We start from the raw sequence: 48913 nt of genomic DNA on the forward strand, positions 1-48913 counted from the left end.
CCGAGGCGGAGGGAGCCTGAGGCGTCCGGGCCACGGCCGTTGTGCAATGCGGTGAAATCTGAGCGTCGTAAGAGTTTGGGAAGGTGCTCGCCGGAGGATCACCTCATCGCATTGGCCTGCCCGGAGACGGTGCCGGTCATGCGCTCATCCGGTGTTGCGTCGAGGCACGATCATGTTCGCGCGGATCTGGGAAGCGATCAAAGCGACGCTTGCGGTCGCCGCCCTGATCGCCGCGGCCCTGATCTCGGCGGACAAGCTCGACCATGAGAAAGGCGGTCCGCCCCGGGGTGCCGCCCTGATCGACCCGGTCGTCACGGGCGCGATCCTGCCGCCATCCCGGTGAGGGGCCCCGCCGTTTTTCAGCCCGGCGGTATCCGCCCCACCGAGCACAGGGTGCGCATGGAACTGCTGGCCGGGTCGGCGTAGCAGCTTGCCGACCAGCCATTCTGCTGAATGAAGGACTTCCGCCCCTCGGAGAGGGCCGTGCGGTAGGCCTTGGCGATGATCGGCTCCACCGTGGACGCCGCTTCGCCGACGAGGATCTCCGAGGCCGTCGAGAGCTCGCGGAAGAACGTGGCGGAGGGCGTCGGCTCGGAGGACGTGGCCTGCACGATCGGCTCCGCCCGGCATGTCACGTCGAACCGGATCGGCCCTGGAACGCGGATGTCGATGCTCGGCCCCGAGCGGCGGCCCATCTTGCCGCCGATGGCCGTCGCGATCTGGCGGGTGAGGTCGTCGCATTCGTCGGCCCTGGCCGCGGCCGGGAGCAAGGCGAGGGCAAGACAGGCGGTGAAGAGGGCGGACAGGCGCGGCATCGGGCGTTTTTCTCTCCCAGGACGGCTGATGTTCTGGCGCGGGACGCGGGCGCTGTCGAGCCTGTGCGGAGGGCGTGCCAGGGTCTTGAACGAATGGCGTTCTTGGACCAAATCACCGCCTCCGCCACAGGAGTGATGAATGGCTGAGCAGACGACCGAACAGACGTATTACGGGCTCACCCTCGCGCAGCACCGCGAACGCATCAAGAAGCTTGGTGCCGAGAAGGGTCTTCAGGGTGAGCATCTCGAGCGGATCACCGCCAAGGCCCTCGAGATGCTCCCGACGATCCGCCTGGACGAGTCCTCGCATCGGTGACGTGAAGGCCGGCTTCCCCTGATGGCCTCAGTGGAAGTCCCGGCTTCTGTAGGGGTGCCGGTGGGTCGGCACCCCGAAATCGTTCGTCTCCGCCGGCAGCCGCAATCCGGCCTCCCTCAGGTCCCTCAGGGACTCGGTGAGATCGCGAAACCCGTCCGCGACGAGATGGACCACCTCCCCCGCCCGCTGGACACGCCCGCGGACCGCCAGGAACCGCGCCTGCATGGCGACGCGGCGGTGGGCCTCGAACACCTTCTTCCAAACGATGATGTTGGCGATGCCGGTCTCGTCCTCGACGGTGAGGAAGACTACGCCCTTGGCCGTGCCCGGTCTCTGCCGCACGAGCACGATCCCCGCCACGGTCACCCATGACCCCTGGGGCAGGGTGGGGTCGAGATGCGCGCGGGCGGTCATCGCTCCGATCCGCGCCAGCCGGTCCCGGAAGAACGCGACCGGATGTCCCCGCAGGGACAGGCTCGTGGTGGCGTAGTCGTCGGCCACGGTCTCCGATGCCGCCATGATGGGAAGCTCGGCCGCCGGCTCGTGGCGGAACAGGCCGTCGTCGGCGTGCCACGCAAAGAGGGGGAGGGGGGCCTCCAGAAGGTCGGCCCGGCGCTCGTCCCGACCATCGCCGTCGGCGCTGCGCCCCGCTCGCGACGGTCGACGGGACAGGCCCTCCAATGCCCTGACCGCCCACAGGGCATCCCGCCTCCCGAGGCCGAGGGCCCGGAAGGCATCGGCCTCGGCAAGGCGTTCCAGTACGTTGCGGGGCAGCGCGAGGGCCGCCTGCAACCCTTCGATGCTGGCATAGCCATTGGCCCGGAGACTCACGAGGCGGCGCATGGCCATCTCCGGCAACCCGCTGACAAGCCGCAGCCCGAGGCGGACGGCATGGAGGTGCGGGGATTCGGAGGGCTCCAGGGTGCAGTCCCAGTCGCTGGCGTTCACGCAGACGGCGCGGACCTCGACCCCGTGGGCGCGGGCGTCGCGGACGAGCTGGGCCGGCTGGTAGAAGCCCATCGGCTGGGCGTTGAGGATTGCCGCCAGGAAGACGTCCGGATGGGCGCACTTCATCCAGGCCGAGGCGTAGACGAGCAGTGCGAAGCTCGCCGCATGGCTCTCGGGGAAGCCGTAGGTCGAGAACCCGCGGATCTGGGCGAAGCAGCGCTCGGCGAAGTCCGGCGGGTAGCCGCGGCGGGTCATCCCGCCGACGAACTTCTCCGCGAAACCGCCGATCGAGCCGACATGCCGGAAGGTCGCCATGGCCCGGCGGAGGCCATCCGCCTCGGCGGGGGAAAAGCCCGCCGCCGTGATGGCGATCTGCATGGCGTGTTCCTGAAACAGCGGCACGCCGTAGGTCTTCTTCAGGACCGACTCCAGCTCGTCCGCCGGCCCGTGATCGGGATGGGGAGCCGGATAGACCACCGGCTCCTCGCCGCAGCGGCGCTTCAGGTAAGGGTGGACCATGTCCCCCTGGATCGGGCCGGGGCGGACGATCGCCACCTGCACCACGAGGTCGTAGAACTCCTTCGGCTTGAGGCGGGGCAGCATCGACATCTGCGCCCGACTCTCGACCTGGAATACGCCGACGGAATCCGCCTTGGACAGCATGGCATAGGTGGCCCGGTCCTCCTGGGGCAGGTCGGCCAGGGTCGGGTAGTCTATCCCGTGGTCGCGCTTCAGGAAATCGAGCCCGCGCTTGAGGCAGGTGAGCATCCCCAGCGCCAGGACATCGACCTTCATCAGCCCGAGGACGTCGATGTCGTCCTTGTCCCATTCGATGAAGGTCCGGTCCGGCATCGCGCCGTTGCCGACCGGAACGGTCTCGTCGAGGCGTCCCCGGGTCAGCACGAACCCGCCCACATGCTGCGACAGGTGGCGGGGGAAGCCGATCAGCGCGTGGGCCAGGGTCAGGGCCTGGCGGAGGGCCGGATTGGCGGGATCGAGCCCCGCCTGCATCACATGGGTGTCGGGCAGGTCCTTGCCCCAGGAACCCCAGACGGTGTCGGCGATGGAAGCCGCCACGTCGTCCGAAAGGTCAAGGACCTTGGCCACCTCCCGGATCGCCATGCGCGGGCGATAGTGGATCACCGTACCGCAGAGGGCCGCCCTGTCCCGGCCGTAGCGCTCGTAGAGGTGCTGGATCACCTCCTCCCGGCGCTCGTGCTCGAAATCGACGTCGATATCCGGCGGCTCCCCCCGGTTCTCTGAGATGAAGCGGGCGAAGAGCAGCCTATGCTTCGACGGGTCCACTGCAGTGATGCCGAGGCAGAAGCACACGGCCGAATTGGCTGCCGAGCCCCTTCCCTGGCAGAGGATACCCTTGTCGCGGGCGAAATCCACGATCTGGCTGATCGTCAGGAAGTAATGGGCGAACTCCATCTTGGCGATGAAGGCCAGTTCCGCTGTAAGGGTCTCTTCCACGGCTTTGGGGATGCCGTCCGGGTAGCGCCAGTACCGGGCGCGGTGCCATGTCTTCTCTTCCAGATACTCCTGGGCGCCCCGGCCCGGGGGCACCGGCTCGTCGGGGTATTCATAGCAGAGTTGCGAAAGATCGAAGTCGCAATGGGCGGCGATCTCGGCCGTGCGGGCAACGGCCTCGGGATGGTCCCGGAACAGCCGGGCCATCTCCGCCCCCGGCTTCAGGTGGCGCTCGGCATTGGCTTCCAGGCGGTAGCCCGCCGTAGGGACGGTGCAGCCCTCCCGGATGCAGGTCAGCACGTCCTGCAATTGGCGCCGATCCGGATGGTGGTAGAGGGCGTCGGCCACGGCCACCATCGGCGTGCCGAACCGCCGGCCAATCCCGTCGAGGAGGCAAAGGCGCAGGCGCTCGTCCCCCCGGCGGCGGTGGCTGGCGCCGAGCCAGACCCGCCCCGGCGCCGCCGCGGCGAGGGCTTCGAGCCGGGCGAGGAAGGCGGCCGGCGGTTCCGGCCGGCGGCCTGAGGGCATGGCGACGAAGACCTGTCCCTCGGCGGCATCCAACATCTCCGTGAAGGAGAACCGGCACTCGCCCTTCCGGGACCGGCGGTTGCCGGCGGTCAGCAGGCGGCAGAGCCGCCCCCAACCCGTGCGGTTCATCGGGTAGGTCAGGGCCTCGAACCCGTCCTCCGTCACGAGGCGCACGCCCGGAAGGAAGCGCACGGGCGTGCCGTCCTCCCGCATCTGCCGGGCGGCGGAATAGGCCCGCACCAGCCCAGCCACGGTATTCCGGTCGGCGATCCCGATCCCCGCGAGACCGTAGGCCGCCGCTTGCATCACATATTCCTGCGGATGCGACGCCCCGCGCAGGAAGGAGAAGTTCGTCGTCGCGCCGAGTTCGACGTAATCCGCGCTCACGGGAACATCCCATGGACGTACCACGTCGCCGGCCGCTCCTGACCGTGCGGCCCGTCCCGGTAGAGCCACAGACGCTGCCCGGCTTCACACTCGATGCGATAATAGTCCCGGGGCTCTCCGCTTTCGCGCCACCATTCGGGAGCGATCCGCTCCGGTCCCTCGGCGCGGGCGACCCGGTATTCCCGCGCCCGCCACCGGAAACGGTGGGGCGGCCCGTCCGGGGCCGTGGCGAAGACGTCCCGGGCTGCCTCGCTCTTGGCGAACAGGACGAGGGGGCGGGCGGGGAGGTCGGCCGGATAGGGGCGGGCCGGGGCGATCCACGGCACGATCCCCTCGGCCCGCTCGGGCACGTGGCTGTCCTGCGGGGCAAGGCGCACCAGCCGCCGGCCGATGCGCTGGGCGAGGGTATCGGCGAGGCTCGCGATCCGTTCCCCCGAACCGGAGCCGCCGAGCGTCCCCTGACGGGGGCTCATCGTCTCCGCGGAGGTGACGGTGAGTTCCACCGTCTCGAAGCCGAACCCGGCATCGAGGCCCGCACCCAGCCGTTCAAGGCGCAGGCTTACCAGGGCCGCGATGCGCTCCGGGCTGCGCTCTGGCCGGGACAGGCCGATCTCCAGGGCGCGCATGGCCCCATCGACCCGGTGCAGGGTGAGGCGCAGGGCGCAGGCCCCGAGGCCGGCCCGTTCGAGCCGGGGGGCGATCTCGTCCATCAGAGAGCGGGACGCGGCGACCACGTCCTCCTGCCGCCCGATCGGATCGAGGAAGCCGCGGGCGCCCGAGAAGGTCCGGGTCTCGGCCAGGGGCGCCAGGGGTTCGGGCCGGCGGCCGATGGCCTGATCGAGCCGCAACAGTGGCGCCAGCCCGAACCGTCGGGCCAGACCGGACCGGGGCAGGGCCTCGACATCGCCGATCCGGCGCAGGCCGAGGCGCCTCAGGCCGGTGCTCACCTCCCTTTCGAGGCGCAGGGCCTCCACGGGCAGGGCCATCAGATGCGCCGCCGTCTCGCCGGACGGGACGAGCAGGCTCCCGGCAGCCCCGCACCGGGCCAGGGCGAAGGCGCCCCCCGGCGTGTCGGCCAGGGCGATCCGGGCCGGGACATCCGCCCGGGCGAGGCGCATGGCGAGGTCGTCGAGGAGGGCCCGCTCGCCGCCCATGAGATGGGATGCTCCCTCGATATCGATGTAGAAGCCGTGACAGGACTCCGCCGGGCCGAAGGGTGCGACCAACGGGGCGTAGCGCATCGCCCAGCGGCAGAGGCGGTGCAGGGCCTTCGCCTCCGCCTCGGGGTCAGCCGGATGGATGTGCAGGGGAACGCCTACCCTCGCCCGGACACGGCCAAGGAGCTCCCCCGGACGCAGGCCGTGGGCACGGGCGGGTCCGTCGAGGGCGACGATGCGAAGGCCCCCCGGCCCCACGGCGGCGACCGCGTGCGGCCCCTCCTCAGGAGCAAGCCCGGCCCGCCGCAGCCGCGTCATCGGCCAGTCGCTCAGGCAGATGCAGACGATGCGCGGCACTGTCCCACTCCAGCAGCCAGGATCCGCCGCGCCCGTTGCGGCACCGTTCGAGCCGCGCTCTCCAGCGCGGGGCGTGAAGACCACCGAAGCGGTCCACCGCAGCGGGTGCGGAGGAGATCGACCAGCGGGTCGCGGCCCCATTGGGCGGCCCCGGTCCGGCTGGCCTCAGGATGATGAGGAGGGGAGGGGCGGCCCCCTCGGCGGCGAGTTGCAGCCGCCTGCCCGCCTTGAGCGGGAGGCCCTCGCCGACGAGCCCGATGAGGGCCGCGAGGCAGCCCGCATGGAGGGCGGCTTCGAGGGCGCGGAACACCTCCCGGTCGCCGGCAGCCTCCAGCAGGAGCAAGCGCCTCGGATCCAGGCCAAGGTCGGCGAGGCCGTGGCCGTAGGGGAGGGGGTGCCCCGGAGCCGCGGCGATCAACGCCTCGCCGGGCACGCCGGAAAGGCGACGGGCGCACAGGGCAAGGGCGAAGGCTAAGGCGGCGGTCCCGTCGCAGGGATCGGCCGGCGTGACCTCGTGGGGCGGCCCCAGCACGAGGCCGCCTCCCGGCAGATGGGAATCGACGGCCGTCAGCCCGAGGGGCATGACGGGCAGGGCGGTGGCTTCCCCCGTCGACAGTTCCAGCCGCAACCGGGCGAGCCGGTCCGGGACCGTTGCCTCCTGCGGCTGCCTCATGGGCTCCTGCACCATTCTCGTCGGGTCCGGTCATGGCCCGAGATAGGAACATAACAGGAACAAACTCAACCGGATCCTGGGCGCGACCGGAATTTGCCGGCATCGCAATGCTTTGGCCTGTGGACTGGTGTGGATGGCTGTGGACGCAACCCCGACTCACCGGGCTTCCACAACCATAAGCATGATTTTCGGGTAACGGACGATTCCTGGAACGATTCGTTCGCGAAGGTCTGCGAGTTTAACGATAGACCAAGATCTTCAGTCCGGCCGCAAACTTAACTTAACCGCTGCAAAAAGCTCAAAATTTACGATGAATATCTTCAATCTTTGACAAAAGCCCTTTGCAGCGCAAGGGTGCAACCATCAGTAGAGGATATCGCAATGGTCTCCGACGACATCATCAGGGACATTCTTCGGCAGAACGAAGCCATGTCTCCGATCGTCGATAGCCTCGGCGAAGACGACGATCTGTTCGAAAAGGGTCTCGATTCCTTCGGTTCGGTCCAGCTCATGCTGGCTCTGGAAGAGCGGTTCGAGGTCGAATTCCCGGATACGCTCCTGAACCGCCGTTCGTTCTCGACCATCCGCATCATCCGCGAGACGGTCACCAAGCTTTCGATGGGAGCCGCCGCGTGAGCTGCGACCTCGTCCGCCGGGCCAAGCGAGTCGCGGAAGTCGCCGCGCTCCACGCGGATTCCGTCGACCGCGAGGGCCGTTTCCCCGCGGAGGCCGTCGCGGCCCTGAAGACCGAGCGGCTGCTCGGGTTGCAGGTCCCGACGCAGTATGGCGGCGAAGGCGCGGGCCTCGCGCAGATCGCCGAGGTGTGCTGCACCCTCGGCCAGGCCTGCAGCGCCTCGGCGATGGTCTTCGCCATGCACCACATCAAGCTTGCGAGCCTCGTCACCCACGGGCTCACGAGCGACTGGCATTGCGGCCTGATGGCCAAGGTTGCCAACGAGCAATTGCTCATCGCCTCCTCGACCACCGAGGCGGGCATCGGCGGCGACCTGCGCAACAGCCTCTGTGCCGTTGAGGCCGCGGGCGACATGTTCTCCCTCGGCAAGGACGCCAGCGTCATCTCCTACGGTGCGCAGGCGGATGTGATCCTCGTCACCGCCAGGCGCAATCCGGAGGCGCCGACCTCCGATCAGGTCCTCGTCGCCCTGATGCGCGACCAGATGAGCCTGACCCGGACCTCGACCTGGGACACCCTCGGGATGCGCGGCACCTGCAGCGAGGGCTTCCGCCTGGAAGCCAAGGGCGTGCCCTGCGTCCAGATTTTGCCCAAGCCCTTCGCGGAGATCGCAGCGCAATCGATGCTGGCCTCCTCCCACCTGCTGTGGTCGAGCGTGTGGTTCGGCATCGCGAGCTACGCCGTGGACCGGGCGCGGAGCTTCGTCCAGGGGGAGGCCCGCCGCCGCCCCGGCACGGTGCCCCCGAGCGCGATCCGCCTCGCCGAGGCGGCCAGCGCCCTCCAGGCGATGAAAGCCACCGTCGTCTCGGGCCTGCGCCGCTACGAAGGGGCCCAGCACGAGCCCGACGAACTCAGCTCGATCGGGTTCGCGGTGAGCCTCAACAACATCAAGACGACCGCCTCGGCCATGGCCGTCGACATCGTGCAGCGGGCGCTCGGGATCGTCGGGATCTCCGGCTACCGGAACGACACGCCGTTCAGTCTCGGCCGTCCGCTCCGCGACGTGATGTCGGCACCGCTGATGATCGCCAACGACCGCATCCTCTCCAACACCGCCAACCTTCTGCTGGTGCAGAAGGGCGGCGGCCAGCTCCTGAGCGCCTGATGGACAGCCTGCCCGCCCTCGACCCCGACGCCTCCGCCGAGGCGATCCCGGGTTCCGCCGCCGCGGAGGCCCCGACCTTCCTCGACCGGCTGTTCGATGCCGGCCTGCTCGTCCGCACCGGGGTCGATGGCCTCTACGGCCGGAGCGGTGCGTTCGAATCCGTGGTCGATGCCCTCGACCGCCTCATCTCCCGCCTCGGCGGCGAGGACGGCGCCGAGGTGATGCGCTTTCCGCCGGGCATGAGCCGCCCGGCCTTCGAGCGCAGCGGCTACCTGAAGGGCTTTCCCCACCTCGCAGGCACCGTTCACAGCTTCTGCGGCAACGAGGCCGACCACGCCCGGCTCCTCGCCTGCGTCGAGGCCGGCACGGACTGGACGGAGAAGCAGGCGGCCACCGATATCGTCCTGACCCCGGCGGCCTGCTATCCGCTCTATCCGACGGCAGCCGCCCGCGGCCCGCTGCCGGAGGGCGGCCTGCTGTTCGACCTGCAATCCTACTGCTTTCGGCACGAGCCCTCCCTGGAGCCGACCCGGATGCAGATGTTCCGGATGCGGGAATACGTGCGCATGGGCAGCCCGGAGGAGGTGCTGGCGTTCCGTGAACTCTGGCTTGACCGGGGTACGACGATGATGGCCGGGCTCGGCCTGCCACTCGCCGTCGATCTGGCCAACGATCCGTTCTTCGGCCGCGCCGGCAAGATGCTCGCCAACAACCAGCGCAATCAGAACCTGAAGTTCGAGCTCAACGTGCCGGTCAACAGCGTCGAGAAGCCGACCGCCTGCCTCAGCTTCAACTACCATCAGGACCATTTTGGCACGACCTGGGGCCTCACCCAGGCGGACGGAAACGTCGCGCATACGGCCTGCGTCGGATTCGGCCTGGAGCGGATCACCCTCGCGCTTCTGCGTCACCACGGTCTCGATCTCGCGCAGTGGCCGGCCGATGTCCGCTCCACCCTCTGGGGCTGAGACCGTGTCGGCGAGCCTCGCCTTCCGCGAAGAGCAGCCGGATGCGCCGATCTACCCGGCGCATGCCCTGCACGGCCAGGACCGGGCGTGGCCCGAAACCAACTGCTACGTCGATCTCTGGATCGAGCTGCTGCATCATCGCGGACTCGTTCCGGAGGCGATGCTCGGCTTCACGGTGCGGCAGGATTTCGAGGGTGACCAATTCACCTTCTTCAAGCCGTCCATGGCCGAAATCGAGACCCTGTACGGCCTACGCCTCGACGAACTCGCCATCTATGAGGGGCTTGAGGGCCACGCCCTGATCCAGGCGGCGCGGGGAAACGTGGTGCTGGTGGAGGTGGACGCGATCCATCTTCCGGATACCGCGGGCACGACCTACGGCCGGGAGCATTCCAAGACGACGATCGGCATCCTTGCGATCGACAAGGCCGCCCGGCGTCTCGACTACCTCCACAATGCCGGGCGCTTTCTGCTCTCCGGGGCCGATTACGACGGCATCTTCGCCGAGACCACGCTTCCGCCCTATGCGGAATTTGTGCGTCCGGTGGCCGATCCCCTTCCGGCAGGGCGCCTGCCGGCGGTGGCCCTCGATCTTCTGCGGGCGAACCTGCGCCATATGCCGGGGCGCAACCCCGTCACGGCTTTCGCCGCCGCCCTCGCCGAGACCGGCGAGGCGTTGGTGCAGCGTCCCCTGAGCGTGTTCCACAAATACGCATTCAATACGACCCGACAGCTCGGGGCCAACTACGAGATGCTCGGCAGCCACCTGGCTTGGCTGACGGCGTCGGGCGCCGGAGACTTTTCCGCCGCCGCCGAGGCCGCGACGCGCCTTGGGAGCGAGGCCAAGGCGTTCCAGTTCCAGCTGGCCCGTGCCTTCGCCAAGCGCAACGCCGCCGGCCTGCCGGAGCGTCTCGACAGGGCGGCAGGAACCTACGAGGACGTCTTCGGCGCCCTGCGCCGCGCCCTGGCCTGACGCAGATGGCCCGGATCCGTGCCATCGACGGGGCGGCGCACCGCGTCGTCACGGGTCCGTGGCAGCTCCTGGACACGCAGGCCGGGTCCTGCGCGGGCCCGGGCGACCTCGTGGCCCATGACGGCTGGATCCCCGCCCTGGTCCCCGGCACGGCCGCCGCGGCCCTGCGCGCCGCCGGCCTCTGGACCGAGGCCGAGCCTGCGCCTCTCCACGACCGGGACATCTGGTATCGCACACCGATCCCCGGATCGTGCCGGGAGCGCCTGCGCTTCGAGGGTCTCGCGACCATCGCCGAGATCTGGCTCGACGGCGTGCCGGTTCTCACCACCGATTCGATGTTCCGCCCCTACACCGTCGAGGCCGATCTGACGGCGACGAGCGAACTCGTCGTCTGCTTCCGATCTCTCGCCGCCACCCTGGCGCGCCCGCACAAGCGTGGCCGCTGGCGTCCGCGCCTTGCGACCCCCGGATCCCTGCGCAACCTGCGCACGACGCTGCTCGGGTTCATGCCCGGCTGGTCGCCAGCCATCGACCATGTCGGACCTTTCCGGCCAGTGCTCCGCGAGTCGGCCGACGCCGCACCTGCCGAAGCGGACCTCCGCGCCGTTCTCGACGGCACGACCGGCTTTCTGAGCGCCCGCCTGCGCTTCCCCGGAGGCGAGGGAACAGGGGCCGTGCTCCGCTGCGACGGCCGGGAGACGGCCCTCACGGAGGAGGAGCCCGGCCTATTCGTCGGCACCTTGCAGTTGCCTGACGTCACCCCCTGGTGGCCGCATACCCACGGCGAGCCGCGTCTTCATGACGTCGAGGCAACCATCGCCGGCCGCAGGGTCGATCTCGGGCGGGTCGGCTTCCGCCATATCTCGACGACACGTCCGTTCGAGGACGGGCTTAGCCTCGCCGTCAACGGCGTGCCGATCTTCTGCCGGGGCGCCGTCTGGACGCCGGCCGATCTCGTCGGGCTGTCGGGCGACCGGGAGAGCCTGCGGCCCCTGCTCGACCTCGCCCGGGAGGCGGGGCTGAACATGCTCCGCGTGCCCGGTATCACCCTCTACGAATCGGACGCGTTCCACGATCTGTGTGACGTGTACGGCATCCTGGTCTGGCAGGACCTGATGCTCGCCAACTTCGATTATCCCCACGACGACCCGGCGTTCCGCGACAGCCTCGCAGCGGAGATCACGTCCTTCCTCGACCGGACCCAGACCTCGCCCTCCCTCTGCGTGCTCTGCGGCGGCAGCGAGGTCTGGCAGCAGGCGGCCATGCTCGGGCTTCCCCGTGGGACATGGTCTGGGGGCTTCCCTGTCGAGACCCTCCCGAATCTCGTCGCGGGCCTTCGGCCGGACTTGATCGTAGTGCCGAATTCGCCCGCCGGTGGGGACCTTCCCTTTTCAATCAGTTCGGGGGTTGCGCACTATTTCGGCGTCGGCGCCTACCTGCGTCCCCTCGCGGATGCCCGCCGGGCGGAGGTTGGATTCGCGAGCGAATGCCTCGCCTTCGCCAACGTACCCGAGCCGGAAAGCCTGCGCCGCGCCCGGCTGACTGACCCCGCCGATCCCCGGTGGCCGGCAGGCGTCCCCCGCGACCGGGGCGCCGATTGGGACTTCGAGACGGTGCGCGACCACTACGTCACCACGCTCTTCGGCGCCGATCCGGAGCGTCTCAGGCGGGATGATCCGGAGCGCTACCTCGCCCTCGGCCGGGCTGCGGTGGCCGAGGCCATCGAGGCGACCTTCGCCGAATGGCGTCGGGCCCGTTCGCCCACGGCGGGCGGCCTCATCCTGGCTTGGCGAGACCTCGCCCCCGGCGCCGGCTGGGGCGTGATCGCCCACGACGGGCTGCCGAAATCCGCATGGTACGCGATGAAGCGTGCCTTCCGGCCCTTGCAAGTGTTCCTCTCGGACGAGGGTCTGAACGGCCTGCATGTCCACGTCATCAACGAAACGTCCGAACCCGTGGAGGCGACGCTCCGCCTTTCCTTCCTCGACGCATCGGGCAAACCGGTGGCGAAAGCCGAACGCGTCGTCCCACTGGCGCCGCGGACCTCTCAGACATTCAGTTCGGCCGACCTGCTTGGCCGCTTCTACGACGCGACAAGCGCCTACCGCTTCGGCCCGGCGCAGCATCGCCTCGCCCACGCCGCCCTGTTCAATGCGGCCGGTGCCCTCCTGGGTCAGGCGTTCCAATTCCCTGGCGGCTTGGACGTGACACCCGGACCCACGGGACTATCGGCCGAACTCATCCAAGATGTCCAGGGCTGGAATCTGGAACTGTCAACGGCCCGTCCGGCCCTGGGCGTCCACATCGATATCGAAGGCAACGGCCGTCCGTCCGATAACGGCTTCCACCTCGTACCGGACCTTCCGCGCAGGATCGCCCTCACCGGGACCGACCTTCCGCCCCGGGGAACCGTGCGCGCCCTCAACGACGACATCTGGCTGAGGTTCTGATCCGATGATACTCGCCCCGATCGATGCCGCCTTCGCCGAAGGGACCCCGATCGACGCAGTACCGGTCACCTTCGACGGGCTCACCGGTTGGTACGGCGCGGGAATGTCCCGCCGGGGCGTCGTCCTGTGCGGGACCCTCGGCTACGAGCAGATCTCGGCCTATCGCGGCTGGCGACGCCTCGCCGCCGACCTGACTGGCGCAGGACATCCGACTCTGCGCTTCGATTATCCCGGCGAGGGCGATTCGTCCGATCCGGAGATTGCGGACATCGACGCGCTCGTCCGCGCCATCCGCAGCGCCGTCCATTTCCTGCGGGAGGAGGGCGGCGCGGAGGAGATCGTGCTCGTCGGCCTCCGCTTCGGAGGGACGCTCGCCGCCCTGGCCGCCAGCGAGGGCGGCATCGACCGGCTCATCCTCCTCGCACCCTTCGCCACCGGCCGTGCCTACCTGCGCGAAATGACGATGCGCACGAAGGCCATCGACCAGTTGCCGGATGGGCGCCCCTTCCCGCAGGATCCGGCGGCGCCCGTCTTCGGCGGCTTTCGCCCGCCAGCGAGCATGATCGCCTCCCTCGCCGCCACCGATCTCGGCGCGAGACCACCCGCGCCCGTCCCGGACGTGCTGCTGCTAGGGCCCGACCCGGCCGGCCTCGCCGGCCGCCTGCGCGCAGGCGGCAGCGCCGTCACCACCGGTCCCTTTCCGGGCCTCGCGTCGTTTCTCTCGAATGCCCTCATTTCCGAGACGCCCCGGGAGGCCTTCGCCGAGATTCTCGCCTTCGTCGCAAGCGGCGCGCCCCTCCGTCCGCGCGGACCGCAGCTGATACCGCCAGCCCTTCCCCTATCGGGTGCGGGCTGGACAGAGACGGTGATCCGGTTCGGCGGTAATGCCGGGATCGTATGCACGCCGCGCGCGGCGGCTCCGGCCATGCCGGCCGTCCTCTTTCTCAACTCCGGCGTGAACCCGCGCTCCGGTTACGGGCGCCAGACGACCGACCTCGCCCGTCTCCTGGCGGCGAGGGGCGTGAAATCCCTGCGAATGGATCTCAGGGGCGTGGGCGACAGCGAGGACCGTCCGGATGGGACGCCGCCCCTCTACAACCTCGACGCGCTCGACGAGGTCAAACCCGCCATCGACAGGTTGGACGATGGATGCGGCGTCCTCGTCACGGGCAATTGCAGCGGCGCCTTCCTGGGTTTCCATCTGCTCTGCACGGATGCCCGCGTCCGCACGGCGGTCCTGTCGAACCTCTATTGCTTCGACTGGGACCCGAAGACGGACCTTGCCGCCGCCCTGAAGCCGAGCTTCCGCAGCCCGGCTGCCTACGCCTCGCTCCTGCGGCAGCCGGATGCGTGGCGGCGGGTTCTCCGGGGAGAGGTCAATATCCGGGCCATCGCGTCCCGCCTCGCGGGGATCGGGCTCAGCCGGCTCCGGCAGACGGGGGCGGCAATTCTGCAGCGATTCCCGTCGGCGGGAAGCGTCGCCGGGCGCGTCGCCGCGATCCGCCGCCGGGGCGGGCGGATCGTCCTCGTCTTCAGCGCGGGCGAAGCGGGACTTGGCGAGATCGCGGCCCATCTCGGTCGCTCGGCGGCGACCGTCGCCAGGCGTCTCGGCCAACCCATGGTCGTGTTGCCCGAGACGGATCACAATCTCAGCACGGAAGGTGCTCAGGAGCGCATCCGGGAGATCCTTCTTGCCGCCCTGGCAGCAACCGCCGCCGAGACCGGCCGGTATCGCCGGTCGCATGCCGGTTAGGGCATTCTTGGGCACCCTCGGATCATGCCGCGTCTCCCGTCATTGCCAGCGAAGCGAAGCGATCCAGGGATCCTCCACCTCCGGTCAGGTACCGCTGCCCTGGATTGCTTCGCTGTCGCTCGCAATGACGGTGAAGCGGGTGATCCAGATCAAGCGGATATAGCGAAACACCGTCGAGAAGCGGGATGCGTCAGAACCACCGCCGCAGTACGCCCCCCTCGAGCCGCGATACGATGGCGTCGACGTGGCTGCGGAGCCCGGCGCGCAATGTCTCGTCGATGTTCCTCAGGTTCGCGATCTCCGCCAGCAGCACTGCCCGGACTTGTGCGGCCGGGTATTCGATCTCCATCCGCAACTGGCCTCGTGCCTCACCGACGACGGAGAACAGTTCCCAATAGGTCATCACGCACCACAGGGGCAGGTAGCCGAAGGGCGACCGGGATATGATCTGCTTCGTCTCCGAGCTGAGAGTTTCGAACACGTGGCATAGGTACGTCCACGAGTTAAGCTGCGATCCCGCAGCGCCGGTATTGCTGTGCATGCTGCTCACGCGCGGCTCGAAATCCGGAAAGACGTGCACGTCTTCCTCCAGATCCATCACCCGGAAGCCGAGGCGGGAGTCGCCGGCGAAACGATCGGCGACGAGGGCTCCATAACGTGTCCGCACACGGTCCAGGAGCTCGGCTGAGTAGACGGCGTGACAGGCGAAGGGCATCCGCAGATGCGTCGCCACGTGTGGCCCGCCATAGCCGTGATCTCCAAACAGTCGGACGTTCTCCGCAAACAGGTCATAGCTCCTGAATCGCAACGGTGCGACGCCGTCCCATGAAGTTCCGAACTGGCATTGGGGCAACGATCCGACGCCGGTCGGAACCGTGTGAATGTCCATATTCAAATAAAGGGACTTGAATGCGAAGCACGGCAGTTCGGGATATCGGTCGAGAATACGGTGAATGTTCTCGACGGCATCCGATCTCCACATGGCCTTGTGCGTCATCGCGCACACGTGGCTGCCTCGGGCCTGGGCGAAGGCATATTCGAACGCTGCCGCCATGTCCGGTGAAGGCAGGGGCACCCGGGCGTAACGGAAGCGCCCGTCGAGTTGTCGCGCGAAGTCCCGCCACCAGCGCTCCTGTGTGCGCATGTCGGCGCTCGTATCGATCAGGACATGCTCGAACTCGTTGCAGGATTGCCGGATCAGGCTGTCGAACAGCCTGTCCAGCAGATGGGGCGCATTGCGCGTCGGCGTCACGATCGAAAGGCGCGGCGCAGCGGTCGGGGAAGTCTTCGCCCACATTCCAGTTAAGAGCCTATCGGTCAATCGAAGGCGGTGTAACCGATCCGTTCTCGAAATAATATCAATTGCAAATTGTAATATTACCGGGTTGTACCGTGTTCCTGAGGCTGAATTGCGCGTTCGATTCATAAAAAACCGCCCGGCTGTGTTGCGGCCGGGCGGGTTATTCGACCTAGAGTGTGATGGAAGGCAAAGATCCCCTCAAGCCATGCACTAAACCGTTGATTTTCTTCGGTTGGTTGTTGAATTTCGCGAGCCGCATTACCGCAATCTGGGGCGAAGCCCTTCCGCAACTAAGGTGCGGGCCCGATCCCGACGCTGCATCGGACACGAAAAAGCCCGGCCGCAAATGGCGGCCGGGCTTTGGTAGTGCCGTACGTTTTGGGGTGTCCTAGTCCGGAATGGCCTCACGCAGATAGAACGTCGCTGGCACCGTTGAATGATCAAATGCGGGCTGAATGCCGCGGTCGATCAGGTCCCTCTTAAGGGCCATGAAGTGAATGCCCTTCTCGCGAGCCAGCGCGTGAAGCGAGACATAGCGCGCCGAAAACGCCTCCAGGTCATCTTTTCGCACCGCCGTGTAGGGGCAGCGGTTCAGGGGGTTCGTCGCGCGGCGGGAAGGCAGAACGCCAATCGCCACCAACGCGTCAACGACCCTTGTCGAAGTCCTCAGCTCAGCTTCGACGGCTCTCAGGTTCAGATCGGGACCATAATCCTGGCGGATCATGTTCCTGATCTCCTCGCAGTCCACGAAAACCGATGCGTAGCCCTGTGCGCCCGCCCGGCGCCAGACCTTGGCAAGCTTACGACCCAGGATGAGCCGAACCACCTCCGCCGCCCCACAATTGGCTCGCTTAGCCGCCTCGGGAATGTTGACGATCGGGAAATACGGAGCCTCCACCTCGATGGCGCCGTCGAGCAGGGAGACAAGAAAGGCATCGAGATCGACGGGGTCGTACGTTGGGCCGCGCAATCCCTTCTTTTCTGACGTGACCCCTGCCTTGATGAACCCGTGGTTCACAAGAAGGGCGAATTGCACGCGACCGGCATCGGTATAGGCCGCCGCCGCGGCTTGAGATATTGCCCTTCGTGCGCTCGCGAGAAGTTCGGAGGCCTCGTCGGCGTCGAAGACAACACGGTCGTCAGACAGGTCAGTGTGGCTTGGCGGGAGCAGTCCACCAGCGGCAAGGATCTTGCGCAGGCGCTTCGGGTGTAGCCCCGTTTCCAACGCGGCAGTGCGGATCGAATGCAGGCGTCTGCGCTGCACTACGCGGCGCCCGAAGAATTCGTCCTCGGGGCCGACAGGAACGGTATCCGCCACGTAGCCGACCACGAGGTCTCGGAGTGGCTCGTAGGCCCGCTCCGACACGCTGTCGGTCAGCCACGTGTGGAGGCGGCCAAACCAGGCCTGAGGCCCACCATTGTCGACGCGGCGATCCGGGTAGGAACGCCGCATGCGATCAAGGAATCGGCGGATCTCGACGACACCGCCCGAGGCTATTTCAAAGCCCGCCTCGCCGGCCCTCCGCCAGTCCTCGTCGACGTAGTCCCTAATAGTTGCCATGGGCCCGTTCACGGCCACGGCCCCCATCATCTCGCAAACTCGCGCCACGGCGTGCCAGGACAAAGCGTCCAGCCAACCATGCCTAGTTTCGTCGATGCCGGCGACGCGATCAAGAAGGTAGGCCTCCAACTTGGTGGACGGAGCGACGGTGGCCTCGTCGGCCATGCGTCCAACGTCCGGGAGGATCCCCTCGATGTTCCGGGCGAAGTCGTGGATGGCATGTGCAGAGGTCACATGTGCCGCCTCGACGAGGGTAACCCCATGTCGGTGGCATGTACGTATTGGCGTCAGGAGCCACTCGACGCGCCCCGACGCATGCCATGGCGGCCGGCCATCCGCGAGGTCCTCCGCGAGGCAGCGTGGGCAGACCGCGACACGAGAACGCCGGAGGGATTGGCGCAAGAGGCTTTGCCCCCTGAACTCGTAGCCTACCTCCGTGCGGGTAATGGCACTCCGAGTTAGCAGCCCGACTGGGACCTGCAGGAGATCGGAGATGCGTCCGAGCGCCGCCGTCCTCCCATCGACCACGTCCTGAAAAGTCAGGCCGAGGTCGAGGCAGAACGCGCGTGCTGATGGCGCACGGTGGCGCAGCGCGTTGCGTGAGATCACGCTCGCCGGCGTCTCGCCGACGAGCGGGCCCAGGGCCGGGTGGAGCTTCATCTGCCCCCCTTCTCGTGCTTACCCTTATTTTTGCGTGACTTGGGCCTATCCCGCTTCCGTGGGTCCGCGGGTAACACCTGTTCCGGAGGAGCCTCGTCGAGGAGGATGAGCGAGCAGTCGATCTCCGCCCAACTCACCGCGACGAACGGGTTCAAGAGGTCGCCGACCCCCGTTCGGTCGAAGTAGGCTGTGGCAAACGTATCGAGGTCCAGCGGGACACCGTCGGCGATGGCAATCTCGATAGCCTCATGGACCAGTTCCACCGCGATCCCGAACCGGTGTATCCCGGCATGGGCGAGCCGCGGCGCGGTGTTCTCGGCGAAGTCCTTCTCCACGGTGACCCCAGCGATCCCCGCGAGATGCGTGATTACCTGAGCGACGCTGCTGAGATCCCCCGGGATGTCGAGCAGAGGGACGCGGACGAAACGGCCGCGCCTCCGGATCTCCTCGACGGCACGGAGGTCCGGCACGATGGAGGGAAGGCCGGAGACGACGAGACCCACCGGCCATTCCGGGGAGACCATCAGCGCCTTCAGCGTCTTCTGTATCGTGTCGATCTCGGCAACGTTCGCGCCGTCGGTCAGGTTGTGCATCTCGTCGAGGTGGAGGACGAGCGTGCCCGAGAGTTCGAGGTGCTCGAAGACGAGATTCCACACCAGGTGCTCGCGCATGTCTCGCGCGAGCGGGTAACCTAGCGCTCGTAGGAGACGGATGCCGAGGGTCTTAAGCGTGCAAGGGCTGGGTACGCTCACCGTGACGAGCGGGCAGCCCGAACCCAAAACGCCATAGCCCTGCAAGACCGGGTGGGTCCTGAAAAGACGGGAGAGAGACTCGGTCTTCCCGGTTCCGGCCTCACCAACGACGACGAGGGCGCGGGTCTCGCGCCGGCGCTCGGACGCCTCGTCATCGATTTGGTCATCGTGCCGGGTCGCGACCGTACGCAGCAGGCCGTCGAACGCGCGCCGAAGGTCTTCGTCCCAGCCACTGGGCAGATATTCGCCACGGACCTTTTCCATGACTGCAACGACGCCGAGCTCCTTTTCCGTCATGGATGCCCTCAAGCGATTGAGGGCGTTGTTTTCATCGGGCATCTCGCTCATTGATCAATCCTCGAACTTGACGGCGCGCCCGCGGCGGCGGGTGGGTGCGGTGGTGGATGGGACGGGGGTCAGGCCGCCCGCCGTGGGGATGGCGGCCGCGGTAAGGTCGGACCCGAGCTGGCTCGGTCCCTCCGGCAAGCGCTCGGGCGACGGGAAGCCGAAGCCGAGTTTCTCCTCGTCACGGTCGAGCTCCTCGCGGGTCGGACGGGTCGTCAGGATGCCGGCGCGGGCTTGAGCCTGAGCGGCGACCTCCCATGCGTCGCGGATTGCCGCCGCGACGATCTCGTCGTTCAGACGAGCCTCGGCGGCGAAGCTGCGCCGCAGCTGGGCCGATGCGATCCGCCAGGTCTCGACCGAAACGTCGTCGAACAACGGGCGCAGGCACGGAACGGCCAGCCAGCCGGCATCGCCGACCCGCACGGACACGTGTCCGAGGTCCATCGAGTCAACCTTCACCTCGACGGCGACGTCGCCATGCTGTCTGCGATAGGCTTGGAGCTCGTGGCAGTTGTAGTAGAGGCCAAGGACCCGGACGCCCTTGGCAGAGACAACGCGATCGATCTCGGTGCCGAAGATCGCCCGCTTGACGTGACGGTCGGGCGGCGGGATCACGCCGTAGGCCGCCACGAGGCGCTTCCACGCGTTGGCCGGCGTCTCCCCACCTAGGCCCGCGTGAGGAGTGTTATGGTAGACGTCGACGCTCCACCGTACGAGCACGCGGCAAAGCTCGGGCAATTCAAGGCTGACGCGTTTCTCGGGGTCGTAGTCACCCTTCTCGTTGATCGAGCCGAAGGTCCGACCCGTGAACGGCGATAGCGCCTGCATGCCGACCGTCTTGAAAAGGCGCTCGACCCGGCCGCGCATGTTCGCAAGGCCCGCAGGCGGGGCGTCTGCCTCAGCCTCCAGATCTATGACCGCACGCCGGAAGACGACCGAGAGGAATGACCGGGCCTGATCGTGTACGACCGTCTCCGGGCTGCCGCACTGATCCCAGGGAGATCGGGCCCCGGCGGCGTCCGCGTAGGGCTTCTTCGACGAGACGACCATCTCCAACACTTCAAGCGCGAGGCTGGCGTCAGGGCTGGGACCCATTTTCATGCCAAGGATGACACGGGTCCGCGCGTCGATGGCGGCGCAGACCCACAGTCGGACGGCTGCGATCTGCGTCTTGAGGTCGTCCGAGAGCCTTTCCAGGATTCCGGCGTCCCGGCACAGGGCGAACAGTTCGACCCGCCACTCGTCGATCTCGACCCGTTGGAGTGGCCGTTCCACGTCGGCGCCGTTTGCCACCATGGCGAATTTCGCCATCGCTGCCGGCAAGCCATGCCGCCCGGCATAGACGTCAAACGCAGGCAGAGCCCGGATCTCCTGGCACATCCTGTGGTACGAGGGCAGCCTCAGGAGCGGCAGTCCCATGGGCTTGCGCTCACCGTTGCGCCTTTCAACCTCCGCTGCGAATAGCCGATAGATGTCCTGGATCGTAGGCCGGGTCTCGGAGGCGTACTTAAGCGCGTACTCGGCGAGAAGAGTGCGCTCCTCGTGAGTGAAGCGCTGCGTGATGCGGTCCCCGCATAACCGAAGCCGCTTACGCAAGGCGATCGCCTTCCACTGGCCAGCCTCCAGCCGGCGCAGCCAAGTGCGCAGCGTCCGGGGGCTTGGCGACCGCCGCGCGGGCGGGATCGGCTCGCCGGCGCGAGGCTGCAACAGATCGCCGTTCGCATTTAGCCTCGCGGCCTTCTTCTCCTCCTCCACGGCCATCTCGGCTTGGATCAGGGGAAGGACCGCCTTGATGGAGCGGTCAGAGCGCGTGGCACGCTTCTTCCGCTCCATACGCAGGAAGCCGTGACAGAGCCGGTACCTCCACAGGAGTTCGTCTACCTCTTTCTTCGGCAGGTCGCCCAGGCGGTCGAGGCCGCCCTCGTGACGGGCCTTGATCACTCCCGGATCGAAAGCGCCCTTCTCGAAAGCGTAGCCGGGCTGCTCAGATAGCTGGTGGATACGCGCGTGCGAGAACGGCGCCGTGACCTTTGGATCATCGACGCGGGCGAGGATGTAACCGCCGACAAGGTTCTGTTCGTGCCTTCGGTAACGCACGCCGCCCAAAGTCACGCAGTCGAGCGGCCCGATGCGGAAGACGGGAATGAACGGATCAGCCATCACGCCACCTCCCCATGGATGTCCCCGGTCCAGACCAGGGTGGTGCCATGGTCGATGCGGGCATGCTCGACGAGCGTGACCCTGCCCTTAGCGACGAGGCGCACGACGGCTCGAAATCCGGCCCCTCCCAACCCACTCGCTGCGACCAGAGCGCCGATGGTGCTGCGCCCCGGCTTGGCAATGAGCCGCTCGACAGCGGCGTCGTGGTCCGGGTTCGCGCCGCGGCGGGCGTGATGCAGGAGTGCGGCGTTGTGAACGACGTCACGAGGAAGGTCGGCGTCGGTGATGGGCAGGATGCCGTCGGCAAACCCCCGCGGAAGCTGGCCGGCCATGAGCTTGCACGTCTCCCTGAGACGCTTGCGCACGGCCCTCGCCATCGGCTTCACCGGAATTGCGAGCTTGCGCCCGTCCGTCAGCGTCGCGAGAAAGTCGAAGGTGTGTCGGTGCTCGATGCCGGCGGCGTCACGGTATGTGACGGCAGCGGGCTGCTCCCGCAGGTCGGCGACCTGTGGATGCGTCAGGAGGAAGAGCGCGGCTTTCCGCTCTAAACCGCTCTCGCACCTGATCTCGCGCGGGTGGTGGGCTCCGCCGACTAGGGAGGGGCGACAAGAGGCGCTACAGCGCTCGTGGATCGCTATATCGCGGGACGAGCGGGACCGACCCGGTGGCCGCCAGGGCGCCACCGGAGAGTTGGGAAGGGTCTGCATGTGTCCGGAGTCCTCGATTGAGGCTCTCGGCCTTTTCACAGGGCAGCCGGACTGCACCCCTTGCTTTGCGAAAAGCGAGCGGACATATTCCGTCAGTCCTGGTAGAGGCAGAAGCCTTTACTGGATGGGTCCTCGCTCCAGAGGGATTTACGGTTTTTCGGGAGCGAACGGTCTTTGGGGCACTCCGATGTGGCGTCGGGGTGCCCTTTTTCGTTCGTGTTGCCGCTAGGACCGCGCCTTTTTCCTTGGCGCTCGCGGCTTTGTTTTCTCCTCTCCTTTCTCCTCGAAGGTCTTGGCTCGCTCGGTCCGGGCCGCCTCGACATCAGCGGGGCCGCAGCCGGCAGCGTACCAACGAAGTGCACGCGGATCGTGGCCGATCACGCCCTCCTTCTTCAGTGCTGCCTTCGCCTTCTCCGCCGTGTCCAGGGCCATGTCGGCGTCCGTGATGAGCGAGTTCAGGGCACTCGCTGTTATGCCCTGGGCACCTGCCGCCTCCAGTGCCTCGATCATCATGCGGCGCGCCGGGCTTCTCTGTCGTGCCGCGGCAGATTCAAGTCGCGGCTTCGTTGTGCTCGATATTTCCGCGGTCTCCGCCGCGATTATCTCGTTATTTGACGGCAGTGCATGCAGAAAAGCGAGTGCGACTTCCGATGTGACTATCTGCTCCCGAACAAGCCGACACTGCTCGTCGAGTTGAGACAGCTGTCGTCTATGGAACGCCAGAAGCTGTTGGTGCAGGGCAATTTCCGCCTTCAAGGCGTCGTTGTTCATTCTATTCGCTTCCTCCTTGAGTGGAACGCGCCACCGAGCGTTGCCGGCCGCTGCCACATGAATTAGGCCATGGGCTTCCATGGTGCAATAGGTATGTGACCGGATTTTTTGGGCGCTCTCCCTCCTCCGCCCAGGGGTCGGCAGGTGGCTGAGATCCACATCTTTGTTGTTAGACCGACACAATAAACGCAGGATCAAAGGACGCTTGGCAGTGCATTCGGGGATTGGCGACGACCCGGGTTCGCCCGACCATGACATCGACCGGCCCAGGCACGTGCCCGTGAATCCAAAGCGTAGGCGCTCCCCAGGCATGCATGACAGCTTCAAGGTCAGATGCGAGCGATGCTCCCACCCACTCGTCGCAGATATCAGGTAGCTTTTCCGGCGGCAGGCAGCGCACCGATGGGGCATGATGAGTGACGACGACCGCGCGATCCCCTGGCCTGGCGCCCTGGACGAGTGCGACCGGCGACGGCGAAAAGCCGGTAGACTGAGCGACAATCGATCCAAGAGCATCCTCGATGTACGCGCGGGATCGAGCATGCGCGCCGGCTGCGTCGTGCGGCAGGTAAGGGGACGAGCCGGCGCGCCGGATCAGCCTGCAGTCGCTGTGATGGTGCCGAGCATGGCCGCGGGCGAGGGTCGCCCGCCCAGCGCCATTTAGTGCCCAGTCCGTCCACAAGGTGGCGCCGAGAACAAAAAGGCCAGCTCCGCGCCCATCGTCGATGCGTAGGGCATCGTCCGAAAGTAGCGCGATACCGTGCAGGTTCGCCAATTCCAGCCCTCGACCCAGGGTTTCCTCTACGTCCTTGCCTCCCCAATACTCCCGATTGCCGGGCACGAGGATAACGGGACGGGATCCCTGCCGCCCGTCGAGGCTTTGCACCAGCCACTGGATCGAACCCTGGAGGTCGTCGGAGACGTCGCCGGCCACCACAAGCGCGTCGAAGTCCGGAAGCGGGGCGGGCAGGGCGAGGGGATGGCGTTCGACGACGAGGTCGGACATCACCCAAAGCCGGTACCGTCGCGGCCTCGGTGCCGCGGCGCGGGCGAGTTCCGGCGCGGGGACGGCGCCCCGACCCGCCACTCGGGGATCAGCGTGCCGGGTCATCGGTCGCCGCCTCCCGCCTGCCTGGCCGGACGCGGCCGCGCGTCGGCGATGAACCGGCGCAGCGCGTCGCCGCCCAGCACGCGGCGGTCGAGCAGCGCCTCGGCGACACCCTGCACGACATCCTGGTATTCGGAGACCAGGCGCTCCGCCTCGGCCTGCAGTCGGGCGAGGTCCGCCTCCACGGCCGCGCGCAAGGCCGGTTCGGCGCCCAAGGCACGAGCGACATCCTCCATCGGGCCGCGATAGACGATGCTGCCCCCGAGCCCGAACGATCCGTGGATGCCGGCGACGAACGCGGTGGCGCGCGCGAGATCGGAAGTCTCGTCGCCGCCAGAGCCCGCGCTCGCCTCCCCGAGGAACACGGTCTCGGCGGCGCGGCCGCACAGAAGGCCGATCACCATCCGCTCCAGGTCGTCGCGCGTGGGTATCGGGCCGAGGCGCGAGCGCATGCTCGTGCCGCCCGCGGCGGTCTCGCGCAGGATGAGGTCCACCTGCGCGACATGCCCGATTTGCAGCAGCTCGGCGCCGACCGCGTGGCCCGCCTCGTGGAGGGCACTCCGCATTTTTTCCCCGGCCGTCCGGGTGTCCGGCGGCGCGACCGCTTCCAGCAGGTCGTCGGCCTCTATCGGGCGCCTCTCCGCGCGGGCCCTGGCGCGCGCCGCCTTGACCCAGCCGACGACCTGCGCCCCGCTGGCCCCGAGCCCCAGCTCGGCGACGACGGTCAGATCGAGGTCGGGCAAGTCGGCGCCGAGATGCTGCCGGACGATGGCCGCCAGGTCCGGCGCCGCCGGGGGAGCGATGCGGATGACCTGCCCCAACCGTCCCGGGCGGACCAGGGCGGGGTCTAACTTGTCCGGATAATTGGTCGCGCCGATGATGCATACGCCCGCACCCTCCCGCGCACAGCATTCGTCGATTTTTAAAAGCATGTGGGTCACCACGGGGGTCCACCACGAAGAATTTCTTCCGTCCATTGACGATCTACTCGGAATACTGTCGATTTCATCCAGGAATAAAAGTGAAGGAGCTCGTGCGTAAGCTTCCTCAAAAGTCGAATCGATGTGCTTTACAACTCCGTCCAAGTACCCGTTAGACTGAGAAAACCACGAGGAAACAGAACTAACCAGAAGCGGGAGGCGAGCCGACTTCGCCAGGGACCGCACGTAAGTCGATTTGCCTAATCCTGGATTGGATGCCAGCACGACGTTGCGGTCGATGTCCGCGAAGGAACCGATGCGGCCTTCGCGCCAGGCTTCGAGCTCTTCGAGCAGGCGCATGCCCCAGGCGTGGGAACGGCCGTAGCCGCACAGAGCCGGGAACGGCACCGCGTCGGCGACGTGACCATCCACCGTGGACCGCGCCTCGGACGCGGCGGCGAGGCGCTCCACGCAGGCGCGGGCCGACCCGGCGCGGATCGCGGCACAGAGATCCCAGATCCCAAGGCCGACGGCGACCGACGCGGGCATGGCAGGCGGGCGCTGGCCGGTCGCGGCGCGGATCACGCGCGCGATGACCGCGTTCGACGGAACTGGAACCCGATAGCGCCCGTCGGCTGCGGCGAGGAGGGCAGACGGCAGGTACCGCTCGCAGGCCTGCGAGACCCCGAGCACCCGCCCGCCGTCGGCCAGGCGCCGCGCCACGGTGTCGTTGCCGCGGTCGGGGCGATCCTCCCGCGAGGCGCCGGTGCGGGCGAAGACGGTCGCCCCCCAGTTCCCCAGCGTCGTGCAGGCCGACCGGACCGGCTCGACCCATTCCGCCGATGGCACCTCGATCACGAGGGCGAAAGACCTGGCGCGGGCGATGCGGCGGCGGTCGGCCGCCGGGATGGCCTCCTCCAGGGCGAAGAGGGCCAGGGTGTCGATGGACGGGGCGCGCCGCCCCGGGCGGCCGAGGACGGCCTCGCCGTCCTCGGCGTCGTCGCGGAAGTAGGTGAGATCGGCGATCATGGGCTCCCCGTCGTGCAGGTCGGCGTTCGTCTTCGGCGTTCATCTTCGGCGTTCGTGTTCGCCGTTCGTCTTCGGCGCCCGGGGCGGGGCCCGGTTCAGAGCTCGATCACCAACCCGGGGTCGAAGCCGGGATTCTCCCCCGGGTAGCCGTGCGGGTTGCAGACCACCCGGGTCGCGCCGAGGCGGTAGTCGAACGGCGTGTGGACGTGCCCGTGCACCCAGAGGTCGGGCCGCCCCGCGCGGATGAGCGCGTCGAGGTCCGAGGCGAAGGCCGGGTTGAGGGGGTGCCCCGCATAGGCGGGTGCGACCGAGCCGGCGCTGGGGGCGTGGTGCGTGATCACCACGTGCGGGCGGCACCGCCCAGGATGCGGGTCGCGCTCCAGCAAGGCGCGCTCAAGGAAGCGGCGCGAGGCGTGGTGCAGGGCCAGGGCGTCCTCGGGCCGGAACGGCTTGAAGCGCGGTTCGTACGACCGGGCGACTAGGCGGTGGTCCGTAAGCCCGATGCGCGCGGCGTCCATCGCGGCGGCGCGCCCGGGAACGCCATTGAGGGCGTAGTCGGTCCACAGGGTGCAACCCGAGAACGTGCAGCCGCCGAGCGCCACGGTGTCGTTCTCCAGCAGATCGATGCCTTGGCGCGCCGCGGCCCGGCGCCCGTGGGCGAGTTCCGCATCGATGGCGCCGCGGTAGAACTCATGGTTTCCCGGCACGAGCACGACCGGCATGGCGGGACGGATGGTGGCGGCGAGCCAGGCGACCGTGTCGGCGAGGCCCTCCCCGACATCGCCGGCCACGACGGCGACGTCCGCGTCGGGGATGGCCGCCGGCGTCCAGGGTCTCGCGTAGGTGCGCCGGTGAAGGTCCGAAAAGGTCCAGATACGCAATCCTTGCACTCCCAGGTTGGGCGGGTCGCGGGTGGGCGAAGCTCATCCGCGCGCGGGCGGCATCGGGTGTCGGCGCGGCCAGCGGGGGGCCCAGCGCGCGGCCCGGTCGACCAGTTCGCCCGGCCGCGGATGCCGACGCGCGAGGGCGGCCAGACCGTGGGCGAGCACCAGGGCCGCGGTCGCGTCGCCGCGCGCGGCGTGGACGAGCAGCCCGCTCATCGCGAGGTCGGTCGCGGCCGTGCCGGGCGGGTGGCGATGGAGGACGTCGACCGCCACGGCCACCGCCGCGGCCGGGTCCCCGCGCAGGGCCTCCGGCCAGCGCCGGTGGTGCAGGAGCAGCGCGGTCCCAGCGACCGCTCGCTCGATCTCGGCGACGGTCGCGGGCGCGATCTCGCCCGGATCGCATCGGCGCCACACGGTCAGTGGCTGACCGGTCGCGGAAGGGGCTCCGGCGATCCCGGCCCGCCTCGCGCTTCCGCCCTCGCTCACCGGCATCCGCTTTCCTCCGAATTGGACATGGCTCCGCGATCCGGCGCGCGGCCGGGCGGGGAGGGGCGGGAAGGGAAGGGGTGGAAGGCGGAGTGGCCGGGGCCGGCGGCCTAGGACAGCGCGGCGGGACCGGGCGCGGGGGATCCCAAAGTGTAGTACCGCGAGGTCGTCCGCGCCCACGTCAGCATGTCGGAGGCATAAAGATCAGACGTGGTGATCCTTCTGCCGTCCGGGATGCTCGGGTGCCCGTAGACGCGACCAGTGAGGATGCGGACCTCGCGGGTCGTGGGTCGCCACTCCTCCAGGCGCGGCACGTCGGCGAGATCGGCGGCCGTGGGCTTGGCCCCGTCCCGGATGCCCTGGAGCTCGTCGGCGAGGTCGTGGAGCCGGTCGCCGGCCTCCCGCTGGTCGGGTTGCCGCGCCGCCGCGAACTCGGCTCCGAGCGCGGCCGCGTACGCCTCCGGATCGACCGCTTCCGCGTGGGGATTTTCGGCGACGAGGCGCAAGGCGGCGAGGAGCGGCACGCCGGCCGCGAGGGTCCGCGCAGTCCGATCGCCCTCGATAACGCGGGCCGCCTCCGCGCGGCTCAGCGACGGTAGGACCGTGGGCAGCACGCGCAGGGGCCCGGCCCCGACGGCGAGCCGCGCCATCGCGGCCGTGAATGCCGCACCGGCGGGGGTGCCACCGCCGCGGCCGCAGCCCAGCAGCCATGGCGGCGCCGGACCGCCCGGAACCGCACCGGCGGGCTCGGGCCGGTCGGCGTCGGCCTCCGCCCCGACGTCGGCGAGGGTGCAGGCCGCCATGTGCTCGTCGAGAGGGGTAGGGCCGACGACCATCACGGGCACATCGATGCGGGCGCGCAGCGCGGCGTCCGCGAGGCAGGGCCCGGGCAGGTCGAGGATCACGTGACGGTCGGCCGCCGCGGCGATCTCGCCGGCGATAAGGGGATCGGCCTCGCAGACCGTCGCGGCATCGTGCTCCGCCACCGCGACCTCGTCGAGGCGGTAATGGCGTTCGGGGAGGTGCGCCTCACCGGGCAAGGTGATGCGGACGAGGGTCACCGCCTCGCCGAGCGCGGCGTAGGCATCGGCGAGGATCAGGGCGGCATGCGTGGCGTCGGTGCGCCCAGAGCATCCGAAGGTGGCGCTGATCACGAGAGCCTCCGTGAAAGGCACGGACGCGACCGCCCGGCGAAACGGTCGCCGGGCGGTCGCGTCAGACATGCGTTGTTGAGGAAGCGAATATTAGCGCAAAACCTGTGATTAATGCAACAAGTTTCGAGCACACGCAAGTAGTCTTACGCGTAGAAGGTTAATATCCACAGCGAACTGTGGATATCTTTCTCTTACGACACCACCGCATCAAGGGCGGGTGCCAGGGCGAGGCGTCTGGGCCGCTCACGACTGGGCCCAGCCATCCTCTTCGTCGCGGACGGCTTGGTGCAGGCGCAGGGCGAGGGTCACCGCCCCATCGTCGTCGTGGTCGAAGTCGCCGTCGAGCAGCAGCGGGAGCGGGGGCTCGTCCCAGGCGGCATGGGTCGCGCCGACCGGGTTCGCGGGGCCGGCGGGCGCCGCGAGGCGCCCCATGGTCCGGTCGAGGGCCTTCCGGGCGGCGGAGCGTTTGCGCGCGCGGCGGCCCGGTCCGGGCCCCGGCCTCGGGCGGGCGGCGGGCGTGTCGTTCCGGGCATGCTTGGTGCGGACGGTCATGGCAGGCTCCATCAGGCGAGGGTGGCACACGCGCAGCCCGCCGTGTGGCGGGGCGCGATGTGGGGCTTGGCGGTCCCGAGCCTGCGCAGGCTCGACGCCCGCGGCTTGCGCCGGGCGATCGGACGCGGGACCGACATCCTGCGGGCGGGTGCCCCGGCGGCATCGCTCGGGTCGCCGTCGAGGTCGGCGGCCAGCTCCAGGAGGCTCATCCGGAGCCTCAGGTCGGCGGCGGTTCCCGCCTCATCGAACAGCGCGTTGAGGCGACCCGGATCGAGGCGCGGCGCGTGCGGGTCCTCCGCGACGAGGTACAGTGCGGCGGCGAGACCGGCGGAGCGGGACATCAGGTCGACGCAGGGCTCGCCGGCGAGCAGCCGGGCGGCCTTCTCGCGCCGGAGGGCCTCCAGCGTCACCGGCAGCGCGCGCAGGCCGGCCGGACGGGCGCTGCCGCAACAGGCGAGCAACCAGGGCGGGGGGAGGTCGGGCAGGGCGTCCGCGGCCACCGCGCGCAGTGCCGCGGACGCCGCCAGCGGCCTCGGCCCGAACGAGACGACCGCGACGTCGACACGGCTCCTGATGGAGCGGTCGCCGAGGTGCGCCAGCGGCAGCGCGACCATGAGGTGGCGCCCATGGACGCGCGCGGCGTCGAGGGCGTTCGGGAGCGCCTCGACGATCCGGCCGCTGCCGGCCATGAGGCTCGGCGGGGCGTCATCGTCGGCGGCGCGGCGGTCGAGGGCGCTGCTCGCGAGGAGGGCTGCTTGGCTGGCCGACACGTCATCGGCAAAGAACGCTGCGATCACGGGAAGTCTCCGTGAGTGAGTCCGTGCTTCTTGGCACGAACGAATATTACCGCAGGTCCGACCAGTAAGACCAGCAAAATCTCTAGTCACTAGAGGTTTCCCGCGTCTGAGGTTAAGGCGGAGTTGCTTTCCGAGGCCGAGCCAGCGGCGGGTCGCGCGCGAGCCGCTCAAGCCTCGGGTCGCCTCGGCCCGATCATGCGGCATGCGCCTCATCGGCACGTCGCCGGACGCGAATGCCGCTTTCGGTCGTCCCACCGGCCCGCACGAACCGTCGGCGCAGCGGACCGAGTTGGCGTAGTCGGTAACGCGTAACGCTATGCGTAACCCGCTACGACCGTCGACACCTCGGACGGCGCCTGGAGCGTGGAACCACTCGCCCGTGTCGACGCGTATGCGCGCCGCGGAACCGGCACGGTCGTCCCCTCCTTGCCGGTGGCGTTCCGGTGCGGGCTGAGCGGTGGGCGCGACGACCATTCCTTCATCGCTCGCGGGCGCTTCGGCCTGATGGAGGCGGTACCGAAACCTGGACCGCTGGCCGACCGGCCGGCGGAGCCGACGGTCGCGGACGAGCCACCGGCAATGAGCAAGCGGCGGTTCTGGCGCCGGTTCGTGCAGGCGGTCCACGCCCTCCTGGCGAAGGAAGGTTCGCTGACGGCCGAGGAGATCCTGGAGCGGATCGATCCCGAGTGGATCGGGGCATCCGAGCGGTTTCAGCGGATCACCCCCGGACGTCTCCGGTACAAGCTGCGCGGGCGGATCGACGAGGGCAGGCCCTTCGAGGAGCTCCCGGGCGAGCGGTTCGCCGCCGTTTCCGGAGAGGAACCCTGGGACGGCGAGAGCGCGATGTCCGGGGCGGTGCGGAACGGGTGACACCCTGCGCCGTTGCCCGCTCGCTCGAACGGGAGGCGATTGCGTGACCCCTGCGGAAATCGAGGCCAAGGTCCGAGGTGCGCATGTGGAGGCACTGCGGAACCGCTTCATGCAGAGGCACCGGAGCCCGCGCATCACCGACCTGTTCCGCGACGTGAGGCTGTACGGCCGGGAGGCGGGGGTCGACTTCGCCGAGACGCATCTCGGCCGGCTCGTCGACGAGGCCGTCGGGGTGGCCGGGTGCAGGGAATGCGCGTTGGAGATGACGCTCCCCGGCTCGGGCCGCGCAGCCCTCGAAGGGATGGCGCAGGCGCTTCGGGATCTCACCGGCCTGGAGGTCGAGGTGGACGGGACGACGGTTCGGCTGAGCTGGGCTTGATCTGCCGGGGTTCGTCCTCTGACGAGCCTGATCGGATCGTGCCCTGCGCGATCAGGCTTTGCTCGGCCCGCGCACGGGTTTTTTCCGCGCCGGCCCAGGGGCGCTTCGGGTGACGGACTGCGAACCTTGCGGCTTGACGGGGGATGCGGGCTTGGTCGGGGGACCCGGTCTGGTCTTCGGGACGGCGCGCTTCGCCCGCACGGGCCGGGCCGGGGCCGCGGTCATGTCCTTGCGAACCGCCGCGACCACGCGCCGAATGCCCTGGGCGACGTTGAGGTACGCCTCGTCGGCGCTGCGCCACCGGGTCACGTCGCGCCCGTCCTCGGGCAGGAGCTTGAAACCGGCGGGCGGGGTCGACTTCCAGTCGCAGGGGCGCACGACGACGGCGACCACGCGCATGGCCCCGCGGGCGCGGCGGTTCATGGCGCGGCGGTACTCGATCTTCCAGCAATAATTGCTGGCCAGGTAGTCGGGGCTGAGCAGGCCGACGAAGACGTGGGCGTCGCGCAGCGCCCGAGCGATGCCGGTATCGAGCTTGTCGCCGGCATCCATGTCGCCGTCGAACCAGCTCCTCACGTTGTCACGCTCCAGGGGCGCGAGGTGGATGCCGAGCCTCCTCCGGGCCTCGGCGTCGCGGTGCGAGTACGAGACGAAGATCCGGACCTCGGGCTTCTCTGCCTTAGCCCGCGGGGCCGCTGCGGACTTCGGGGTCGGATGCGTCCGGGAGGCCGCTTTCGCAGGCACGCCGGGCTTTTCGGGACGCGTACGGGCGCGGGCGCGCATGGAAGCCCCCGTCAGGTTGCCGGCCAAGTTCGGGATTCATGCGCTCCGAACCGGGTTTGTTCCCTACGGGGAAGGGGATAACCCGGCTGGCGTCGGCCTTGGTCGCCGGGTGGGCGACTCGGCCGGGAACGCATAGCGCATAGCGGCATCCGCTACGTGTTACGGCTCCAGTCGGAAGGCGCGATCTCGGACGCGCTTGCCGGCCCGCTCCGCCGCCTCGGCCGTGCTCCAATTCCGGCTCCAGGACCAGGGCGCGGGCGCGCCGCGTGCTTGGCCGGAGGTTTCGTCACGGCCTCTTGCTCCTCTAGCCACTAGAGGAAGTACAGCGATGTCCGAGAGATGCGGAAGGCACCGGCGATGAGCGACGCTGTAACCCTGGACCGGACGGAGGCCCCCCCGACGCGCCTGCGCGTTTCGGGGATGGATTGCGCTTCCTGCGCCGCCAAGGTCGAGAATGCCGTGCGGCGCCTGCCCGGCATCGAGGACATTCAGATTTCTGTGGCGACAGAGACGCTGACGGTGCGTCACGGCCCGGGCATCGATGCGCGGGCCATCGCCGCGACAGTTCGTGGACTGGGCTACGGCGCCGAGGATCCCGAGGCGACCACCGCGTCGGACACGGACACGCCTGAGCTTCCCTGGTGGCGGGCACCGAAGGCGCTTCTGGCCTTCGCCTGCGGGACGGCCCTGGTGTTGGCCTACGCCATCGGCCATGCCGCGCCGGTGACGGAGCGCTGGGCTTTCCTAGTCGCCATGATGGTCGGGCTAGTGCCGGTCGCACGGCGTGCCGTCGCCGCGGCCTGGCACGGGACGCCGTTCTCCATCGAGACACTGATGTCGGTGGCGGCGATCGGCGCGACCCTGATCGGGGCGACCGAGGAGGCGGCGACGGTCGTGTTCCTGTTCCTGGTCGGCGAGGTGCTGGAGGGCGTCGCCGCCGGCCGCGCCCGGGCGAGCATCCGCGGCCTCACGGGCCTGGTGCCGGACACGGCGCTGCTGGAGCGCGGAGGGGAGACGGAGCGGGTGCCCGCAGCGAGCCTGAGGGTCGGGACGACCGTCCTGGTGCGTCCCGGCGACCGCGTCCCGGCCGACGGGACCGTCCTCGACGGCGAGAGTGCGGTGGACGAGGCGCCGGTCACCGGCGAGAGCGTGCCGCGGCGCAAGGGCCCGGGCGAGCCCGTCTTCGCCGGGACGGTCAACGGCGACGGCGCGCTCCGCGTCCAGGTGACTGCGGCGGCGCGAGACAACACCATCGCGCGGGTGGTTCGTTTGGTGGAGGAGGCGCAGGAGGCCAAGGCTCCGACCGAGCGCCTGATCGACCGGGTCTCCAAGGTCTACACCCCGGCCGTCGTGGGCGTTGCATTCCTCGTCGCCGTGCTCCCGCCCCTCGTCGCCGGGGCCGCCTGGGCCGAGTGGGTCTACAAGGGGCTGGCCATCCTGCTGATCGGCTGCCCGTGCGCCTTGGTCATCTCGACCCCGGCAGCCATCGCGGCCGGGCTCTCGGCGGGCGCCCGGCGCGGCCTGCTCATCAAGGGCGGCGCCGTCCTGGAGCGGCTAGCCGCCGTCACCATGGTCGCCTTCGACAAGACCGGTACCCTGACCGAGGGCAAGCCGGTCGTCACCGACGTCGTGGGATTCGGTCGGTCCGAACGGGACGTACTCTCGCTCGCGGGCGCCCTTGAGGGCGGCTCCTCGCACCCCCTCGCCCGGGCGGTCCTGGCGAAGGCGGCGGAGGCCGGGGCGCCAGTGCCCCCGGCCTTCGGGGCTCAGGCGCTCGGCGGCAAGGGCGTGACCGGCAAGGTCGGCGGCCTCGACCTGTTCCTCGGTTCGCCGCGCGAGGCGGCGGCGCGCGCGGCGCTCACGGCTGAGCAGGAGGCGCGGGTCTCCGCCCTGCACGGCGAGGGCAAGACCGTCGCCGCCCTGGTGGTGAACGGGGTGCTGGCCGGCCTGCTCGGCATGCGCGACGAGCCTCGGTCCGATGCGAAGGCCGGGATCGACCGGCTTGCGGCGCAGGGCATCGAAGCAATCGTGCTCACCGGCGACAACGCCCGCACCGCCGGGGCCGTGGCCGGGGCCCTCGGCATCGAGGCGCAGGCGGAGCTCCTGCCGGAGGACAAGCAGCGGATCGTGCGCGAGCTTCAGGCCCGGGGCCTGGTCGTGGCGAAGGTTGGCGACGGCATCAACGACGCCCCGGCGCTCGCGGCGGCCGACGTCGGCATCGCGATGGGCGGCGGCACCGACGTCGCCCTGGAGACGGCCGACGCCGCGGTGCTGCACGGGCGCGTCGCCGACGTGGCGCGCATGGTCGAGCTCTCCCGCCGGACACTGGCGAACATCCGGGCGAACATCGGCATCGCCCTCGGCCTGAAGGCGGTGTTCCTGGCGACGACGGTGGCCGGCCTCACCGGGCTCTGGCCCGCGATCCTCGCCGACACCGGCGCCACGGTCCTCGTGACCGCGAATGCCCTGCGGCTCCTGCGGACGCCGGCTGGATGACGCCCGCGGTCCGGCACGCGTCCGGCCCAGGAAAGTCAGAGCGCGCGGCCGATGCGGGGCCTCATGCGCTGAATGTACGTGGATAGGCGGGATGGCGAACGAGGTTTCGATGAGGCGGCGCGCGCTCTCCGGCTGTGCAGGCATCCTGCTGTCGTTCCTATCCGGCTGTGGAGGAGAGGGGCTGCCCGGTATCCAAGTCGGCTCGGGCGAGGGCGGCAGCACGTTCGGCCTGGACTCCCTGCCTTTCCAGATCCAGCGCGCCGACGGCAGCGTCCTGACCGGTCACGCATCGGTCCGCCTGCTACGGGTCAGCTTCTTCACGCGGGACGCGAAGGGCTACGTCGTGTGCAGCGGCAGCTTCACGTTGGATCTCAAGCATGCGCCGGCGCCGGTGAGCGTCGATTGCACCGGCGCGGGCATCCTGCCCGGTACAGTCACGACGGCGTGGGCCGATCATGGGGAGGGTTCGTTCACCGAACGGTCCGGAGGCACCGCGACGTTCCGTTACGGCGCGTCGCTCTCGCCGGCCACGGGCAGCTGAGGGCCACGCCGGCCCTGGGGCATCTCAGTCGTCCGCCCTCTCGGACAAGATTGCTCCCGTCCGCGGGTCGACGTGAAATCTCACCTCCATGCCGTTCTTGATCCCCTTGCCGTCCCAGAGGCCGTCATCGGGTTTGAGCTCGGTGACCGACGTATAACCCGTGTCCAAAAGCTTCTGCCGGATCTCCGTGGCCGGCATCCAGTCCGCGCCGACACGGCCGTCGGCAAGGTCCGCCGGCGGGATCTGTCCCGTCTCGCGCGGCGTCGCCCAGGACCATAGCCCAAGGCCGCCGAGTGCGGTGAGGATGAGCAACCCGCCGGCGAGCGCGGGACGTCCCGATACTCGGCGCGCCGCGAGCCGGGCCCGCACCGCGGGCTCGGTCTCACCGTCGTCGACCGGCAGCGCCAGTATGGCCTTGGCGGGTAGTGCGAACACGCCGACCGGCCGGGCGATGTTCTTCAACGCCTGCTTGCCCCGGTCCTCGAACGGGTAGCCGAGTTTGTCCCGCACCTGATCGTGAACCGTGTGCGAGATGCAGATCCCGCCCGGCTCCGCCAAGGGTTCGAGCCGGGCCGCCACGTTGACGCCGTCACCGTAAAGGTCGCCGTCCGGCTCGGCGACCACGTCGCCGACGTTGATGCCGATGCGCAGCCTGAACGCGTGATCATCGGACATGCCGGCTTCACGCGTCAGCATCGCTCGCTGGATCGCGACGGCGCAGGACACCGCCCGAACCGGGCTGGGAAATTCGGCGATCAGCCCGTCGCCGGTCGACTTCACGACGCGGCCCCGGGCCGCCTCGATGCGTGGATCGAGCAGCTCACGACGCAAGCCCCTCAATCGGCGCAGCGTTCCCGCCTCGTCGCCGCCCATAAGGCGGCTATAGCCGACAACGTCGGCAACCAGGATGGCGGCGAGCCGTCGCTCGTCGACCTCGTCCATGCGTTTCTCCCGGAACCCTCCCAGCCAGCCTGCACCGCGCCCGCCGCGGATGGAAGGTCATGTTCCGAAGGAATCAGGTGAGCAGACATCCGAGATCACGACAGGCAAGTGCGGGCTGAAGCCTCTTTGCGAAGGTTTCACGGGCTGGGTCATCGGCTCCTTATCTGGACGATGCGATGCTTGGAACTGACCGATGAAAGGCTCGTGTAGACCGCTCCCATTCGGGAGGACGGCGACGATCTCTCGCGGCGGTCTGTGAGCGGTCGCGCCACGGCCGCGACCAGTGGCGGGAGGGACTTCCGCCATCGTCAGCGGCGTGCGCCTAGCGTTTTACGAACCCGATGTCGGCGGCGACCGCCTTCAGGCGGTCCGGCTCGCGTTCCTTGCGCTCGCTGTAGCGGTCGACGAGGTAGTCGGCCCGCTCACGGGTCAGCAGCGTGAACTTCATCAGCTCCTCGCACACGTCGACCACGCGCTCATAGAGCGGCCCAGACTTCATCCGGCCGGCGTCGTCGAACTCCTTGTAGGCCATCGGCACCGAGGACTGGTTCGGGATGGTGATCATCCGCATCCAGCGACCGAGCAGGCGCAGGGCATTCACCGCGTTGAAGCTCTGCGAGCCGCCGGACACCTGCATGACGGCGAGCGTGCGCCCCTGCGTCGGTCGCACTGAGCCCTCGCTCAGCGGCAGCCAGTCGATCTGGCTCTTCATCACACCGGTGAGGTTACCGTGCCGCTCGGGGCTCACCCACACATGTCCTTCCGACCAGAGCGAGAGCGCGCGCAGCTCCTGCACCTTTGGGTGATCCGCTGTGGTGTCGTCGGGCAGCGGCAGCCCGTGCGCGTCGTAGATCCGCACCTCGCCACCCATAGCTTCGAGCAGGCGAGCCGCCTCGTAGGCGAGAAACCGGCTGAATGAGCGCTCCCGCAGCGAGCCGTACAGGATCAGGAAGCGCGGCGCGTGCGTGAATGGCTGCTCTACCTGCAGCCGCTCCCGCGTGGGCACCTCGAAATGCGGAGCGCAGACATTCGGCAGGCCACCCGTGAATGGCGGAAGGGGCTTGTCCAAGACGCGCGTTTCTCCTACGTTCAAGCGATAATCGTAAGATTGGAACAAAGATGGACGAACGGCAAGCCCTCGCCGCCTTCGTCGGCCTCGGCCAGGAACATCGCTTGCGGCTCGTCCGGTCGCTGGTGACAGCCGGGCCGGATGGGATGGCATCCGGTGCGCTGGCTGCCGCGGTCGGCGTCTCAGCCTCCTCGGTCTCCTTCCACCTCAAGGAACTTGAACACGCTGGGCTGGTCCGGTCACGCCGCGACGGACGGTCGATCATCTACAGTGCCGACTTCCCGGCCCTGTCTGGGCTGATCGCCTTCCTGATGCGCGACTGCTGCCAAGGGCGGCCGGAAGTCTGCGCGCCCGCCCTCGCCGCACTGTCCGCCTGCTGCATTCCTCTCGGAGACACTGCCCATGCCTGACCGCGTCTACAACGTCCTGTTCTTGTGTACCGGCAACTCGGCCCGCTCGATCCTGGCCGAATCCATGCTCAACAAGGACGGAAAGGGTGTCTTCCGCGCCTTCTCGGCGGGGAGCCAGCCGAAGGCCGACGTGAACCCGATGGCCGTCCAGGTCCTGCGCGAGAGCGAGTACCCGACCGAGGGCCTCCGCTCGAAGTCGTGGGACGAGTTCGCCGGCCCCGACGCGCCGGTGATGGATTTCGTCTTCACGGTCTGTGACAACGCCGCCGGCGAGGCGTGCCCGTACTGGCCCGGCCAGCCGGTCACCGCCCATTGGGGCATTGAGGATCCCGCCGCAGTCGAGGGTTCGGAGATCGAGCGGAAGACGGCCTTCATCACCGCGCAGCGCTTCCTCAAAAACCGGATCTCGGCGTTCGTGGCGCTGCCCATCGGCGGCCTCGATCAGGTCGCGCTGTCTTCCAGGGTCCGGGAGATCGGGCAGCTCGCCGGTGCCACCTCGCCCCGCCCGGAGTTCGCGTGATGGACGTCGTCATCTACCACAACCCGGATTGCGGCACGTCGCGTAACACCCTGGCGCTGATCCGCAACGCTGGGGTCGAGCCGCACGTGGTCGAGTACCTGAAGACGCCCCCGAGCCGCGCCATGATACGCGACCTCGCCCGGCGGGCGGGCATCAACGTCCGTGACCTGCTGCGCGAGAAGGGCACGCCGTATGCGGAATTGGGGCTGTCCGACCTGGCGCTCTCCGACGAGCAACTGCTCGATGTCATCGGCGAGCACCCGATCCTGATGAACCGTCCGCTAGTGGTCAGCCCGAAGGGCGTGCGCCTGTGCCGCCCGTCGGAGGCGGTCCTCGACCTCCTGCCCGCTCAGCAGGGCGAGTTCGTCAAGGAGGACGGCGAGCGCGTCGTTGACGAACAAGGTCGGCGCGTGGCCACCGCCTGACATTCTCGCATCCACCGACGACGTGCCGCAGGGCGATCCGGACCCCGGACCGTCCACGCTGCCGTGCGGCCCGATCCCGCCCCGTCCCACGCAAGAACAGGCCGCGATGCTCGCGCTCATCATCTTCGCCGTCACCCTGGTGTTCGTCATCTGGCAGCCGAAGGGTTTCGGGATCGGCTGGAGCGCACTGATCGGCGCGGCGGTCGCGCTCGCGACCGGCGTCATCCACCCCGGCGACATTCCGACCGTCTGGCACATCGTCTGGGACGCCACCTTCACGTTCGTGGCGCTGATCATCATCTCGCTGCTGCTCGATGAGGCCGGGTTCTTCCACTGGGCGGCCCTGCACATCGCCCGATGGGGCGGCGGTCGCGGTCGGCGGCTGTTCCCACTGGTGGTCCTTCTCGGGGCGGCCATCGCGGCGGTGTTCGCCAATGACGGCGCGGCCCTGCTGCTGACGCCCATCGTGCTCGCCATCTTGATCCGGCTCGACTTCAGGCCGGCCGCCGCGCTCGCCTTCATCGTCGCCTGCGGGTTCGTGGCGGATTCGACCAGCCTGCCGCTGGTGATCTCCAACCTCGTGAACATCGTCAGCGCGAACTACTTCGACGTCGGCTTCGGTCGGTATGCCGCCATAATGGTGCCGGTGGACCTGGTGTCGCTCGCCGCCACCCTGATCGTGCTCTGGGCCTACTACCGGCGGGACGTCCCCGATGCGTACCCCGTCCAAGAGCTGGAGCCGCCCCGGGAAGCCATCAAGGACCCGCTCGTGTTCCGCGCCGCCTTCCCGCTGCTTGGGCTCCTGCTCGTGGCCTACTTCGTCACCGCACCGTTCGGCGTCCCGGTGTCGGTCGTCACCTGTGCCGGCGCGGCGGTGCTCCTGCTGCTGGCCGGCCGGACCGGCGTGATCCCGATCCGGAAGGTGCTGACCGGCGCCCCCTGGCAAATCGTGCTGTTCAGCCTCGGCATGTACCTCGTGGTCTACGGCCTGCGGAATGCCGGTCTCACCGACTACCTGGCACGGGGCCTGGTCTGGCTGGCGGCCCATGGGATCTGGGTCGCCACCATCGGTACCGGCTTCGCCGCCGCCATCCTGTCCTCGGTGATGAACAACATGCCGAGCGTGCTCGTCGGGGCGCTCTCCATCCAGCAGGCCCCGGACCTGTCGCCGCTGACCCGGGAGCTGATGGTCTACGCCAACGTCATCGGCTGCGACCTCGGCCCGAAGTTCACGCCGATCGGCAGCCTCGCGACCCTGCTGTGGCTGCACGTCCTCGACACCAAGGGCCAGAGGATCACGTGGGGCCAGTACATGAAAGTCGGCCTGACCATCACCCCGCCGGTGCTTCTCGTCACCCTCATCGCCCTCGCGATCTGGCTCCCGATCCTCGGGGCGCGCTGAACCCGGGCCGGCGCGTGGGCCCTGTCCACCCCGACGCTGGTCGCCCGTCATCGCTGTCCTCGACCGCGAACGGTCCGAGGCTTCCGCTGCCGCCCGGTTCGGACCGCCTGTAATTCCACAGTTATCGAATTAGGTGTTGCACCTGCGGGTGTCCCGCGCCATCATACTTCCATGGACATCGAATTAGCCGCCCGGCAGCTTGAGGCGCTCGGCAGCCCGACGCGCCTGAAGGTTTATCGTGCCCTCGTCCGCGCGGGCCATGACGGCCTGCCGGTGAGGGGGCTCCAGCAGCGCGTCGGCATCCCGGCCTCGACGCTTTCGCACCACCTTCACCGCCTGATCCTGACCGGATTGGTGGTTCAGGAGCGCCAGGCCACGACGCTGATCTGCCGGGCGGTCTACCCGGCGATGCGAAGCCTCGTCGGGTTCCTGGTGGATGAGTGCTGCTTGGACGAACAATGCGGCCGGGCCGGCGAGGCGGCCTGACCGTCTCATCGTATCTGATATTTCGATTATTCTGGAATATAGGAAGGATAGGTCGATGGCGACGGAGAACCAACATCCCGTGACGGTCATCGGTGCTGGGCCCGTGGGCCTTGCCGCCGCTGCGCACCTCATTGCGCGCGGTCTGCCGGTCAGGGTCTACGAGGCTGGCGCCACCGTAGCGGCACACGTGCGCGACTGGGGGCACGTTCGCCTGTTCTCGCCCTGGGAGTACAACGTCGATCCGATGGCCCGCGAGATCCTGCTGCGGCATGGCTGGCGGGAGCCGGCGGCTGACGCGTTCCCCACTGGGGCGGAACTAGCATCGGCCTACCTCGAACCTCTCGCCGGGACCCCGGAGCTCGCCCCCGTCATCGAGACCGGTGCGCGGGTGAGCGCCATCAGCCGCCTTGGCATCGACAAGGTCGGCAGTCGTGACCGAGCGGACCGACCGTTCGTCCTGACGGTGATCGATGCCCACGGCGGAACGCGGCGCGAGCTGGCCCGGGCCGTCATCGATGCCTCCGGAACCTGGTCGACCCAGAACCCGCTCGGCGCGGACGGACTGACCGCGGCGGGCGAGGCGGACAATGTCACCCGCGTCGCGCGCGGCATCCCGGACGTCGCCGGGCGGGAGCGCACCGCATTCCAGGGCCGGACGACAGCTGTGGTCGGCGCCGGGCATTCCGCGGCGACGGTGCTGCTCGATTTGGCGCGGCTGGCCGAGGAGTCCCCGGATACCCGGGTCGTATGGGTCACCCGCAGCGGCAACCTCGCCCGCGTGTTCGGGGGTGGATCCGCCGACCGATTGGCCGCGCGCGGCGCCCTGGGTTCCCGCCTCAGGGCGCTCGTCGATGCGGGCCGCGTCGAGCTCGTCCCGGGTTTCGCCGTGGCGGGCGTCCATCGCGACGGGGATCGGGTCGCGCTTGAGGGCCGGGATACCGGAGGATCACGCCGCCTGTGTCCGGTCGACCGCGTCGTCGTGGCGACCGGCCAGCGACCGGACCCGAACCTCACGCGCGAGATCCGCGTCGACCTCGACCCCGCGCTGGAGAGCGTGCGGGCGCTCGGGCCGCTCATCGACCCGAACGAGCATAGCTGCGGTTCGGTGAGGCCGCACGGCCATCGCGAGCTCGCCCATCCCGAGCCGGGCTTCTACACCGTCGGCATCAAGTCTTACGGACGCGCGCCGAACTTCCTGATGCTGACCGGCTACGAGCAGGTCCGCTCGGTGGTCGCCGCCCTGGCCGGCGACCTGGCGGCCGCCGACGACGTCCGCCTCGTCCTGCCCGAGACCGGGGTCTGCTCCCTGCAGCCCGCCGAGGCCGCGCAGGGCTGCTGCGGTGGGACATCCGTCACCGGTGTGGCGGCGGTCGAGGCCCCGTCCTCCGCCGAACCGGCCCGCTGCTGCGGTGCCGCGGCATGAGGGATCGTCACCGCCTGGTGGTGATCAGCGCCCTCGGCATCGTTCAGATCCTCGCTTGGGGGTCGTCGTTCTACCTCCTGGCGGTGCTCGGCCAGCCGATCGCGACCGATACCGGCTGGCCTCTTGCCTGGATCATCGGCGGCCTCTCGGTGGGGCTGCTGGTGGCCGGCTTGGTGTCGCCCCGGGTCGGTTCGTATATCGGCCGGAACGGAGGGCGGTCGGTCCTCGCGCTCGCCACTGTCCTACTCGCGGCCGGCCTCGTGATCCTCGCCCTGGCACCGACCCTGCCGACCTTCGTCGCCGGCTGGCTGGTCCTCGGCCTCGGGATGGGGACAGGCCTGTACGATCCAGCCTTCGCCACCCTCGGCCGGCTCTACGGCGCCGAGGCGCGGCCGGCCATCACCACGCTCACCCTCTGGGGCGGGTTCGCCAGCACCGTGAGCTGGCCGCTCTCCGCCTTCCTCCTCGAACGGGTCGGCTGGCGGGGGACGTGCCTCGCCTACGCCGGGCTGCACCTCGCAGTGACCCTGCCGCTGGTCCTCGCCCTGATCCCCGAGGCTGCGGCGCTCCCGACCGGGTCGGCATCGGGCCCGATCCGGACCGCCCCCCTGGATGCGCGCGAGCGCCGGGCCTTCCTGCTCATGGCCGGGGTCCTGACCTTGGGTGGCACGGTGATGGCGCTGGTCTCGGTCCATCTGATCACGCTGCTGCAGGCCCGCGGCGTCGCGCTCGGCTCGGCCGTGGCCTACGGTGCCCTGATCGGTCCCGCCCAGGTCGGAGCGCGGGTAATCGAGATGGCCGGCGGTGGCCGGCACCATCCATTGTGGACGCTGACGGCGGCGATGCTCCTCGTCGCCCTCGGGATCGTGATGCTGGCTTTAAGAGTACCGGTCGTTGGGCTGGCCCTGGTCCTCTACGGGGCCGGAAACGGGATCTACTCCATCGCGCGCGGCACGGTGCCGCTGGCTCTCTTCGGCCCGACCCGCTACGCGCCGCTCGTCGGCCGTCTAGCGCGGCCTGGCCTGGTGGCGCAGGCCTTGGCCCCGTCGCTCGGAGCGGTCCTGCTGACCCACGGCGGCCCAGACGCGGCCTACGGTCTGCTCGCCGCCCTGGCGTTGGCGAACGTGGGGTTGGCCCTGGCGCTCTGGCGGGTCCGGGAGCCGACCGTCGCGGCGCCGGCGGCGTGACGGCCGTTGGCGCGACCTGAGAAGGTCGTCCTCAAGGTCGCCCCGGGACCGATTGCGACACCCGGCGCGGTGATGTTGTCCCATGTGAGTGTGTGAGCCGGTCAGTCCTGCCAGGGACACCGATCCTGACCACGGCGGGATGTGTCGTGCGCCCTTCTCGCTCCCTACCGCCACGGTGGCCATGCCGGACGACTTGACCCTTGAGGCGCGCCTGGAGCGCGTTCTCGACCGCCAGCGCATCCTCGGCGCCTTCGCCCGCATCGCCTCCGAACCGCTCTCGCGCGAACGGCTGATGCAGAACGCCACCGCCCTGGTATCACGGGCCTTCCAGGTCCGGCGCGTCAAGATCATGCGCTATCGAACCGACCCTGGGGACCTCCTTGTCGAGGCGGGGGTGGGCTGGAAGCCCGGCGTGGTCGGGCAGGTCACCCTTGCCATCGACCGTGCCTCGCCGCCCGGCCGGACGCTGCAGACCGCCTCGCCCGTCATCATTGAGGACCTGCCGCACGACCCGGACTTCCGTTACGCGCCGAGCTTGCGCGATCACGGGATCATCTCCGTCGTCAACGTGCCGATCATGTTTGATGGCCGCGTCTGGGGCGTGTTCGAGGTCGATGCCGACGAGCCCCGCACGTTCGACGAGGCGGACGTCGGTTTCCTGACCGCGTTCGCCAACCTGCTCGGCATGGCTCTGCAGCGGCAGGACGCCCAGGACAGGACCGTAGAGGTCCTCGCCGAGAACGCGCGGGCCACGGAACGCGCCGAGATGCTCCTGCGCGAGCTCCAGCATCGCGTGAAGAACAACTTCCAAGTCATTCTGTCCTTCCTGGCGCTCCAGCGGCGGCATACCCAGACGCCGGACGCGCGCGAGCGCTTCGGCACGGTCATGGACCGGGTGCATGCCATCGCACTGGCGCACGATCAGCTCTCGACAAGGGAGGGCGGCGCCGACGTGGTGTTCGGCGACTACGTCCGGGCTCTGTGCGCGAACATCGACCCGGGTCGGGACGGCGTCATCATCGAGGTGGTGGACGGCTACGCGACGCTGCCGCTGGACCGGGCGGTGCCGGCCGGGCTCATCGTCAACGAGCTGGTCACCAACTCGCTGAAATACGCCTTTGACGATGATGGCCGGGGCATGATCCGCGTGGTCATCGAGCAGCATCCGGACCTCGGCGAGGTCTGCCTCACGGTCGAGGACGACGGCAAGGGGCTCGGACCGCCGCGCGAGGGCGGTTTGGGGCTGACCTTGGTCGAGGGATTCGCGCTGCAACTCGGCGGTCGGGTCGAGCGGGGTGCGCCGGAGCGGGGCACCCGGACGACGACCTGCTTCCCGATGCCGTTGTGATGCGGTGAAGCGGTCCAGCCGCGTGGCGGCGTTCGCAGCCTATTGACCTTCCCACTATGGCAAGCCCCACATCAGCGGGACGCCACCGATGGGGGAGCGTCATGGTCCGCCGCGCGGTTTCGACGATGGGTTGCGACGGCCGCGGCGAGGCGGTCACCTGTGCTGGCCATCGCCTGACGAGCGCAGGCAACCGAGGCTGCTCGCGCCGTTCGACGAAAACAGAGATGGACTTCCGCCCGGCCCCGGAATTTGGCATGCTAATTCTGTGAACCTCTGGCTTGCCCTTCGGCGACTGTTGCCGCTCCTGGCGGTCCTCAGCCTCGTCCTGACGCCGGTGACCGCCCCAGCGGCTACCGCGGGCATGCGTATGTCCATGACGGCTCAGGCCGGTTCCGTCGCGCCCGCAGGTCATCGCCGCGACGCGGACGGCATGACCATGGATCAAGCCGATACGGACGGGATGGGCATGGCCGATATGGCCATGGACGACATGCCCTGCTGCCCGCACGAGAAGGCCACCGTGCCCGATTGCGGCAAAGGCTGCCCGATGATGGCGCTCTGCCTGGCGAGCGTCGCCTCCGTGCTGCCGACTGAAATCCCCGTCCCGGTCCCATTCGCGACACGTGCGAGCCTGTCCTGGCCCGACCTGACCTCCTCGGTCGGCATACGCGGGACGCCGTTACCCGAGCCCCCCCGAGCCTGAACCCGATGCCGCCGGCGTGAGCGCCGGCTCGATGCTGCACGCCCGCGTGCGGCCTGCCATCGCGTTCAGGAGATAACACCCGTGACCAAGAAGCTTTTTGCGCGCGCCCTCACGGCCGCGCTGTTCGGTGCCGCCCTTTCGGCGACCGCGCTCCCAGCGCTCGCCGACATCAAGGACTACCACTTCGAGCTCGTGCAGCAGCAGGCCAAGGTCGGCGAAGCCGTCCTGACGGTGCGCCTCCTCGACAAGCGAACTGGGAAGCCCGTGCCCGATGCCGTGATCTTCGCCAAGCGCATCGACATGGCGCCTGACGGCATGGACGAGATGACCTCGAAGATCGAGCAGATCGCCTCCACGGAGCCGGGCATCTATCGCTTCAAGGCGAAGCTCACGATGGCCGGCGGCTGGCGGGTGTCGCTCGGGGCGAAGGTCCAGGGCGAAACCGGCACCGTCGAGGACAAACTCGTCCTCCAGGCCGTCAAGTGAACCGCTCGATCTGGCTTGCGGGAACCCTCGTCGCGCTCGCGGCGGGGGGCACCGGCTATGTCGTGGGGCACGGGGGCGACCCCGTGCCGGCCCTCGTCGAGCGCGCCCGGACGGAGTTCGCCCACTGGCTCCCCCTTTCCGGGAAGCCGGCCGCCAAGGCCGCCTCCGCGCCCGCGAAGGCGACGGGGCCGGTGGTCTACTACCAGGACCCGGACGGGAAGCCGTCCTATGCCTCTGAGCCGACGCGCACCGCGGACGGTCGCGAATACCGCGCCGTTCACGCCGGCGAGGACGTGCGCTTCGACGAACCCGACGAGCCTGCTGCGGTCCCCGACACTGGGCACGGCGACATGACCATGGATCGGGTCGCCATGGGTCAGGGCGGCACGCCGGGCTCTGCAAGCCGCAAGGTGCGCTTCTACCGCAACCCGATGGGGCTTCCCGACACCTCTCCGGTGCCGAAGAAGGACTCGATGGGGATGGACTACATCCCCGTCTACGAGGGCGAGGACACCGACGGCGGCACCGTGGCCCTATCTCCGGGCAAGGTTCAGCGCACTGGCGTGCGGACCGCGGCCGTGGAGCGCCGGGTGCTGTCGCTGCCGGTGCGGGCGCCCGGCAGCATCGAGGAGGACGAGCGCCGGATCTCGGTCATCGCGATGCGCAGCGATGCCTTCATCGACAAGGTTGAGGGCGTCACCACGGGCGACCACGTCCACAAGGGCCAGCCACTGCTGCGGCTGTTCTCACCCGAGATGAACGCAGCCGCCGCGCAGTACCTCACCGGGATCGGCTTCGAGGGCGCCCGCCGGCGCCTTGAGAACCTCGCCATCCCGCCGGAGGTCATCGACGAGATCGAGCGCACCCGCAAGGTGCCCGCGTCCATCACGTGGTCCTCGCCGCGCGATGGCGTCGTGGTCGAGCGCAACGTCTCGGACGGGATGAAGGCCAAGTCCGGCGACGTCCTGTTCCGCATCGTCGATCACACCCGGGTCTGGGTTGTGGTCGACGTGACCGAGCGCGACCTGGCCGCAGTCGCGGAGGGTCAGAAGGCGACGGTTCGGGTCCGGGCCTTCCCGGGGCGGGCGTTCACCGGGACGGTCACGCGGATCTACCCGCACCTCAACATGGAGACCCGCACCGCGCGCCTGCGGATCGAGTTGCCGAACCCGGACGGCGAGCTGCGCCCGTCCATGTACGCCGAGGTCGAGATCGCGACGGGCACGGACAAGCCCGTGGTCGCGGTGCCGGAGGACGCCCTCATCGACACCGGGACGAAGCAGGTGCTTCTCGTCGACCGGGACGAAGGCCGCTTCGAGCCGCGTGAGGTCCAGGTTGGCGTCCGCGGCGCCGGCTACGTCGAGATCCGGAAGGGCATCTCGGCAGGCGACCGGGTGGTGACCTCGGCCAATTTCCTGATCGACGCCGAGAGCAACCTGAAGGCCGCCCTGCAGGCGCTCGCAGCGCCGCCACCAGCCGAGACGTCGGCGCTCGCCGAGGAGAAGCCGCGATGATCGCACGCCTCATCGGCTGGTCGGCCCGCAACCTCGTCTTGGTGCTGGTCGGGACGGTTTTCGCGGTCGCGGCCGGCGTCCTGGCGCTGCGGACCCTGCCCCTCGACGCCATCCCCGACCTCTCGGACGTGCAGGCCATCGTCTACACCGAGTATCCGGGTCAGGCGCCGCAGGTGGTCGAGGACCAGATCACCTATCCGCTGACCACCGCCATGCTGACGGTGCCGAGGGCGAAGGTCGTGCGCGGCTTCTCGTTCTTCGGCGTATCGTTCGTTTACGTCATCTTCGAGGACGGAACCGACCCGTACTGGGGCCGCTCGCGGGTGCTGGAGTACCTCAACGGTGCGGCCAGCCGCCTGCCGGCCGGCGTGACCCCGACGCTCGGACCCGACGCCACCGGTGTTGGCTGGGTCTATCAGTACGTCGTCGTTGCACGGGAGCGGACGCTCGCCGAGCTTCGGTCGCTGCAGGACTGGGTGGTCCGGTTCGGTGCGTCCAGGGCCGAGGGGGTGGCCGAGGTCGCCGGCGTCGGCGGCTTCGTCAAGCAGTACAACGTGGTCGTCGACCCGAACCGCCTGCGGGCGCAGGGCATCTCCCTCAACAAGCTCCGGGACGCCATCCGGGCGAGCAATGCCGACGTCGGCGGTCGCACCGTCGAGCTGTCCGAGTTCGAGTTCATGGTGCGTGGCCGCGGCTACCTGAGGAGCGTCGCCGACATCGAGAACATCGTCCTGAAGACGGCGGGCGGCACGCCGCTGCGCGTGCGGGACGTCGCTCGGGTCGAGCTAGGGCCGGATGAGCGTCGCGGCATCACCGAGATGAATGGCGAGGGCGAGGTCGCTGGCGGCATCGTCCTCCAGCGCTTCGGCGCGAACGCCCTGAACGTCATCGAAGGGGTGAAAGCGAAGCTCGCGGAGGTTGCGAAAAGCTTGCCCGCGGGCACCGAGATCCTGCCGGTCTACGACCGCTCGCAGCTCATCGACGCGGCCATCGAAACCCTGCGCCACACGCTGATCGAGGAGAGCATCGTCGTCTCGCTCGTCTGCATCGTGTTCCTGCTGCACGTGAGGAGTGCCCTCGTCGCCATCCTGATGCTGCCCGTCGGCATCCTGATGGCGTTCGTAGGCATGCGAGCCCTGGGGCTCGGGGCCAACATCATGAGCCTGGGCGGCATCGCCATCGCGGTCGGCGCCATGATCGACGCCGCCATTGTCATGATCGAGAACGCCCACAAGCACCTGGAGCGGGCGCACCCGGACAAGCCCCGGGTCGAGATCCTGGTGGAGGCCGCGGCAGAGGTGGGCCCCTCGCTGTTCTTCTCGCTCCTCATCATCACGGTGAGCTTCCTGCCGATCTTCACCCTGGAGAGCCAGGAGGGGCGGCTGTTCGGGCCGCTGGCCTACACCAAGACCTTCGCGATGGCGGCGGCCGCCCTGTTGTCGGTGACGCTGGTGCCGGCCCTCATGGTGCTGTTCGTGCGCGGGCGCATCGTGCCCGAGCACCGCAACCCGCTGAACCGGCTCCTGATCTGGCTCTATCGGCCGCTCATCGCCGGTGTCCTGCGGGCGCGGGTCCTGACCATCCTGCTCGCTGTCGGCGTGCTGGCGGCGACCGCTTGGCCGGTTGGTCAGCTCGGCTCGGAGTTCATGCCGGAGCTGAACGAGGGCACGCTGCTCTACATGCCGACGACGTTGCCGGGCATCTCGGTCACCAAGGCGGGTGAGCTCCTCGCCACCCAGGACCGCATCATCAAGTCCTTCCCCGAAGTCGCCTCGGTCTACGGCAAGGCGGGCCGCGCCAACACCGCGACCGACCCGGCGCCGATGGAGATGTTCGAGACGGTCATCGCCCTGAAGCCGAAGGCGGAGTGGCGCCCCGGCGTGACCCTCGCCAGCCTGAAGGCGGAGATGGACGGGGCGCTGCAGTTCCCAGGCGTGTCGAATGCCTGGACGCAGCCGATCCGTGCCCGCATCGACATGCTCTCGACCGGCATCCGCACGCCGGTCGGCGTCAAGGTTCTGGGCACCGACCTGACGGCCATGGAGGGCGTCGCCCGCCAGGTCGAGGCGGTGATCCGGGTGGTGCCGGGCACGTCCAGCGCCTATGCCGAGCGGGTCATCGGCGGCTACTTCCTCGACATCACGCC

The 48913-nt window shown here is 69.0% G+C and carries 45 protein-coding genes and 1 pseudogene (1 of these 46 only partly in view); 25 read left to right on the forward strand and 21 right to left on the reverse strand.

Going from position 1 to position 48913, the window contains the following annotated elements; translation table 11 throughout:
* Positions 1-20 carry the final stretch of a histone deacetylase family protein gene (locus tag MFF22_RS10230; RefSeq protein ID WP_238248910.1) on the forward strand. It extends 889 nt beyond the left edge of the window, so only the last 20 of its 909 coding nucleotides appear in the window; its start codon lies beyond the left edge, outside the window; its stop codon occupies positions 18-20.
* Positions 21-172: 152 nt separating this feature from the next.
* Positions 173-343, forward strand: a complete 171-nt coding sequence (locus MFF22_RS10235) for a hypothetical protein (RefSeq protein WP_238248864.1) — start codon at positions 173-175, stop codon at positions 341-343.
* A 16-nt stretch (positions 344-359) separates the two neighbouring features.
* Here the strand turns inward: MFF22_RS10235 and MFF22_RS10240 are convergent, their stop codons facing one another.
* Positions 360-815, reverse strand: a complete 456-nt coding sequence (locus MFF22_RS10240) for a hypothetical protein (RefSeq protein WP_238248865.1) — start codon at positions 813-815, stop codon at positions 360-362.
* Positions 816-954: 139 nt separating this feature from the next.
* On the opposite strand from MFF22_RS10240, the gene MFF22_RS10245 reads away from it, so the two are divergent.
* Complete coding sequence (locus MFF22_RS10245) at positions 955-1131, forward strand: hypothetical protein (protein WP_238248866.1); 177 nt, start codon at positions 955-957, stop codon at positions 1129-1131.
* Positions 1132-1158: 27 nt separating this feature from the next.
* On the opposite strand, the gene MFF22_RS10250 is transcribed toward MFF22_RS10245, so the two are convergent.
* Genes MFF22_RS10250 through MFF22_RS10260 form a run of 3 tightly spaced genes read right to left on the reverse strand, consistent with a single transcriptional unit; the run spans position 1159 to position 6654 of the window.
* Complete coding sequence (locus MFF22_RS10250; protein WP_238248867.1) at positions 1159-4467, reverse strand: error-prone DNA polymerase; 3309 nt, start codon at positions 4465-4467, stop codon at positions 1159-1161.
* On the reverse strand, positions 4464-5981 hold the full coding sequence (locus MFF22_RS10255; RefSeq protein WP_306424671.1) for a DUF6504 family protein: 1518 nt from the start codon (positions 5979-5981) through the stop codon (positions 4464-4466). The genes MFF22_RS10250 and MFF22_RS10255 overlap by 4 nt, the downstream gene beginning before the upstream one ends.
* Positions 5908-6654, reverse strand: coding sequence for an ImuA family protein (locus MFF22_RS10260; protein ID WP_238248868.1), 747 nt, complete (start codon positions 6652-6654; stop codon positions 5908-5910). The genes MFF22_RS10255 and MFF22_RS10260 overlap by 74 nt, the downstream gene beginning before the upstream one ends.
* A 381-nt stretch (positions 6655-7035) precedes the next feature.
* On the opposite strand from MFF22_RS10260, the gene MFF22_RS10265 reads away from it, so the two are divergent.
* Genes MFF22_RS10265 through MFF22_RS10290 form a run of 6 tightly spaced genes read left to right on the forward strand, consistent with a single transcriptional unit; the run spans position 7036 to position 14597 of the window.
* Positions 7036-7290 (forward strand): acyl carrier protein, encoded by a 255-nt coding sequence (locus tag MFF22_RS10265; protein WP_238248869.1) that lies wholly within the window; start codon positions 7036-7038, stop codon positions 7288-7290.
* Positions 7287-8453, forward strand: a complete 1167-nt coding sequence (locus MFF22_RS10270; RefSeq protein ID WP_238248870.1) for an acyl-CoA dehydrogenase family protein — start codon at positions 7287-7289, stop codon at positions 8451-8453. Before MFF22_RS10265 ends, MFF22_RS10270 begins: the two co-directional genes overlap by 4 nt.
* Positions 8453-9421: an amino acid--[acyl-carrier-protein] ligase gene (locus tag MFF22_RS10275; protein WP_238248871.1), complete on the forward strand. Its 969-nt coding sequence runs from the start codon at positions 8453-8455 to the stop codon at positions 9419-9421. The genes MFF22_RS10270 and MFF22_RS10275 overlap by 1 nt, the downstream gene beginning before the upstream one ends.
* Positions 9396-10394, forward strand: coding sequence for a DUF1839 family protein (locus tag MFF22_RS10280; protein WP_238248872.1), 999 nt, complete (start codon positions 9396-9398; stop codon positions 10392-10394). Before MFF22_RS10275 ends, MFF22_RS10280 begins: the two co-directional genes overlap by 26 nt.
* A gap of 5 nt (positions 10395-10399) precedes the next feature.
* A complete protein-coding gene (locus tag MFF22_RS10285) occupies positions 10400-12844 on the forward strand; it encodes a glycoside hydrolase family 2 protein (RefSeq protein WP_238248873.1) in 2445 nt (814 codons plus the stop codon).
* Positions 12845-12848: 4 nt separating this feature from the next.
* Positions 12849-14597 (forward strand): alpha/beta fold hydrolase, encoded by a 1749-nt coding sequence (locus MFF22_RS10290; RefSeq protein WP_238248874.1) that lies wholly within the window; start codon positions 12849-12851, stop codon positions 14595-14597.
* Between the two features lie 190 nt (positions 14598-14787).
* Here the strand turns inward: MFF22_RS10290 and MFF22_RS10295 are convergent, their stop codons facing one another.
* The 14 genes and pseudogenes from MFF22_RS10295 to MFF22_RS10355 form a co-directional block, all read right to left on the reverse strand.
* Complete coding sequence (locus MFF22_RS10295; protein ID WP_238248875.1) at positions 14788-15894, reverse strand: glycosyltransferase; 1107 nt, start codon at positions 15892-15894, stop codon at positions 14788-14790.
* Positions 15895-16285: 391 nt separating this feature from the next.
* Entirely contained in the window at positions 16286-17623 is a 1338-nt protein-coding gene (locus tag MFF22_RS10300) for a hypothetical protein (RefSeq protein WP_238248876.1), read from the reverse strand.
* A 96-nt stretch (positions 17624-17719) separates the two neighbouring features.
* Positions 17720-18118, reverse strand: a pseudogene (locus MFF22_RS24825) (TniQ family protein); the annotation flags it as partial.
* The gene (locus tag MFF22_RS10305) at positions 18115-19218 is read right to left on the reverse strand and encodes an ATP-binding protein (protein ID WP_238248877.1); all 1104 of its coding nucleotides are present in this window, start codon (positions 19216-19218) and stop codon (positions 18115-18117) included. The pseudogene MFF22_RS24825 and the gene MFF22_RS10305, both read right to left, overlap by 4 nt.
* 3 nt (positions 19219-19221) lie before the next feature.
* Complete coding sequence (locus tag MFF22_RS10310) at positions 19222-21375, reverse strand: TnsB C-terminal domain-containing protein (protein WP_238248878.1); 2154 nt, start codon at positions 21373-21375, stop codon at positions 19222-19224.
* The gene (locus MFF22_RS24830; protein WP_370877515.1) at positions 21375-22082 is read right to left on the reverse strand and encodes a TnsA endonuclease N-terminal domain-containing protein; all 708 of its coding nucleotides are present in this window, start codon (positions 22080-22082) and stop codon (positions 21375-21377) included. Before MFF22_RS24830 ends, MFF22_RS10310 begins: the two co-directional genes overlap by 1 nt.
* A gap of 225 nt (positions 22083-22307) precedes the next feature.
* Entirely contained in the window at positions 22308-22853 is a 546-nt protein-coding gene (locus MFF22_RS10320; RefSeq protein ID WP_238248880.1) for a hypothetical protein, read from the reverse strand.
* Positions 22854-23022: 169 nt separating this feature from the next.
* Positions 23023-23859: a metallophosphoesterase family protein gene (locus tag MFF22_RS10325; RefSeq protein ID WP_238248881.1), complete on the reverse strand. Its 837-nt coding sequence runs from the start codon at positions 23857-23859 to the stop codon at positions 23023-23025.
* A gap of 101 nt (positions 23860-23960) precedes the next feature.
* Positions 23961-25910: an AAA family ATPase gene (locus tag MFF22_RS10330; protein ID WP_238248882.1), complete on the reverse strand. Its 1950-nt coding sequence runs from the start codon at positions 25908-25910 to the stop codon at positions 23961-23963.
* 95 nt (positions 25911-26005) lie between these two features.
* Positions 26006-26800: a metallophosphoesterase gene (locus tag MFF22_RS10335; protein WP_238248883.1), complete on the reverse strand. Its 795-nt coding sequence runs from the start codon at positions 26798-26800 to the stop codon at positions 26006-26008.
* A 33-nt stretch (positions 26801-26833) separates the two neighbouring features.
* Positions 26834-27208: a hypothetical protein gene (locus MFF22_RS10340; protein ID WP_238248884.1), complete on the reverse strand. Its 375-nt coding sequence runs from the start codon at positions 27206-27208 to the stop codon at positions 26834-26836.
* A gap of 182 nt (positions 27209-27390) precedes the next feature.
* Positions 27391-28434, reverse strand: a complete 1044-nt coding sequence (locus MFF22_RS10345) for a hypothetical protein (protein WP_238248885.1) — start codon at positions 28432-28434, stop codon at positions 27391-27393.
* Positions 28435-28677: 243 nt separating this feature from the next.
* Positions 28678-28986: a hypothetical protein gene (locus MFF22_RS10350; RefSeq protein WP_238248886.1), complete on the reverse strand. Its 309-nt coding sequence runs from the start codon at positions 28984-28986 to the stop codon at positions 28678-28680.
* An 11-nt stretch (positions 28987-28997) separates the two neighbouring features.
* Positions 28998-29783, reverse strand: a complete 786-nt coding sequence (locus tag MFF22_RS10355) for a hypothetical protein (RefSeq protein ID WP_238248887.1) — start codon at positions 29781-29783, stop codon at positions 28998-29000.
* 363 nt (positions 29784-30146) lie between these two features.
* On the opposite strand from MFF22_RS10355, the gene MFF22_RS10360 reads away from it, so the two are divergent.
* Positions 30147-30653, forward strand: a complete 507-nt coding sequence (locus MFF22_RS10360; RefSeq protein ID WP_238248888.1) for a hypothetical protein — start codon at positions 30147-30149, stop codon at positions 30651-30653.
* A 43-nt stretch (positions 30654-30696) separates the two neighbouring features.
* Positions 30697-31032 carry a hypothetical protein gene (locus tag MFF22_RS10365; protein WP_238248889.1) on the forward strand — a complete coding sequence of 112 codons (336 nt, stop codon included), beginning with the start codon at positions 30697-30699 and terminating at the stop codon, positions 31030-31032.
* Positions 31033-31083: 51 nt separating this feature from the next.
* On the opposite strand, the gene MFF22_RS10370 is transcribed toward MFF22_RS10365, so the two are convergent.
* Positions 31084-31776 (reverse strand): toll/interleukin-1 receptor domain-containing protein, encoded by a 693-nt coding sequence (locus MFF22_RS10370; protein WP_238248890.1) that lies wholly within the window; start codon positions 31774-31776, stop codon positions 31084-31086.
* 396 nt (positions 31777-32172) lie between these two features.
* Here MFF22_RS10370 and MFF22_RS10375 point away from each other — a divergent pair, with 396 nt between their 5' ends.
* The gene (locus MFF22_RS10375) at positions 32173-34311 is read left to right on the forward strand and encodes a heavy metal translocating P-type ATPase (protein WP_238248891.1); all 2139 of its coding nucleotides are present in this window, start codon (positions 32173-32175) and stop codon (positions 34309-34311) included.
* 91 nt (positions 34312-34402) lie between these two features.
* Positions 34403-34852 (forward strand): hypothetical protein, encoded by a 450-nt coding sequence (locus tag MFF22_RS10380; protein WP_238248892.1) that lies wholly within the window; start codon positions 34403-34405, stop codon positions 34850-34852.
* A 24-nt stretch (positions 34853-34876) separates the two neighbouring features.
* On the opposite strand, the gene MFF22_RS10390 is transcribed toward MFF22_RS10380, so the two are convergent.
* Together MFF22_RS10390 and arsH are read right to left on the reverse strand one after the other, a co-directional pair.
* On the reverse strand, positions 34877-35794 hold the full coding sequence (locus MFF22_RS10390; RefSeq protein ID WP_370877516.1) for an adenylate/guanylate cyclase domain-containing protein: 918 nt from the start codon (positions 35792-35794) through the stop codon (positions 34877-34879).
* Positions 35795-36116: 322 nt separating this feature from the next.
* Positions 36117-36863 (reverse strand): arsenical resistance protein ArsH, encoded by a 747-nt coding sequence (gene arsH / locus MFF22_RS10395; protein WP_238248893.1) that lies wholly within the window; start codon positions 36861-36863, stop codon positions 36117-36119.
* 50 nt (positions 36864-36913) lie between these two features.
* On the opposite strand from arsH, the gene MFF22_RS10400 reads away from it, so the two are divergent.
* The 12 genes from MFF22_RS10400 to MFF22_RS10455 form a co-directional block, all read left to right on the forward strand.
* Positions 36914-37273, forward strand: a complete 360-nt coding sequence (locus tag MFF22_RS10400; RefSeq protein WP_238248894.1) for an ArsR/SmtB family transcription factor — start codon at positions 36914-36916, stop codon at positions 37271-37273.
* The gene (locus tag MFF22_RS10405; RefSeq protein WP_238248895.1) at positions 37266-37793 is read left to right on the forward strand and encodes an arsenate reductase ArsC; all 528 of its coding nucleotides are present in this window, start codon (positions 37266-37268) and stop codon (positions 37791-37793) included. The genes MFF22_RS10400 and MFF22_RS10405 overlap by 8 nt, the downstream gene beginning before the upstream one ends.
* A complete protein-coding gene (gene arsC / locus MFF22_RS10410) occupies positions 37793-38218 on the forward strand; it encodes an arsenate reductase (glutaredoxin) (protein ID WP_238248896.1) in 426 nt (141 codons plus the stop codon). The genes MFF22_RS10405 and arsC overlap by 1 nt, the downstream gene beginning before the upstream one ends.
* 106 nt (positions 38219-38324) lie before the next feature.
* Positions 38325-39620, forward strand: a complete 1296-nt coding sequence (locus tag MFF22_RS10415; RefSeq protein ID WP_238248897.1) for an arsenic transporter — start codon at positions 38325-38327, stop codon at positions 39618-39620.
* A 171-nt stretch (positions 39621-39791) separates the two neighbouring features.
* Positions 39792-40106: an ArsR/SmtB family transcription factor gene (locus MFF22_RS10420; RefSeq protein ID WP_238248898.1), complete on the forward strand. Its 315-nt coding sequence runs from the start codon at positions 39792-39794 to the stop codon at positions 40104-40106.
* A gap of 55 nt (positions 40107-40161) precedes the next feature.
* On the forward strand, positions 40162-41529 hold the full coding sequence (locus MFF22_RS10425) for an FAD-dependent oxidoreductase (RefSeq protein ID WP_238248899.1): 1368 nt from the start codon (positions 40162-40164) through the stop codon (positions 41527-41529).
* Complete coding sequence (locus MFF22_RS10430; protein WP_238248900.1) at positions 41526-42716, forward strand: MFS transporter; 1191 nt, start codon at positions 41526-41528, stop codon at positions 42714-42716. The genes MFF22_RS10425 and MFF22_RS10430 overlap by 4 nt, the downstream gene beginning before the upstream one ends.
* A gap of 181 nt (positions 42717-42897) precedes the next feature.
* Positions 42898-44064, forward strand: coding sequence for a sensor histidine kinase (locus tag MFF22_RS10435; protein ID WP_238248901.1), 1167 nt, complete (start codon positions 42898-42900; stop codon positions 44062-44064).
* Positions 44065-44329: 265 nt separating this feature from the next.
* Positions 44330-44767, forward strand: coding sequence for a hypothetical protein (locus MFF22_RS24835; protein ID WP_238248902.1), 438 nt, complete (start codon positions 44330-44332; stop codon positions 44765-44767).
* Between the two features lie 81 nt (positions 44768-44848).
* Complete coding sequence (locus MFF22_RS10445) at positions 44849-45253, forward strand: FixH family protein (protein WP_238248903.1); 405 nt, start codon at positions 44849-44851, stop codon at positions 45251-45253.
* The gene (locus tag MFF22_RS10450) at positions 45250-46767 is read left to right on the forward strand and encodes an efflux RND transporter periplasmic adaptor subunit (protein WP_238248904.1); all 1518 of its coding nucleotides are present in this window, start codon (positions 45250-45252) and stop codon (positions 46765-46767) included. Before MFF22_RS10445 ends, MFF22_RS10450 begins: the two co-directional genes overlap by 4 nt.
* Positions 46764-48913: efflux RND transporter permease subunit (locus tag MFF22_RS10455; RefSeq protein ID WP_238248905.1), on the forward strand; the 2150-nt coding region annotated here is incomplete at its 3' end. The genes MFF22_RS10450 and MFF22_RS10455, both read left to right, overlap by 4 nt.

Source organism: Methylobacterium persicinum (assembly GCF_022179525.1).
GTDB classification, from domain to species: domain Bacteria; phylum Pseudomonadota; class Alphaproteobacteria; order Rhizobiales; family Beijerinckiaceae; genus Methylobacterium; species Methylobacterium persicinum.

What these genes read in the sequence shown, in the direction of transcription:
- MFF22_RS10235 (WP_238248864.1), top strand. Translation starts at nt 173, where the DNA reads ATGTTCGCGCGGATCTGGGAAGCGATCAAAGCGACGCTTGCGGTCGCC.
- MFF22_RS10240 (WP_238248865.1), bottom strand. Translation starts at nt 815, where the DNA reads ATGCCGCGCCTGTCCGCCCTCTTCACCGCCTGTCTTGCCCTCGCCTTG.
- MFF22_RS10245 (WP_238248866.1), top strand. Translation starts at nt 955, where the DNA reads ATGGCTGAGCAGACGACCGAACAGACGTATTACGGGCTCACCCTCGCG.
- MFF22_RS10260 (WP_238248868.1), bottom strand. Translation starts at nt 6,654, where the DNA reads ATGAGGCAGCCGCAGGAGGCAACGGTCCCGGACCGGCTCGCCCGGTTG.
- MFF22_RS10265 (WP_238248869.1), top strand. Translation starts at nt 7,036, where the DNA reads ATGGTCTCCGACGACATCATCAGGGACATTCTTCGGCAGAACGAAGCC.
- MFF22_RS10275 (WP_238248871.1), top strand. Translation starts at nt 8,453, where the DNA reads ATGGACAGCCTGCCCGCCCTCGACCCCGACGCCTCCGCCGAGGCGATC.
- MFF22_RS10280 (WP_238248872.1), top strand. Translation starts at nt 9,396, where the DNA reads ATGTCCGCTCCACCCTCTGGGGCTGAGACCGTGTCGGCGAGCCTCGCC.
- MFF22_RS10285 (WP_238248873.1), top strand. Translation starts at nt 10,400, where the DNA reads ATGGCCCGGATCCGTGCCATCGACGGGGCGGCGCACCGCGTCGTCACG.
- MFF22_RS10290 (WP_238248874.1), top strand. Translation starts at nt 12,849, where the DNA reads ATGATACTCGCCCCGATCGATGCCGCCTTCGCCGAAGGGACCCCGATC.
- MFF22_RS10295 (WP_238248875.1), bottom strand. Translation starts at nt 15,894, where the DNA reads ATGTGGGCGAAGACTTCCCCGACCGCTGCGCCGCGCCTTTCGATCGTG.
- MFF22_RS10300 (WP_238248876.1), bottom strand. Translation starts at nt 17,623, where the DNA reads ATGGCCGACGAGGCCACCGTCGCTCCGTCCACCAAGTTGGAGGCCTAC.
- MFF22_RS10305 (WP_238248877.1), bottom strand. Translation starts at nt 19,218, where the DNA reads ATGAGCGAGATGCCCGATGAAAACAACGCCCTCAATCGCTTGAGGGCA.
- MFF22_RS10310 (WP_238248878.1), bottom strand. Translation starts at nt 21,375, where the DNA reads ATGGCTGATCCGTTCATTCCCGTCTTCCGCATCGGGCCGCTCGACTGC.
- MFF22_RS24830 (WP_370877515.1), bottom strand. Translation starts at nt 22,082, where the DNA reads ATGCAGACCCTTCCCAACTCTCCGGTGGCGCCCTGGCGGCCACCGGGT.
- MFF22_RS10320 (WP_238248880.1), bottom strand. Translation starts at nt 22,853, where the DNA reads ATGAACAACGACGCCTTGAAGGCGGAAATTGCCCTGCACCAACAGCTT.
- MFF22_RS10325 (WP_238248881.1), bottom strand. Translation starts at nt 23,859, where the DNA reads ATGTCCGACCTCGTCGTCGAACGCCATCCCCTCGCCCTGCCCGCCCCG.
- MFF22_RS10330 (WP_238248882.1), bottom strand. Translation starts at nt 25,910, where the DNA reads ATGATCGCCGATCTCACCTACTTCCGCGACGACGCCGAGGACGGCGAG.
- MFF22_RS10350 (WP_238248886.1), bottom strand. Translation starts at nt 28,986, where the DNA reads ATGACCGTCCGCACCAAGCATGCCCGGAACGACACGCCCGCCGCCCGC.
- MFF22_RS10375 (WP_238248891.1), top strand. Translation starts at nt 32,173, where the DNA reads ATGAGCGACGCTGTAACCCTGGACCGGACGGAGGCCCCCCCGACGCGC.
- MFF22_RS10380 (WP_238248892.1), top strand. Translation starts at nt 34,403, where the DNA reads ATGGCGAACGAGGTTTCGATGAGGCGGCGCGCGCTCTCCGGCTGTGCA.
- MFF22_RS10390 (WP_370877516.1), bottom strand. Translation starts at nt 35,794, where the DNA reads ATGGACGAGGTCGACGAGCGACGGCTCGCCGCCATCCTGGTTGCCGAC.
- MFF22_RS10400 (WP_238248894.1), top strand. Translation starts at nt 36,914, where the DNA reads ATGGACGAACGGCAAGCCCTCGCCGCCTTCGTCGGCCTCGGCCAGGAA.
- MFF22_RS10405 (WP_238248895.1), top strand. Translation starts at nt 37,266, where the DNA reads ATGCCTGACCGCGTCTACAACGTCCTGTTCTTGTGTACCGGCAACTCG.
- arsC (WP_238248896.1), top strand. Translation starts at nt 37,793, where the DNA reads ATGGACGTCGTCATCTACCACAACCCGGATTGCGGCACGTCGCGTAAC.
- MFF22_RS10415 (WP_238248897.1), top strand. Translation starts at nt 38,325, where the DNA reads ATGCTCGCGCTCATCATCTTCGCCGTCACCCTGGTGTTCGTCATCTGG.
- MFF22_RS10420 (WP_238248898.1), top strand. Translation starts at nt 39,792, where the DNA reads ATGGACATCGAATTAGCCGCCCGGCAGCTTGAGGCGCTCGGCAGCCCG.
- MFF22_RS10425 (WP_238248899.1), top strand. Translation starts at nt 40,162, where the DNA reads ATGGCGACGGAGAACCAACATCCCGTGACGGTCATCGGTGCTGGGCCC.
- MFF22_RS10430 (WP_238248900.1), top strand. Translation starts at nt 41,526, where the DNA reads ATGAGGGATCGTCACCGCCTGGTGGTGATCAGCGCCCTCGGCATCGTT.
- MFF22_RS10435 (WP_238248901.1), top strand. Translation starts at nt 42,898, where the DNA reads ATGCCGGACGACTTGACCCTTGAGGCGCGCCTGGAGCGCGTTCTCGAC.